The following is a 55,114-nucleotide window of genomic DNA, read 5'->3' as shown; positions in this document are numbered from 1 at the left end:
CTCGCCGAGATCACGCCGCTGATCGAGGCGGTCAAGGCCTATCGTTCTGCCGTCAAGGAGCTCGCGGATACCGAGGCGCTGATCGCCGATCCCGCGACCGATGCCGACATGCGCGGCATGGCGGAGGCCGAGCGCGACGAGCTGGCGCAAAAGATCGAGGAGCTGGTCCAGAAGATCCGCGTCGCGCTGCTGCCGAAGGATGCCATGGACGACCGCAACGTGGTGCTGGAAATCCGCGCCGGCACCGGCGGCGACGAGGCCTCGCTGTTCGCCGGCGATTTGTTCCGGATGTATGAGCGCTTTGCCAGCCTTCAGGGCTGGAAGGTCGAGGTGATCTCGGCGAGTGAAGGCACCGTCGGCGGCTACAAGGAAATCATCGCGGAGGTGCAGGGCCGCGGCGCGTTCTCGAAACTGAAATTCGAATCCGGCGTGCACCGCGTGCAGCGCGTGCCCGATACGGAGACGCAAGGGCGCATCCACACCTCGGCAGCGACGGTGGCCGTGCTGCCGGAGGTCGAGGACGTCGACGTCGACATCAAGAACGACGACCTGCGGATCGAAACCATGCGCGCGCAAGGCGCGGGCGGCCAGCACGTCAACAAGACCGAATCGGCGATCCGCATCACCCATATCCCGACCGGCATCGTGGTGATGATGCAGGACAGCCGCTCGCAGCACAAGAACCGGGCTTCCGCCATGAACATCCTGCGCTCGCGCATCTACGACGCCGAGCGGCAACGGGTCGATGCCGCGCGCTCGGCCGAGCGCAAGGAGAAGGTCGGCTCCGGCGACCGCTCCGAGCGCATCCGCACCTACAACTTCCCGCAAGGGCGCGTCACCGACCATCGCATCAACCTCACCCTCTACAAGCTGCCGCAGGTGATCGCGGGCGAAGCGCTGGGCGAATTGATCGACGCGCTGACGACGGAGCACCAGGCTGCACAGCTCGCTGCGCAAGGCGCGGCGGCCTGAGGCGTGAGCAACCCCTTCACCGGGCAATCCATCGAGGGCGCGCGGCGCGCACTGGCCGCACAACTGAAATCGGCACGGCTCGACGAAGCCGAACTCGACGCGCGCATCCTCGTGGGCGCGGCACTCGGCCTCGACCTCACCGGCCTGCTCACGCAGGCTTCCCGCCCCCTCACCGCGGCCGAAGCATCGCGGCTCGCGCAGCATGCACAGCGCCGCATCGCCGGCGAACCCGTGGCGCGCATTCTCGGGACACGCGAATTCTGGGGCCTGCCGTTCCGCTTGTCGGAAGCAACGCTGGTCCCGCGCCCCGATACCGAGACCGTGGTCGAGCTCGCGCTCGAGATTTTTCGCGAGCGGAACGCATCGCATCCGCCGCGTATCGCCGACATCGGCACCGGATCCGGCGCGATCCTGCTCGCGCTGCTGCACGAAATTCCGGATGCTTTCGGCGTCGGCACCGATCTCAGCCTGAACGCGCTGAGAACCGCCCGAGCCAATGCTGTGGCGCTCGGCCTCGCCGACCGCGCCGTCTTCGTCGTCTGCTCCTACGCCGCGGCCCTGCGCGGTCCGTTCGACCTCATCGTGTCGAACCCGCCCTATATTCCCTCGGCCGAGATTCCGAAATTGAGCATCGAGGTGCGCGAGCACGATCCGCATCTGGCGCTCGACGGCGGCAACGACGGATATGACGCTTATCGCGCGCTGATCCCCCAGGCGGCCGAACGGCTCGCACCCGGCGGAGCCCTGATCGTCGAGGCCGGACAGGGCCAGGCCCAAAACATTGAAACCTTGATGAGGGGCGGCGCGTTGTCACTGGACCGGCCGCCCAAGGCCGACCTGACGGGCATCCCGCGGGCCGTTTCGGCCCGAAAAATGCCCCCATAAAAGCCGGATTGGGCTGCAAAAACCTCTTGGAATATCGCCTGGGAACGACTACGTTCCGTTCAACACATCGGTGCCGGCCCCGTACGCACCTACGGGCGAAAGCCGGGCTCTCGGGCGAGAGCTTTACTGATTATAGGTTCCTAGCCGCAGGTCCTGTTGAGCGCGATGGCCAGTGGAGCTGCGCTGCTCTCCGACCGCAAAGTGAACGAAAGCCAGATATTGCGCTTGAACACTTACGCAAGACAGCTGGGCTTGTTTCGGCAAGCGACATGAATGGGTTCGCTGGCAAATGAATGCTGGCGGGTGGGGAACGCGTCTTTGTTGAACGCGATGGTCGGCGAACATTGGCAGGGCTCGATCCGCCATCCCGCGCGGTGTGCGCGAGAGATGTGAACCGCCTTCACCGAGGCACTCCTAGCAATCAGTAATGCGTGCAACCTTTAGGGCTGGAATTAAAGGCAGGACATGAGAAACGGTCAGAACAAGCAGCGGATGCGCAACCGCAATAACAATAACAACAACAACCGGCGCGGCCAGAACCCGATGACCCGGGTCTACGAGTCCAACGGACCGGACATCAAGATCCGCGGCACCGCTTCGCACATCGCCGAAAAGTATCTCCAGCTTGCGCGTGACGCGCGCTCCTCCGGGGACCCCGTTGCAGCCGAGAACTACTACCAGCATGCCGAGCACTATTTCCGCCTGATCGCGGCGGCCCAGGAGCAGTTCCGCCAGAGCCAGCAACCGCGCGGCGACGAGCCCATCAGCAGCAGCAGCGACGATGGCGAGGACGACGGCGAGAATTTTTCGGCCTTCGGCCAGGAGCCGGGCTTCGTCCCGCAGCCACAGCAGCAGCCCTTCACGCGCGATCGGGATGGCCAGCGCGATCACCACCAGCGCGATCATCAGCAACGCGAAGGCCAGCAGCCCTATCAGCGCGACAACCAGCAGCCGCGCGAGCACCGCGAACGCGATCATCGTCCGCAGCCGCAATATCAGCCGCAGCCGCTACCCGCGAACCAGCCGCAGCCCGTCATCGCCGATGCCGGCGGCGTCGATCGCCTGCCCTCCTTCATCACCGGCGCGCAGCCGCAAGTGAATGCCGGCGCGAATGGCGGCCAAGCCGGCTTCGAAGGCGGCGGTACCGGCGAGCGCTATCCGCGGCGGCGGCGCCGGCCGCATGGCCCGCGCCCCGAGCGCGAAGCGGCTCCGGCCGCGACCAGCGACGAAGTCGCCCCCGGCGAGTAAGCCTCTTCTGATCTTACGACATGAATCGTCCCGACCTCGTCGGGACGATTTGTCCTTAGTGCTGTCCGTCAATTGCGCCGTTCGCAGCCGCGGGCACGGATGACATCTCCCGCCGCGAGAGGTGAGGCTAGCTGCGCGTGACCGTCGTCTGGGACGGGACCAGCACAGGCTTTGCGAGCGAGGGAATGAGCCGCGCGCGCTCGCGCTTGGCGGGGATCGCGCGGTAGACCTGCTTGGTCGCCTCCACGATATGGACGCCGGCAAAGGGCAGCGACAAGGCTGCACCGGCACGCTCCCACATCTGCGCGGATTTGAGCACCCAGCCGCCGGCATAGGGCGGCATGAACAGCGCCTCGCCCCAGGCGGTCGGCGTGAACCATGTCTGGCGCAGCAGTTCGGTGATCTGCGAGCGCGAATAGGGCCGGCCGTGGCCGAACGGCGTGCTGTCGGTGCGGGTCCATACCCCACGCCGGTTCGGGATCACGGCGATCACGCGCCCGGACGGCGACAGCACGCGCCACACCTCGCGCAGCAGCGCCGCCGGATCGTCAGACATCTCGAGCGCGTGCACCAGGAGGATGCGGTCGACTGCGGCGTCGGGAAGCGGCAACGAGAATTCGTCGACCAGCGAGGCCAGCGCCGGCCGTCCCGTCGGCCACTTCAGAACGCCCTGTGCCGCCGGCATGAAAGCGATGCAGCGTTCGGCGTCCTCGCGGAACAGTCCGAGATAGGGTGTGGGATAACCGATGCCGAGCACCCGCTGGCCCTCGGCGCCGGGCCAACGCTCCCTGATGCCGCGATTGATCATTTGCCGCGCCACGATCCCGAGACGGCGGGAATAGAACTCACGGAGGTCGACGACATCGATGGTCATGACGCCAATGTAACATGCGCGAGCCGGCCGCCGCGCGCCGAATATTGCATTGCCTGCGCAACGTTAACGCCATATTTGTCTGGCGGGGCTGAGCCCGATGGAGATGACATGGCCGCCGAAATTCGTACTTTCACCTGTTTAAACGACAATTTCGGTTATCTGATCCACGATGTGGAAACCAAGGCGACGGCGTCGATCGATGCGCCGGAGGCAGGCCCCATCCTCGAGGCCCTGGAGCGCGAGGGCTGGCAGCTCACCGACATCCTGATCACCCATCATCACGGCGATCATGTCGGCGGGGTCGCCGAACTCAAGCAGAAATACAATTGCCGCGTCGTCGCGCCGCATGACAAGACGACGAAGATTGCGAACGTCGACCTGCGCGTCGCCAATGCCGACGTGGTGAAGATCGGCAATCTGCTGGCGCGCGTCGTGGAGACGCCCGGCCACACGCTCGACCACATCTCCTACGTGTTCGACACCGAGAAGACTGTATTCGCTGCCGACACGCTGTTCTCGATCGGCTGCGGCCGCGTGTTCGAGGGCACCTATCCGATGATGTGGGATTCGCTGTTGAAGCTGCGGGCCCTGCCCGACGACTTCAAGCTCTATTGCGGCCACGAATACACGGCGTCCAACGTCAAGTTCGCGCTCACCATCGAGCCGGACAATGCGGCGCTCCAGGCGCGCGCAGCGGAAGTGACGAAGCTCCGGGCCGAGAACAAGCCGACCATTCCATCGCTGCTCGGCGACGAGAAGCGCGCAAACGTGTTCCTGCGCGCCGATGAGCCGGCGGTCGCCGCCAAGCTGCACATGAAGGGCGCGGACGCCGCGGCGGTGTTCGGCGAATTGCGCGAGCGCAAGAACAAGTCCTGAAGAACAAATCCTGACGGGGATCGATGCCGACCGCAGCCGAGATCATTGCTCGCCTCGAACTCCGGCCTCATCCGGAAGGCGGGCACTACCGCGAGACGTTTCGCGATCAAGCCACGGACGCCAGCGGCCGTTCGCGCTCGACCCTCATCTACTTCCTGCTCGCACGCGGCGAACGCTCGCACTGGCATCGAGTCGATGCGGTCGAGACCTGGCACTATTACGCCGGCAGCCCGTTGATGCTGCGCATCGCCCATGACGGCTGCTCGCAGCACGAGGTGCGGCTGGGCACCGATCTCGTCGGCGGAGAACGGCCGCAGGGAATCGTTCCGGCCAATGCCTGGCAGATGGCGGAGACCACCGGCGAGTGGACGCTGGTCGGCTGCACCGTGGCGCCCGCATTCGAGTTCGCAGGCTTCGAGCTCGCGCCAAGGGGCTGGGAGCCGTAGCTCCCCTCACCTCTTTCGCAGCACCATGTCCTTCGCCGCGATCAGGCCGCCGCCGGCGATCAGGATCGCGGCGATGGCGATGTTGGCGCTGGCCTTGGCAAAGCCGGCCGCGATGAGGAAGCCGGTCGACAGCAGCGGCGTCGCGTAGGAAGCGGCGCCGAGCACGCGGATGTCGCCGCGCTTCATGCCGATGTCCCAGGCGTAGAACGCAGCACCGACCGGGCCGATGCCGAGTGCGATGACCGAGAGCCATTGCACCGTGGTCTCCGGCCAGACCGTGGTTTCAAGCACACCATGCATCAGCGCGGCCAGCACGGCCGTGACGAGACAGAAGCCGGCGACGGCATCAGTCGGCACCGCCTTCAACCGGCGTGACAACACCGAATAGGTTGCCCAGACGAAAGCGGCGATGAAGGCCGCGATCAATCCCGGCACCGTGCCCGGCGCGAAGCCCGAGGTGTTGCCGGCGAACAGCAGCACGGTGCCGGCAAGGCCAAGCACGGCACCGATGATGTGATGCGCGGCCAGCCGCTCGCCCGGCAGGAATGACGAGAACAGCACGATCAGCAGCGGCCACAGGTAATTCAGAAGGCCAGCTTCGGCCGGCGGCGCAAAGCGCAGCGCGAGAAAATACAGCGCGTGATAGCCGAACAGGCCGCCGACACCGACGACCCAGACGACGAGCGGCTGACGCAGGCTTTTCGCCGCCTCGCTCCGCCCGATCCAGGTGAGCAGGCCGACGACACCGCCAATCGCGAAGGTCATCGCGGCGAGCTGAAACGCCGGAATCTTTCCGGTCGCCACCGTCATCACAGACAGCAGCGACCACATCAGGATCGCGGTCAATCCGATCAGCGTTGCCGTCCGGGGAGTCATCGGCCCAATGTTTCCGTCATGGCCGGGCTTGTCCCGGCCATCCACGTTCTACGTGGCGACGGCTGTTGTAAGGCCGTGGATGGCCGGGACAAGCCCGGCCATGACGATGCAGGAAATATCAGCCCGCGTGATGCGATCGCATCACACCATGTACTGGCCGCCGTTGACCGTCAGCGTCGAGCCGGTGATGAAGCCGGCCTCGTCGGCCGCGAGGAACACGACCGCGCGCGCAATCTCCTCGGGCTCGCCGAGCCGGCTGGCCGGGATCTGCGGGATCACGTTCTTCTCCAGAACGTCCTTCGGCACCGCCTGCACCATTTCGGTGTTGATGTAGCCGGGGCAGATGGCGTTGACGGTGATGCCGCCCTTGGCGTTCTCGAGCGCGAGCGCCTTGGTGAAGCCGATATCGCCGGCCTTCGCCGCAGAATAGTTGACCTGACCGAACTGCCCCTTCTGACCGTTGATCGAAGAAATCGAGATGATGCGGCCGAACTTGCGCGCGCGCATGCCCTCGATGACCTGGCGCGTCATGTTGAACAGCGAGCCGAGATTGGTGTTGATGACGGCGTTCCACTGCTCGAGCGTCATCTTGTGGAAGGCGGTATCGCGGGTGATGCCGGCATTGTTGACGAGCACTTCGATCGGCCCGAGATCGGCCTCGACCTTCTTCACGCCCTCGGCGCAGGCGTCGAAATTGCTGACGTCCCATTTGTAGACGGCGATGCCGGTCTCGGCCTTGAACTTCTCCGCCGCCGCATCGTTCCCGGCATAGCTCGCCGCAACCTTGTAACCCGCCGCCTTCAGCGCCTTGCTGATCGCCGCTCCGATGCCCCGCGTACCACCCGTGACCAATGCAACACGTGCCATGTCGTATTCCTTCCCTTGGACTCGTCGGACGTTTCTGAGATCGCTTTTTAGCTGCGGATTATGCGGGACGTTTGACGGACATCAAGAACAAAACGCCCGGCGTCGAGCCGGGCGTTTCTCTTTAGTCGAGGCTTGCGCGGTTGCGAAGAATATTTGAGTTGCAACCGCTGCCTTTTTAGTCGCGTGCAACGCACTCACCGATGTGTGCAGCGCACCCGCAAACGACACGCGTCAGTCACGTGTCAGGTTGTCTCAGTCGCGCGCCAGGCACATGGCGATGCCCATGCCGCCGCCGATGCACAGCGTGGCGAGGCCCTTCTTCGAATCGCGCTTCTGCATCTCGTGCAGCAGCGTCACCAGCACGCGTGCACCGGACGCGCCGACCGGATGGCCGATCGCGATCGCGCCGCCGTTGACGTTGACCTTGGAGGTGTCCCAGCCGAGGTCCTTGTTGACGGCGCAGGCCTGGGCCGCGAAGGCTTCGTTGGCCTCGATCAGGTCGAGATCGCCGACGCTCCAGCCGGCCTTCTTCAGCGCGGCGCGCGAAGCCGGGATCGGGCCCGAGCCCATGATCTTCGGATCGACACCGGCCTGGGCCCAGGACACGATGCGCGCGAGCGGCTTCTTGCCTTCCTTGGCCGCCTGCTTCGCGGTCATCAGCACCACGGCGGCCGCGCCATCGTTGATGCCGGAAGCCGAGCCCGCGGTGACCGTGCCGTCCTTTTCGAAGGCGGGCTTGAGCTTGGCCATCGCGTCGATGGTGGCGCCATGACGCGGATATTCGTCGGCGCTGACGACGACGTCACCCTTGCGGGTCTTGATGGTGACGGGGACGATTTCGTCGTTGAACCTGCCCGCCTTCTGTGCCGCCTCGGCCTTCTGCTGCGAGGCGACCGCGAACTCGTCCTGCTGGGCACGCGTGATCTGCCACTGCCGCGCGACGTTCTCGGCGGTGTTGCCCATGTGGTAGCCGTTGAAGGCATCCCAGAGGCCGTCCTTGATCATGGTGTCGATCAGCTCGAGGCCGCCCATCTTGACGCCACCGCGCAGATGCTGGGCGTGCGGGGCCATGCTCATGGATTCCTGGCCGCCGGCGACCACGATTTCGGAATCGCCGTTCAGGAGCGCCTGATAGCCGAGCGCGACCGTGCGCAGGCCGGAGCCGCAGAGCTGGTTCACGCCCCAGGCCGGGCTCTCCACCGGAATACCGGCGGCGATCGAAGCTTGGCGGGCCGGATTCTGGCCCTGGGCGGCGGTCAGGATCTGACCCATGATGACCTCCGAGACCCGTCCTGGCTCGATGCCCGCGCGCTCAAGCGCGGCCTTGATGGCGACGGCACCGAGATCGTGGGCGGGAAGGGTCGCGAACGCTCCGTTGAAGCTTCCGACCGGGGTGCGGGCGGCGCTGACGATGACGACATCGTCTGACATGGGCATCTCCTGGGGTTGATTGGGTGCAGACGGGGCTGGGGAAACGGCTCGCCAGTCTCGGCTTGCATCCTGTTAACGTCGTTGAGGCATGTCAATCGGACGGCGACCGAATTCATGCCGCAGCGCATTCAAAATAGCGTTCTTGGCGCTTTCGCAAGCACGATTTTGCTCTGCGATTAACCGTGCCGCACAAAACGGTAGCGTGAGCCCTTTGAAAATGCTTATTTTGTTGCGTTGCGTACTCTTCCCGCCCTGCGGCATTGCCGACAGGTTCCCGTTCTCCGCGTTTGCAAGTGAGAGCCCATGGCGAAATCAGACCAACCCACCACCATCAAGAAATACGCGAACCGCCGGCTCTATAACACCGGAACGAGCACCTACGTGACGCTGGAAGACCTCGCCGCCATGGTCAAGAATGGCGAAGATTTCCTGGTCTATGATGCCAAGACCGGCGACGACATCACCCGCTCCGTGCTCGCCCAGATCATTTTCGAGCAGGAGAACAAGGCCGGCCAGAACCTGCTGCCGACCACCTTCCTCCGCCAGCTCATCCGCTTCTATGGCGACAGCATGCAGATGGTGGTTCCGAAATATCTGGAGCAGTCGATCGCGACCCTGACCCAGGAGCAGGAGAAGTTCCGCAAGCAGATCGCCAATACGCTGTCCGGAACTCCTTTTGCTCCATTGGAGGAGCAAGTCCGCCGCAACATGGAGCTGTTCCAGCAGACCTTCTCGATGTTCAAGCCGTTCGCAGCGCCTCGTCCGGCCACCACCACAGAGCCGGAGCCCGATCCGAATGCCGAGGCGCCGAAGGACAGCAACATCGACGACCTGCGCCAGCAGATGAAGGAAATGCAGGAACGTCTGGAGCGGATGTCGAAGAAGGACGAGTAGTCTTTCCATTCGCGCCGGCGTCAGCGAGCGGGAGGACGAGCCATGTCTGACCGAAGCACCCATTGGGACCATGTCTACGCCACCAAGGGCGAAGCCGAGGTCAGCTGGTACCAGGACAGCCCGGCGACCTCGCTCGAGATGATCCGCGCTGCCAATCCCAATCATGACGCGGCCATCATCGACATCGGCGGCGGAGCATCGAGACTGGTCGATGCGTTGCTGCAGGACGGATATCGCGACGTTGCCGTGCTGGATCTTTCTGCCAATGCGCTTGACGCGGCGAAGAAGCGGATCGGCGAAGCTGCTTCGATGGTCGACTGGATGGTTGCCGACGCCACGTCATGGCAGCCGGCGAAGACCTATGACGTCTGGCACGACCGCGCCGCGTTTCACTTCCTGACAGATCCCCGCGACAGGGCCGCTTATGTCGAGCGCCTGCGGTCGGCGCTTGCAACTGACGGCCACGTCATCATTGCGACGTTTGCACCCGATGGTCCCGAGAAATGCAGCGGCCTGCCGGTGCAGCGCCATGACAGTGCCAGCCTTGCGGCGGAGCTCGGGCCGGAGTTCGCGCTGATCGAGACTCGCAGCGAGACGCATCATACGCCCTGGGCCTCGACGCAGGCCTTTCAGTTCAGCCGGTTTCGGAGGAGCGGTTAACGCCTCTCAAGCGGCGAGCTTCACGTCGTGCGCAAAGTCCCAATAGAGTTTTCGCGCGCGGGCATAGAACGGGCCGGGCTTCAGCTCGCGCTCGTCGATGCGGATCACGGGCGCGACCTTGGCGAAATTGCCGGTTGAGAAAATCTCGTCGGCGGCCAGGAAATCGGCATAGCGCAGCGTCTTCTCGACCACGGTGGCGCCGTCGCCGCGAAGCAGGCTGATGACCCGCTGGCGCGTGATGCCGTTCAGGAAGGTGCCGTTGAGCACCGGCGTAAACACCACGCCGTCCCTGGCCATGAACACGTTGGAATTGCCGAACTCGGCGACGTTGCCGAGCATGTCGAGCATCAGCGCGTTGTTGAAGCCGCGCGCGGCGGCCTCGGCGAGCGCGCGCGAATTGTTCGGATAGAGGCAGGCCGCCTTGGCCTCGACCGGGGCGCATTCGGCCGTCGGCCGGCGAAAGGGCGACAGCGTGATCGCGTTGCCGGCCGGCTTTGGCATCGGCGCCTCGTAGATGCACAGGCACCAATTGGTGGTCTCGGGGTCGAACAGCACGCCGCCGCCGCTCCCGTTCTGTGCCCAGTACATCGGACGGATATAGAGCTCGGCATCAGGCGCAAATCGAGCAATGCCTTCCTGCGCGAGCGTGAGCCAGGCGCCGGTATCGACCACCGGCTTCAGGCCAAAATTGATCGCTGATTGATTGACCCGGGCGACGTGGCGGTCGAGATCGGGCGCAACACCCTCGAACGCGCGCGCGCCGTCGAACACGATCGAGCCGAGCCAGGCCGCATGCGTGCGCGGCCCCATGATCGGCACATTGCCGTCGTGCCATTTGCCTTCGAAGAAGGTCCAGCTCGGCGAGTAGACGATGGGCTTCTTGATCTCGGCCATGACCGGCCTCCCCTTGGAAATATCCGGGCACTATTGCCCCAACTTCTAAATGATTTGCTGCGGGGACGAGCCACTCTCCCCCTTTGGGGGCACTGGGTTAAAGCAGGCCAAACCGGCTATAATGCGGATAATGATACGGAGGCCGCCATGCCGCTCGATCCGCTCGCAAAGCGTTTGTTGACCATGATGGCTGCGGCTGGGCCGCAGGCGCGGAGCCGGCCGAGCGTGGAGGCGCGCCGGCAATCGCTGGCAAAGCTGATGCAGTTCGCGCGTGCCGAGGCGCCGGATGTGACGACGTCCGATGGGATGCTGCCCGGTCCCGGCGGCGCGATGCCCTATCGCCTCTACACGCCGGCGAGCGCCGGGGAGATCGCGCCGGGTTTCGTGTTCTTTCACGGCGGCGGCCTCGTCGCCGGCAGCATTGCCACGCATGACCGCATCGCGGCAGCGCTGGCGCATGCCACAGGCTGCCGCCTCGTGTCGATCGACTACCGGCTCGCGCCCGAGCACAGATTTCCCGCCGCCGTCGACGACGCGATCGCCGGCACCGAATGGGTGGCGCGCGAGGCGGCATCGCTCGGCATCGACGCGGACCGCCTGGTGATCGGCGGCGACTCCGCCGGCGCCACGCTCGCCGCGGTCGTCTGCCAGCAGGCGGTGCAGACCGCCGGCCTTTCCATCGCCGCGCAATGCCTGATCTGCCCGGTGCTGGACTTCGAGGCGACCTCGCCCTCGCGCGAGGAATTTGCCGAGGGCCACCTGATCGATCGCGTCACGATCGAAGCCGACCTTTCCGACTATCTGCCTGACGGCGTCGACACCGCCGATCCCCGCGTCTCGCCGTTGCGCGCGACACGACTCACGGGCCTGCCGACCGCGATCATCCATACCGCCGAATTCGACCCGATGCGCGACGAAGGCAATGCCTATGCCCGCAAGCTGCTCGCCGCGGGCGTCGCCGTCGAGCATGTCTGCCACGACGGCATGGTTCACAATTTCCACGCCATGGGCGCGATCCTGCCGCAGGCGCAGCTCGTGCTGTCGCAGATCGGCGAGCAGGTGCGGAGGGCAGTGAAGACGTGAGAGCGCGCGTCACACGCGCGCGTCGAGAACCGCCTTGGCTGCCACGACATATTCCGGCCAATGCGTGTCCGCATAACGTTCGGCTTGCCGCGCGCAGCCGATATCGGGCGCGTGCGCGGCGGCGATCATGCGCGCGAAGCGCTCTTCGGCAACCGTTACGTCATTGAGCATCGGGGCCGGAACAGCCGCCACGGAGGCCGGAGCGACGGCGAGGCCCGCCATTCCGGCGAGCACGATGCGGCGTGACGTGTTCATGGCTGTCGTCCTCCATTATCCGGCCTGCACTCTGGCCGTCGAGAGCGTCGGTGCTATAAGGACAGGGTAACCGCGCCCATCGATGCAGTCCATCATTGCGGATAGCGCTTGACCGCGGCAGCGATCAAGTTCCAACTGGCACACGATTACGTCACCACGGGCCCATGGATTGTCACGTGTCAAGTCGCAGCCTATCGCACCGTCCGGCTTTGCGCGCTGTCGCGACGGGGCTGGCCTGTCTGACGATTTCGGCAAGCGCCGCCTTCGCCGAGGCCGATGACGACAAAACGGCAAAGCCGGCGATCCCGAACATCTATCTGGACTTGCGCACGATCTATGCGATGGTCCCGGCGGGCACGCTCGGGCTCGGCTTCGGCAACACATCAGTGTCGTCCGCCATTCAAGCCCTGGCGCTGCGGGGCGGCGCAACTCTGCCGAACGGCTTGCCGGCGGCGAAGTCGATTGCCGTAGACCTGCCGCTGACCGTCGACGTCAGCGACCGCGTCTCGCTCTATGGCGGCGTGTCGGGCTCGACGATCGACGTCGGCGGCGGCTGGTCGTCCTTCGACATCACGAGCTGGAACATTGGCGTGCAGGCCGATCTCTACCAGCAGAATGGCGGGAAGATCCCGACCATCACGCTGCAATCGACCCTGACGCAGTCGGTGCCGAACGAACAGGGCATGACGAACTCGTTCAACAACATCCTGGAATTCGACTACGCGCTCGACGAGGACGAGACACGGGGCTGGCTGGCCGGCATCCAGTACACGACCACCGCCATCGCGAGCCCGTTCGCCAGCATCCGGCCGAACACGATCCTCTATGCCGGCGGCTACTACCAATGGCCGAGCAACTGGAAGTTCACCGGGCGCCTCGGCATGCAGTCGTTCGGCGGTGCGCAATTCGCCGGACGGGCGCTGGCGGAGTCCTTTACCCATCCGGTCCTGCGGCTCGACCTCGACCGCATGGACGACAACGACAACCGCCTGTTCGGCATTACCGCGCAGATCGCGTGGACGCCGAAGGCCTCCTACCAGCTGACGTTGCGCACGCCGCTCTACGCCGTGCGCAACTGAGCATGATCCCCGAGAAGTCGCAGCGGTTGCGAGAGGATCGTGCCCAACCGATACAAAGCTGCTGCTAATCCGGCACCGGCACGTCGAACGTGTTGAGCGTGACCGACACCATGCAATAGACGCCGACCAGATAGGACAGCTCGGCCGCGCCGTGCTCGCCGAACTCCTTCACTGCCGCGCGATAGGTCAGCTCCGGCAACACGCCACCGCTGACCAGGGCCGATGCCATGTCATAGGCGACCGCCTCCTGCCTGGTGAGGTCCACCGGCCGCTGCCCCGCGACGATGGTCGCGAGTTTCTCGTCGGAGAGGCCGCGCTGCTCGGCGACCAGCACATGAGCATAGAGCTCGTAACCGGACCGGAAATGCGAGCCGGTGACGAGAATGGCGACCTCACGCACCGGCGCGGGTAGCAGCGGTTTCGACGCGACCGCCTTGACCAGCTCCCACACCGGCTTGCCGAAGCGCGGCTCGCGAATCCAGGGGTTCCAGGGCCCGAGCAACGCGCCGTCGTCGCGCATGTTCACAAAGCCCTTGAAGTGGCCCTTGATGCCGGCTCGCATGTCGTCATAGAGCGGCTTCTGTTCGTCGGTCAGATCCTTGGGATCGAGAATGGGAAGGCGCACGGTGGGATCTCCTCGTTGAGAAGTGGCAACCGTCACCTGCATGCATGCACAGCGCAAGTGAAGTTGCCGTGACGGCCGTGCCAATTTGAAGAAACGACAGGAAGACGCAGCTATGACGCGGCGGGGCTTCCTACGTTCTGCCGATTGACGACGTCATCGACCTCGAGCGCCAACGGCTCGCCTGTCGCGAGGAAAGACGACAAGGCCGCCTCGAACGGCGCCGGATCGAGGCCGCGCGTTTTCAGCCATGCCGGCTCGTAGTAGGTCTGCCGGTAGCGCTCGCCGGAATCGCAAATCAGCGTCACCAGCGAACCTGTCACGCCTGCCTTGCGCATCTCCGAGGCGAGCCGGCAAAGCGCAAGGAAGTTCGTTCCGGTGGAGCCGCCGACCGCGCGGCGCAGCCGACGCGACAGCACGTTCATCGCCGCGATCGTCGCCGCATCCGGAACCTTCATCATGCGATCGACCACCCCCGCCACGAAGGACGGCTCGCAGCGCGGCCGGCCGACGCCCTCGATCAGCGATGGGCGGTCGCAGACCCGGGAGCGGTCCTGCGAGCGGAAGCAGTCGAAGAAGGCGGAATGTTCGACATCGGCAACGCACAGCCGCGTCGGATATTGCCGATAGCGCAGATAGCGCCCGATGGTCGCCGAGGTGCCGCCGGTGCCGGCGCCCATCACGATCCAGTCCGGCAGCGGGCGCGGTTCGCCCTGCAATTGGGTGAAGATGGACTCGGCGATGTTGTTGTTGCCGCGCCAGTCGGTGGCGCGCTCGGCGAAGGTGAACTGGTCCATGTAATGGCCGTTCAGACGGGCTGCGAGCGCCGCGGCTTCCGCATACAGCGCGCGGCCGTCGTCGATCAGGTGGCAGTTGCCGCCATAATGCTCGATCGCGGCGATTTTCTCCGCCGAGGTCGTCCGCGGCATCACGGCGTAGAAGGGCACGCCGATCATCTGCGCGAAATAGGCTTCCGACACCGCTGTCGATCCCGACGATGCCTCGACGACAGGCGTGCCTTCGCCGATGTGTCCGTTGCAGAGCGCATAGAGGAACAGCGAACGCGCGAGGCGATGCTTCAGGCTGCCGGTCGGATGTGTGGACTCGTCCTTGAGATAGATGTCGATGCCGGAGAGCGCCGGCACGATCAACCGGATCAGATGGGTGTCGGCGGTGCGGCACTGGTCGGCCTCGATCGCAGCCACGGCCTCGTCGACCCAGCCGCGCCGATAGGCCGGCCCGGCCGGATCATGCTGGCGGAAGGGGGACGTCTGCATCGCAGGAATCTCTCATGGCGCGGATCGCGCTTCAAGTGCGCCGGGTTTTGATTTGACGCGTTTTATGACGCGAACCGGTTTCCACTTCGCTGGAGAACGCTTCTGCTCAAAACTCCAGCGGCGCGTTGTCGACGACTTCCTTCATCACGAAGAATGTCCGGGTCTGGCGTACGCCGGGCAACGCAATGAGCTGCTCACCATGGATGCGGTTGAAATCCTCCATGTCGCCGACGCGGATCTTGAGGAAGTAATCGAAATCGCCGGCCACGAGATGGCAGTCGAGCACGCATCTGAGCTTCGCAATTGCCCGCTCGAAGGTCGCGAAGCTCTCCGGCGTCGAGCGGTCGAGCACGACGCCGACCATCACCAGCGTGCCCTTTGCCACCTTCTTCGGCGCCACCATGGCGCGCACGGTCGCGATGAAGCCGTCCTCGAACAGGCGCTGGGTGCGGCGATGGCAGGTAGCGGGGCTGATCGCGACCGTCCCGGCCAACTCGGCGTTACTGAGGCGCCCATTATTTTGTAGCAATCTCAATATCTTAAGGTCGACACGATCAAGCCGAGGCGCCATGAAAGAAGCTTTCACTAGTATGGAATAATTCGGAAGAAATCTGCCCTACTGAAGCCATTTATGCAACTGACCGGCAGTATCGACCCGATATTCGAGAGCACATTCTTCCGGAGCGATGCTAGCTCCGTTCCCCAGACGCCACCGCCAAATGGGGATGACCAATGATGCTGGACAAATTCGCACGCTATCCGCTGACCTTTGGCCCGACGCCGATCGAGAAGCTGGAGCGGCTGTCAAAACACCTCGGCGGCCAGGTCGAGGTCTACGCCAAGCGTGAGGACTGCAATTCCGGCCTCGCCTATGGCGGCAACAAGTTGCGCAAGCTCGAATACATCATTCCCGATGCCATCGCCTCGAACGCCGACACGCTGGTTTCGATCGGCGGCGTGCAGTCCAACCACACCCGCATGATCGCCGCGGTCGCGGCCAAGATCGGCATGAAGTGCCGCCTGGTGCAGGAAGCCTGGGTGCCGCACGAGGACGCGGTCTATGACCGCGTCGGCAACATCATGCTGTCGCGCATCATGGGCGCGGACGTGCGCCTCGTCGACGACGGCTTCGACATCGGCATCCGCAAGAGCTGGGAACAGGCGATCGAGGAGGTGAAGGCAGCGGGCGGCAAGCCCTATGCAATTCCCGCCGGCGCCTCCGTGCATAAGTTTGGCGGCCTCGGCTATGTCGGCTTCGCCGAGGAGGTGCGCAAGCAGGAGGCCGAGCTCGGCTTCAAGTTCGACTACATCGTCGTCTGCACCGTCACCGGCTCGACCCATGCCGGCATGCTGGTCGGCTTCGCCGCCGACGGCCGTGCCCGGAAGGTGATCGGCATCGACGCGTCCTTCACGCCGGCGCAGACCAAGGCGCAAGTGCTCGAGATCGCGCAGAACACCGCTGAGCTCGTCGAACTCGGCAAGGAGCTGGTCGCCGATGACGTCGTGCTGATCGAGGACTACGCCTATCCCGCCTATGGCGTGCCGTCGGAGGAGACCAAGGAGGCGATCCGCCTTACCGCGCGGCTCGAAGGCATGATCACCGACCCCGTCTATGAGGGCAAGTCAATGCAAGGCCTGATGGATCTTGCGAAGAAGGGCTATTTCGAGAAGGGCGCGAAGATCCTCTACGCCCATCTCGGCGGCGCGCCCGCACTGAACGGGTATGCCTATGCGTTCAGGAATGGGTGAATGAAGCCGTAGTTCTCGCCTCATACACAGCTCTCGTCCCGGACAAGCGCAGCGAAGCGCTGATCCGGGACCCACACGCCGGCAACAGTTTTGAAGGCTAGTAGTTGCCAGCCTGCCGTCACCACATCGGCCTATGGTTGGATCCCGGACCTGCGCTTCGCTTGTCCGGGTGACGGCGGAGTTTATGGCTTGCTACCTTGTCCTGATGATCTGCAGCAGCTCGTCGCCGTAATGCTCGAGCTTCTTGTCGCCGATCCCCGGCACGGTGCGGAGTTCGTCCAGCGTCGTCGGCCAGGCCCGGACGATACCGTCGATCGTCGCATCGTGCAGCACCACATAGGCCGGGACGCCGCGTTCGCGCGCGACGTCTGAACGCCAGGCGCGCAGGCGCGCACGCAGCTCTGGATCGACATCGCCTTGCGGCGCACCCGCAGCAGGCGCGAGGTCGCCGCGGCGGGACTTGGCCCGGCTCGAGCGGATGCGCGTGGCGGGCGCCTCCTCGCGCAGCCAGACCTCCGTTTCGCCGCGCAGCACGCCGCGGGAGGAGTCCGTCAGCTTCAGCGCACCGAATGCTTCGCTGTCACTCTGCAAATGCCCCATCGCCACCAATTGGCGCAGGACCGTGCGCCACTGCTTTTCGTTGAGCTCGCGGCCGATGCCGAACACCGACAGCTTGTCGTGGCCGAACTGCGTCACCTTCTCGGTCAACCGCCCCACCAGCACGTCGATCAGATGCATCGCGCCAAAACGCTGGCCGGTGCGATAGACGCAGGAGAGCAGCTTCTGCGCCAGCACCTTGCCGTCGCGCATCTTGGGCGGCGTCAGGCAATTGTCGCAATTGCCGCAGCTTTCGCTCAGCAGGATCTCACCGAAATAGGCGAGCAGCCGCCGGCGCCGGCAGTGCGGCGTTTCGGCAAGGCCGACGAGCGCGTCGAGCTTTCCGATCGACACCCGCTTGAACTCTTCGGAGGCATTGGACTCGTCGATCATGCGGCGCTGCTGCACGATGTCCGAGAGGCCGTAGGCCATCCAGGCCGTCGACGGCTTGCCGTCACGGCCCGCTCGCCCCGTCTCCTGGTAATAGGCCTCGATGCTCTTGGGCAGGTCGAGATGTGCAACGAAGCGCACGTCGGGCTTGTCGATTCCCATGCCGAACGCCACCGTCGCGACGATGACGATGCCGTCCTCGTTGAGAAAGCGGTCCTGGTTGCGCGAGCGCACGCCGCCGTCGAGCCCGGCGTGGTAGGGCAGCGCCGCAATGCCGGCGTCTTGAAGCGCGGCGGCGACCTCCTCGACCCGGTTTCGCGACAGGCAATAGACGACGCCGGCATCGCCCGCGTGGCGCTCGCGGATAAGTTCCTTCAGCTGCGACACCGCGTTGCGCTTGTCGACGATCTCGTAGCGGATGTTGGGCCGGTCGAAGCTCGACACGAATTGCGGCGCGCCCGTGAGCTGAAGCCGCTCGACGATCTCCTTGCGCGTCAGCTCGTCGGCGGTCGCGGTCAGCGCGATGCGCGGCACGTCGGGAAACCGCTCGGCGATGACGGAGAGGCCGACATATTCGGGACGGAAATCATGGCCCCATTGCGAGACGCAATGCGCCTCGTCGATCGCAAACAGCGCCACCTTCGCCTGCGTCAGCAGCGACAGGCAGCGCGGCGTGACCAGCCGTTCCGGCGCGACATAGAGCAGGTCGAGATCACCCGCGAGAAGGCGCCGCTCGATGTCGGAAGCCTCCTGCGGCGTCAGCGACGAGTTCAGCGCGGCCGCATTCACGCCCGCCTCGATCAGGCCGGCCACCTGGTCGCGCATCAACGCGATCAGCGGCGAGACCACGATGCCGCAGCCTTCGCGCAGCAATGACGGAAGCTGGTAGCACAGCGACTTGCCGCCGCCGGTCGGCATCAGCACCAGGCAATTGCCGCCATCCGTGACGTGCTTGATGATCTCACCCTGCGCGCCGCGGAAGCCGGGCAGGCCGAACACGGAATGCAGCACCGACAGCGCGTCGCGGCCGGCGGCCGGCGCAGGGAGCGGAGCGGTGGAAGGAGCGGGCATGGGCGGAACAGCATCGTGCCGTGAGTTTCGTCACAAGGCCAGTCGCATGGCGGCGCGGGCGTGGCAAGACTGTTTGCGGGGCAGGCGCTTCTCTTCCCCTCTCCCCTTGCGGGAGGGTGGCTCGCCGCGATAGCGGCGAGACGGGTGAGGAGTATCTATCCTCGGATTCGATGGAGCTTGTTCTGCGGAGACATACCCCTCATCCGGCGCTTCGCGCCACCTTCTCCCGCAAGGGGAGAAGGAGGGCAGCAGCTACGCTCCGATCCGTCGCAACGCCTCTGCGACCGTCACGATCGGCATGTTGCGCTTGCCGGCGGCCTCGAGTGCATGACGCATCAGGCGCGGCGTGCAGCCAAACGGGCTTGGCATATCGGCGACGTCGTGGCCGTAGAAGATCAGCCACCCGCCGCTTGCGACCGCCTCGTCGAAATAGCGATCGACGCCCGCCGGATCGATCTCGCAATTCACGAGCGGCGAGGCGCGCAGGAATTGGAGGTCGATGACGTCGCGATTGACGCCGGGAAGGATGCCGCGCGCGGAACGGAAGGCCTTTGCGAGTTGCGGTTTGCGCCAGACCGAGGCGATCCCATAGGGATAGGCGAAGTTCTCCAGCTTGATCGAGGAATCGATAGCGCGGAAATGACTGCGGTTCCGATCGATCTCGCGAGCCATCGCAGCTTCGTCCAGATTGGCCGAGCACCGGTGCGAGAAGGTGTGGCAGGCAATCTCGTGCCCGGCGCGGTGAAGTCGCACGATTGCCTCGTTCGACAGTCCACGCCAATGGTCCGAAGGACGATCGATCAGGCTGCCGGCGAGGTAATAGGTGCCGCGGCCGCCATGTTGCTCCAGAAGCTCGGCGCCCTCACTTGCGGCGCTATCGGGGGCATCGTCGAAAGTGAAGCTCACCATCGGCGCATGCGCGGGCAGTCGGTGCGGCGCGGCACGGAAATGCCGGGCCAGCCGATTGCTCACGCGTCCCTGGAGTGCCGACAACACGAACTGAGTTTCCTGTGATTCCGTGTCTGTACTGAAACATTCGCGCCCAGGCCGAGGCAAGCCTAACGCCTGAGTAATCCTAACGGGGCACCAAGATCGTTTCGGCTAGCGCGCCGCCACCGGCGCGTCCGAGCCCGCGCCGAGATAGCGCAACCAATTGCGGAACAGCACCGCCGCGGCAATGCCAGCCCCGATATCGGCGCGGAGGTTCAATCCAGGCAGTTCGTTGGTCAGCGCCGGATGTCGCTGGTGTGCCGCCTTCTTTTCGAAGCGAGTCAATTTCTCTTCCGTCGCTGCGTCAAAATAGCTCACCGGCAGTCGCGGATAGGTCTCGCGCTCCCGCGCGAGATAGCGGCCGATGTCACGCAGATATTCTCGCTGGAGCGACAGCGCGTCATATTCCGGGTGGCCCTGGAAGAACACGAAGCGGCTGGCATATTGGCGAACGAAGACGTCGACGCCGGCTTGGCCGGAGCGAGTCAGCACCTGATAACCGGCCTGTACGAGGTCGCTTTCGGCGATCTCGTTCAGGCGGGAATGCGAGACCTTGAACGGTGCAGGCGCAGCACGGGTCAGCGAATCGCTCGCCACGACTTCGCAATCGAAAACGCCGTGACATTTGGCCGGCAGCCGCCGCCGTTCGATACCGTCGAGATGCAGCACCGCGGCATGTGCGGCAAGGCATGACCAGATCGCCGAGCGTGTGTTGGCCTTGGCCCAGTCGATGAGGTTCGTCAGGTCCCGCCAATATGGCTCCTGGTCGAGCTCAGGCGCGATCGGCTCTGCGCCGGTCACAATCAGCCCGTCGAACTTCCCGCGCTCGAGATCCGAAAGGTCGGAATACTCGCTCTCGACATGCCACTTTGCTTCCGGCGACCGCTTCACGCTGGGTAGCGAGAAGCAGTGGAAGCGGATACGGCGCGGACCAGCGGCAGCCTGGAGCAGTTTCTTGAACTGGCGCTCGGTCGCCTTCAGCGCGGGATCCGGCATGTTGTTGACGAGCCCGATGGTGAGTTCGACGCCGGCGTCGCGCGCGAGATCGTGCGCGGCCGGCACCAGCGCCGGGCCGTCGATGACTTGATCTCTCTCGATCAAGATCGTCATGGCGCCGCCGCCTACTCCGCGGCCTCGAGGCGCGCCATCGGGCAGGCCTTTTCCAGCGCCTGGTCGATGTCCTCGATGATGTCCGAGACATGCTCGATGCCGATCGACAAACGGATGGTCTCCGGCAACACACCGGCGATGCGCTGCTGCTCCGCCGACATCTGCCGGTGGGTGGTCGAAGCCGGATGGCAGGCCAGCGACTTGGCATCGCCGATATTGACGAGGCGCGTGATCAGCTTCAGCGCATCATAGAAGGTCTTGCCGGCCTCCATGCCGCCCTTGATGCCAAAGGTGAAGAGCGAGGAGGCGTTGCCGTTCAGGTACTTCTGCACCAGCGGATAGTAGGGACTGTCCGGAAAGCCGGTGTAATTGACCCACGCGACCCGCGGATCGCCGCGGAGGAATTCGGCGACCTTCCGCGCATTCTCGACATGGCGCTCCATGCGCAGCGCCACGGTCTCGATGCCCTGGAGCAGCAGGAAGGCGTTGAACGGCGACAGCACCGAGCCCATCGTGCGCTGATAGACGCTGCGCGCGCGCTCGATATAGGCGGTGCGGCCGAAGCGCTCGGCATAGACGAGGCCGTGATAGGAGGCGTCCGGCTTGTTGTAGGCCGGGAAGCGCTCGGCATATTTGGCCCAGGGGAAATTTCCGGAATCGACGATGGCGCCGCCGAGCGTGGTGCCGTGACCGCCCAGGAACTTGGTCAGCGAGTGCACGGCAATGTCGGCGCCGTAGTCGAACGGCTTGAGCAGGATCGGAGTTGCCACGGTGTTGTCGACGATCAGCGGCACGCCATGCGCATGCGCGATCTTCGCCAGCGCCTCGATGTCGCAGACATTGCCGGCGGGATTGCCGATGGTCTCGGCAAACACGGCGCGGGTGTCCTCGTCGATCAGCTTCGCGATCGCATCCGGCTTGTCGCTCTCGGCGAAGCGGCCGGTGATCCCTTGGCGCGGCAGGATGTGCGAGAGCAGCGTGTGCGTGGTGCCGTAGAGCTGCGGCACGGAAACGATGTTGCCACCGTGATCGGCGACGTTGACGAAGGCGAAATGCAGCGCGGCCTGGCCGGTCGCGACCGCGAGCGCGCCGACGCCGCCTTCGAGCTGGGCGATGCGCTTCTCCAGCACCGAGCTGGTCGGATTGGCGATGCGGCTGTAGCGAAAGCCTTCAGCCTCTAGGTTGAACAGGGCGGCTCCGTGATCGGCGCTGTCGAAGGCGTAGGCCGCGGTCTGGTAGATCGGCACGGCCACCGCATGCGTGGTGGCTTCGGGCTCGTAACCGGCGTGAATAGCGATCGTCTCGTTGCGCATTATGCCACCTCCGCGTGGGGCGGGCCGCACTTATTGGCCTGTATGAGGCATGTGCGTTGTCCGCCGTTCCTCTGTTAGAGGCGGGTGGTAAAGCGGACAATAATTCGTATAGAGATCGAGGAAGTAACCCTAACGCTTGTTGGCGAATTGACGAACATTCGCGTTAAAATGGATTAACGAGTTGGAAGATTCGCCGCGGCGGGCCACCCTCTCCCCGATCTGAAAGCAACACGGGGAGAGGGCGACATCGTCACCCTAATCCATCATCTCCCAGAGCTGGCGGCTCAGCACGCCGGCGCGCTTCTCGATCGCGGCCGCTGCATCGAGCGCCAGGTCTTCGCGATAGCGCCCGGCAATGAGCTGCACCCCGATCGGCTTGCCCTCGTGCAACGCGACCGGCACCACAGCGCCGGGCAGGCCCAGCACGTTGATGGCGGAGATGAAGCGGATCTCGCCCCAAAAGATCTCCTGGACGCGCTCGGGACTGACGGTGTCGTCGCGCGGGCCCGGCGTCGGCTTCACCGTGGTCGGTGCCAGCACGACCGGATATTCCTCGAAGAACAATTGCCAGGCACGGATGTGGCCACTGCGCGCGGCCGTCGCCTGCATCCAGGCCTTGAGATCGAGCACGTTCGCCTTGGCCTTCATGCCGCCCCAGGCTTTGTGGAAATCCTCGGACGTGACCTTCAGCATGCCGGCCTCCTGCATCATCACGGTCTCGTTGGTGATGATGTCGCACCAGCTCTGCCAGACACCGTTGATGTCGGGCACCTCGACCTCGCTGACGCGATAGCCTGACCGCTCGAGATGATCGGCTGCCATGCGCAGCGCCGCGGAGACGGACGGATCGACGTCCATATCCTCGGGGATTTTTGCCAGAGCGACCTTGATCGGGCCCTTCGGCCTTGGACCGACCAGCGGTGCCGGCACCCACCAGGGGTCGCGCGGATCGCGTTGGCTCATCGCCTCCAGCGCGAGGCGAACGTCGGCGACGTGGCGCGCGAGCGGCCCTTGCGCCGACATCAGATGCGCCAGCATCGGCCGCTCCGCCGTTGCGCTCTCGTTGAACGCGGGAATACGCCCCTGCGTCGGCTTGATGGTGGCGACGCCGTTGCAATGCGCCGGCCAGCGCAGCGAGCCGCCGATGTCGTTGCCGTGGGCGATGGTGCCGATGCCCGCCGCGACTGCCGCGCCCGCACCGCCCGAGGAGCCGCCGCAGGTGATATCAGGATCCCAGGGGTTCAGCGTCAGCCCGTGCAAGGGATTGTCGGTGAAGCCGCGGAAAGAGAATTCCGGGGTGTTGGTCAGCCCGATGACGATCGCGCCGGCCTTCTTGAGGTTGCGCACGACCGGCGCATCCGAGGGGGCAATCAGGCCCTTGTTGGCGGGCACGCCGTTGAAGTTCGGCCGCCCCTGATAATCGACGTTTTCCTTGATCGTGATCGGCACGCCGTGCAGGAGGCCGAGCTCGCCACCCCTGGCGCGCTGCTTGTCGGCCGCATGTGCGGCCTTCAACGCCTCTTCCGAGAGGTCGACGACGACGGCGTTCAGCCGCGGATTGACGGTGCGCATCCGATCGAGATGCGCTTCGACCGCCTCGATTGCAGAGATGGCGCCGGAGCGGATCGCAGCCGCGGTCTCGACCGCCGACCATTGCCAGGCCGGTCCTTTCGGGCGACGCGGTGCGGCGGATTTCCCTCGGGCGGCCTTACTGGCCGGCTTCGGGGCCGCGCTCTTGCGGCCGGGGGCCGCCTTCGAAGTCTTAGCCGCCTTCTTCGAAACACTCTTCTTCTTGGTCGCCGTCTTCTTCGCCACGCCAGCATCTCCTTGAATTGCGCGGCGAAGGTTACGGACGGCATGCCGCCCTGTACAGATCCGTTTCTGCATGGCGCGATGACGTGAGGACCGATGCGCCCAATCGTGAGTAAGTCTCTACGCCTTCGCTCTACTCCGCCGGGCACGCCGCGACGGCGGCCGCCGCGCGATCGAGCCGGAGGCTCCACAGCGCCAGCGCGAGACCAATCGCCGTGATTCCGGCTGCCACCAGAGGCAGCGCGGAGAGACCGAGCCCGTGATCGATGGTAGCGCCGCCGGCCCAGGCGCCGAGAGCGTTGCCGAGATTGAACGCGGCGATGTTGAGGCTGGAAGCCAGCGTGCGGCCGCTTGGGCCGGCGGCCTCCAGCACACGAAGCTGGAGCGGGGCAACGGTTGCGAAGGCGGCGATGCCGAGCAGCAGGATCAGCGCGATGGACAGGATCTTGATCGACAGCACGGCGGCCAGGCCAAGCAGCACGATCGCAAGCGCGGCCAACGTGCCGGTCAGGGCCGGTCCGAGGCCGCGGTCCGCAAGCTTGCCGCCGGCGACGTTGCCGATCGCGAGCCCGACGCCGAACACGAGCAGGATCGGCGAGACGGCGGTCTCCGAGAAGCCGGTGAAACGCGTCAGGATCGGCTGGATATAGGTGAAGACGACGAACAGGCCGGCGAAGCCGAACACCGTCATCGCGAGGCCGAGCAGCACCTGCGGGCGGCCGAGCACTGCCACTTCTTCGGCAAGCGAGATCGGCTTGTCGCCATTGCCGACATGTCCGGGCACGAGCGCAGCCACCACCACGAACGCAATCACGCCGATGACCGTCACGGCCCAGAACGCCGCGCGCCAGCCGAGCATCAGGCCGAACCAGGCGCCAAAGGGCACACCCAGAAGCGTCGCGACCGTGAGGCCGATGAACATGGTTGCGATCGCGGACGCGCGCTTGTCCTCGGCGACGAGGCCGGTGGCCACGACCGAGCCGACACCGAAGAACGTGCCGTGGGCGAGCGAGGTCAGCACGCGTGCGGCCATCAGCCATTCGTAGCTCGGCGCCAGCGCGCAGGCTGCGTTGCCCAGCGTGAAGATCGCCATCAACGCGAGCAGCACCGTCTTCCGCGGCATCCGTCGCGTCGCCAGCGTCAGCACCGGCGCGCCGACGAACACGCCGAGCGCGTAGCCCGATATCAGCAGGCCCGCGACCGGCACCGAGACGTGCATGTCGGCTGCGACCTGGAGCAGGAGGCCCATGATGATGAATTCGGTGGTGCCGATGCCGAAGGCACCGGCGGTGAGCGCGAGGACGGCGGGAGGCATGCGTAGCTCCAATGGACGGCACGAGCCACGCAGATAGCGGCACTGCCGCAGAACTATTAGAATGTCCGCAATCCAATCATTTGTGACGTGAATTCACATGGCCCGTTTCGACACCAACCGCTCTGCCGAGATGGAGGTCTTCGTCCGCGTCGTCGATCTCGGCGGCTTCACCCAGGCCGCTCGAAAGCTGCGCCTGACGCCATCGGGCGTCAGCAAGCTGATGTCGCGGCTGGAGGCGCGGCTCGGCGCGCGCCTCGTCAACCGCACGACGCGCAAACTGACGCTGACCGAGGAAGGCCAGGCCTTCTACGAGCGCGCCGTTCGCATCCTCGCCGAGATCGAGGAGGCCGAGCGCGAGGCGGCCTCAGGCGCGGCGCCGCGCGGCCGCCTCACGGTCAATTGCAACATTCCCTTCGGCATGCTGCACGTGATGCCGTTGATCCCGCGCTTCCTGGAACAGCATCCCGACGTCACGCTGGATCTCGTCCTCACCGATACGCTGATCGACCTGATGCAGGAGCGCGCGGACGTCGCCATTCGAGTCGGCCCGTTGCGCGCCTCACGCCTCGTCGCGAGAAAGCTCGGCGGCAGCCGCATGGTCGTGGTCGGCGCGCCGGATTATCTCGCCCGCTTCGGCTCGCCGAAGATTCCGGCGGATCTCAATGAGCACCGCGGCATCGGCTGGACCTTTCCGCGCAGCATCCGCGGCTGGCCGTTCAAGCGCGGCGACCATACCGAGGAAGCCATGCCACCGCCCGTCGCGCGCGCCAGCGACGGCGAAGCCGCCCGCCGCCTTGCGCTGGGCGGTGTCGGCCTTGCCCGCCTCGCCCTCTTCCACATCGGCCCGGATATCGAATCCGGCCGTCTCGTCCCGGTGCTGCAAGGCTACAATCCCGGCGACCGCGAAGACATCCACGCCGTCTATGTCGGCCACACCGCGCCACTCCCGGCGCGCGTCCGCGCATTCATCGATTTTCTCGCAGAGCACGTGCGGGTAAGCGATCCCGTCCTGAAGCGCGCCGGCGATGGAAGGTGGAGATTGGTGGGATGATGCTGGCCAAGTGCGTCGGCCGATTTGCGATATGCCCTCGCGGATCATGGCAGCCTGTCTGCAATCGCCGCGATTTCAGCCCAGGATCGAAGTGGAGGGCCGGAAGCCCGCATCAGTGCTCGGTCCCCCTCAAGCTAATCACGATGCCGGTTGGTTCGGGCTGATGAGCGCGCAACCTGGTGAGTGACCCGTCGCTCCAATCCGCGATGTTGATCACCTCGCCGCTCCGCGGCTCCATTCGAGGCACCTCGATCAGCTCCAGGACATTCAGCCCCCTCTCGTCGAGGAAAAATGTGTGGTCACCGAACACGTCGTTCAAGCCCGGAATCGCCGGACTGTCGTCGGCGACGACGTGAGCATTGAACTGGTTGAGCATCTGCTCGATCTGGGTTGAGTTCAGCTTCATGATGACTCCTGATCTTGATTTGCAGCATCTCGACGCCGTGCGCAGGTTCGCGCAGTCAGCGAAGTCCGCCGCTTTTCCTTGCGGCCCCCCGACGGAAAGCCATTCATGTGGTTCGATGCAGAACGCACGCCGCGGCAAGCGCCGGTGCTCAGACGTCGTGCGCGATCCGGGCTTGTGTCCGAAATGAACTTCGCGGATCGACGATCATCAAGAATCTCGCCGCATGGCCTGACATATTTTCTCAGCTCTTCATGTCTGTCTTTGCGAGCTCGAGATCGATGGCGCCCGCACAGGCTCTGGCCAAGGAATAGTCCATGCTCGTGGAGGCGACATTCCTCACGACCTCGCTGACGAGGTTTTCCTTGGAATAGGCACTGGTCGTCTTGAACCGCGCGATCGCCCCGTCTGCGGCTGTGAACTGGCTAACGCAGAGCGGTACGAGAATGGACATCCGGCCACTGCTCTCCGCTGCCACGCTCATGATTCTGGCGCGCTCGCTCGTGACCCAACCGCCCCAGATGAAACCGATCGTCACGGTCGCGACGCCGCCGATGGCGATCCCCTGAAGGAGACGGCTTCGCGATTCACCCTGCAAGAGCGTGGGAAGCTCCATGTGTATGGCCTTTTCTGAATGGCTGAATACGAGAAGAGACGCAGACTGCATCGTTGTCGATCGTTGTCGCGCCGACATGTCCGGCCTCCGGCGAGAGCCGTCGGCGAAACGAGCGAGATTCGACTATCGACTCGAGGACGAATTGGAGCACACGAGGATTCGTCCGCCAGCCCCAGGCGGCGTTGCGCCAACCTGTGATCGCCGCTCGAAGGCTCCCGGATGCGAAATGCCGGCCATCTTCGCTTCAAGCCTTGCAAGCCATCAAAGTGGGAGCTGCGACCCTTTTATCTACTCTTCTTTGCCGGCCCGAAATCCGGTTGCCACACGACTTCCTTCCGGCTCGGCTGTGCCGCGATCACCTTGGCCTTTTCCTTCTTCGGCTTCTTTGTTTCGCGATTGCCGCGTTGCTGTCCCTTGGCCACGATGTTCATCTCCTGTTGAGGTTCGAGTTCATTCAGTTCGTCCGACTGCAGGATGCGCCCGCGCGGCGTACAGACGCGGACGTCCATATAGCCGTCGCGAAGCAGCTTTCGCGCAAGCCGCAGCGCGACCGCGGCGCTTCCGCGACCGAGATTGGCGCCGCCATACTCGTTGGTTCCCGTGACCAGGTAAGGCACGCGCTTTGGCCTAGCCATTGAATAGGGCCGCGACAAACATCAGAAGCAGGAGATACAGCGGAGCGATCACCGGCGGGACGATCCACTCCGAGGCGCAACAACGCGACATCGAGCGCTCCTGCAACTCTGTCGGCGGGAGCGCACGTGACCCTCAGTCACCGGTCGATGCCGTTGAGAAGTGCGGTGATGCCACAATCCTACGCCTGCGGCATGCCAATAGCGAGCGCTAAAACGCCGCGTATGAGCGTGGGTCGCGCCGCAGCGTCGGCGCGCAACAATGACGAATATACTGGCTATTGCCCTCCGATGGGCGCATGGTTGTCACTGCCGGTCGGTTGCGGCCCCTCTTGTAAGAAGGCAGGCGTGCATGACCATCCGCTCACGGCGAGAGACCGTCGCGTTCAAGCATCCTTTCCGGATTCGCGGCATCGAGCGAGTGCTGCCCGCCGGCGCCTACGAGGTCATCACCGACGAAGAAAAGATAGAGGGTCTCACCTTCTCGGCCTACCGCCGCGTCGCGACGATGATCGTGGTGCCAGCGGAAGGCGTTCGCAATTCCATGGAGATGCTCTCAATCGGCTCGGTCGACCTCGCCAATGCGCAGGCCGCGGATGCGAGCGCCGACCATGACTGACCGGCCGGTCGATCTCGACAAGCATCGCGGGATGGCGGCACAGAAAGCCACCGATCTGCGCCGTGCGCTGGCCGACGTCGAAGCCCATGTCAGGGAGTTGCGCGAGCGGGAGACCGAACTCGAACACCGCATGATGACGGTGCCTGCCGCTTCGTGGCCGGAGGCCGCCGTCAAGGCGCGGCACCTGCTCAATCTCTATGCCGCGAGCCTACCTGCCGAGGATACGAGGCACCGCGCGCTGGTGGCGGCGTTGCTCGATGATTTCGCCCGGCTCTCCGGGGAAGGCTGAGCGCAGAGCAAGACGCTCGAAGCGCGGTCGTGCTAGGAGCCCGCGCAAGGGAGGACACCATGACGCTCACGAGCGGCCGCTACATTGGCCACGAACATGACCGGATGATCGTGCTGTTCTCGATGCAGGACGACGGCAAGGAAATTCCTTGCGCGATCTCGACCACCGCGATGGACTCGCTCGAGTCTGGCCCGCCGGTCCGCCCCGAGCAGCGCGAGGCCCAGTTCGTCCGCCTGCGCGATCGCATCGAGGCGCGCGCGGCCAGCAAATATCGAGCGACGGAGCTTGAAGGCAATCCACGGGGGATCGTGCTGCGGGGGATCGATTTCAGGACATAGCAAGTCGCCATGTCCTGATTGCGAGAGCAGCACCGGCGGTTTGTTCGCGAGGTGACCAGCTCCTGGCACTCGCCGATTGTCCGTCCTGTCGTCGATTGTCTTGCCGGCAAGTGCTCGGCACTCTCGCTAAGCGCGTTCGGCCCTGGTGGTGTCCGGCAAGGGCGGCTTGCGTTCCGGCAGCTTCTTTTTCGGAGGTGCTGGCAGCAAGCCTTCCCTGATGGCCTGCTTGCGAGCGAGCTTGCGAGCCCGGCGAATGGCCTCGGATTTTTCGCGCGTCTTCCGTTCCGAAGGTTTCTCGTAGGAGCGGCGCTGCTTCATTTCGCGGAAGACGCCCTCGCGTTGCATCTTCTTCTTCAGAACACGAAGCGCCTGGTCGACGTTGTTGTCGCGAACAAGTACCTGCAATTGAAACTCCTCGCTGGGCTGCGAAATGCGGCAGTCCTGCATGCAGCCAATTGCGCAGGAGTCTCGTGGCGATGGTGAGGATCAGAGTGACGGCGGCATTCTTCCGCCGGCCACGAAAGCCGGTTCATGCGTCGCGGCAATCAAGTTCGGTGAAGCAACCGTGACTACTGTCAGCGGCGCTGTCAATGGATAAGGCCGTCCGCACATTTGGACAGCTCCATCGGGGCTTCTCGACGTCGCAAGGAACGACCGCCGAAACAATTTCGGGCGTTGCCTTGCAAAAGACTGAAACTCATGTATATTAAAGGAATTCGATTAGCCGCTGTGCCTTGTTGAACGCGCCCGCGGGCTCCTTTTCCAAAGACATCGACGAAGTTGAAGACTATCGCGTGATCGTCACGCGACATGCGCTCGTGCGCTTTGGAGAACGAAAATGACGACAGGTACTGTTAAGTGGTTCAACGGCCAAAAGGGCTTCGGATTCATCCAGCCGAACGACGGCAGCAATGATGTGTTCGTGCACATCAGCGCGGTCGAACGGGCTGGTCTTGCTGGTCTCGCAGAGGGCCAGAAGGTCAACTTCGAGGTCAAGACCGACAAGATGCGCGGCAAAGTAAGCGCCGAAAACCTTTCGCTGGCTTGATTTGCCGGCGCCGTTTTCACGGATGTACTGAAACGGCACGCTGCCCGCTCGATCTTCGGATGGAGCGGGTTTTGTTTATACGAATGCGGGTTGAGGGATGATCGCCAGGAAATCGGCAGAGCCGTCGCCCGAAGGCATAGCGCGATCGAACCGCAAACGATTGGCTGCCGAGGACGGCGCGCGAGCGATGGCGGACGCGGAAAAGCATGCCGTCGAGGTGCGGAAGAACATGGCGCGCCTCCGCGAGCTGCGTGAGGCCAGGGAAGTTTCCGAGACGGCGCTTCGCGCATCGTTGCCGCCCCCCGCACCCAAAAAACGCAAAAAGGCTGGCGCGACCGTCAAACCCAGCAGCGCGCGGTAACGTCGTGAAACCAAGTCACACACCAGCAGGGTGGATCGTGCCCAGAGTCAAAGCAGACGGCGGCGGAACGATCACTTTCATGCTCGCGCTTGGCGCAGCGAGACAGATGTGCAGACTCAGGACGACGTTTCAGACCGACAAGCAGGCCTTCAGTTATCTTCACAAGTATCGAAAAGAATTCGAGCATATCGCCCGTGCGCGCCTCGCTTCGGGCGAGCTTGAAGATGGAATCGTCGTGCTCTCAATGCTCTGAGCTGAGCGCGAGGACTATTCCTCGGCGTCTTTCGACTTGGCTTCGCGCGCCAATCGGGCTGCCTTCAAGCGCTCGCGATTTTCGTGCAGGGATTGCTGGTCTTTCGCGTAGTCGGTCATCGGTTTTTCCGTCCTGACCGCCTTGAAGGCGTTGTTCGCTTCCCGCAGATGCCGGGCAGTCTTCGCTTCGTTCTTGATCATTTTGATCTCCAGGAATTGCATATCTGTCGTGGCTCAGACGTTTGCCATGGCAACCCACGCGTTGCTTCATAACCCGGGCTTGCTTCTGTGGCGACGCATGACGGAGCTTTGAGTGGTTCGGCAAGCCCTCTTCTCCCCGAGGCGCTCGATTGCCTCACATCACCAAAGGAGAAAGAGCGTCGCATTCTGCAGTCGGCCAGCCAGCGAATGCAAGCACTCGCGGGCGAGATATGACCTGAGAAGCAAACCGGCGTGAACGCGCTTTTGTTTCTACACCAGATCCTTCGCGAAGTCTCGGTGCGTCATCGAGCAGGCGCACATGAGATGCGGATCATGGTCATCAACTCGTTTGCTGGATCCCGGTTCCTGCCGCCTTTCGGCAGCTCCGGGATTGGGCGGCCCCTTCGTCCGCAAGAGTTCGGCCGGCTCACAACCCGTCAAATCATCCTGATCGCATTGCGTCTTGGGCGTTTGCACGTCCTTCCGGCCGATTTCTGAACGCCGTGATCGCCATATGGACCAGATGCAGCTTGCCCTCGACTGCGGGCGAAATGTCGAAGGGGTACGCAGCGGGAAGTCCCAGTGAGCGGTTGAGGCGGTTGATCGTCAGCGCGAGTGGAGTCCACAACTCCAGAAGCGCACCGAAGTCGCTCTCCAGATACGGGTCGTTCAGCGTGTGCTGCGCGCGCGCATCCAACGACAGCGGAAGTCCCGCCATGGAATCCAGGGTCGAGACGATGTGCAAGAAGTGAGCAAATGTCTCGGCCCAATCTTCCCAGGGATGAGACGTCGCGTACATGCTGATGTGGCTTGCCGGATCGTCAGACCAATTCTGACGCGCGTAATAGGCGGCAAGCGCAGCCTGGTAGTTCTCGGTCTCGTCGCCAAACACCAGCCGAAATGGTGCTCGGAACCCTGCCTCGTGTATCAGGGCATTCCAGTAGAAATGTCCTATTTCGTGCCGGAAATGACCAAGCAGGGTGCGGTAGGGTTCGCGAAAGGAAACGCGCCTGATCTCGCGTTTCACGTCGTCCGCCTCCGCAAGATTGAGCGTGATCAGACCGGATTCGTGCCCGGTCATGACCGGCCCGTGCTCGTCGGACAGAATCTCGAACGACAGCCGAAATCCACCCGCGAATGCGATGGGCAGGCGGAGCCGTCGCAGGTCGTAGATCAGTCTGCGCTTGGCTTCCTCCACGCGCGTCCAAAGCGACACGTTATGGGGATTTTGGGTGGCGGGAATGACACGTGTGAGCGAGCAGGACAGGCAGTAGGAAGTTGGCGCAACGGCGCACCAGTTGCACGCGATGATGTTCCGATTGGCGCAGGCCTGGCCGCTTTCGACGCCCACCATCGCCATGCTCTCCGGATCGAACATCAGCGGCTGCTTGCACCTGTTGCATTCGGTGAGCTCGAAAGCCACCAATTGGCGGCAATGAGGGCATTTGAAATCTCTCATGATCGCTCACGGCCGTTGCGGACGTCGATCAGCGCGCGCTGCCTCTTCAATGCGCGTTTCCTCAGAATGTCGGCATCGACGTCGTTCACAGTGCGGCACGCTCCCTGGTAGGACGCCTTCTCGGAAACAGGCTGTGCCAGCCAGTCTTGCGCGGGTTGGACGGACATGGGTTTGGATCCGGATCGCATTTTCATCTTCAAGAAAGCCTACAGTTTGAAACGGGTTCCCGTCAGGGGCCAGACGGATCTGCGACGGGATCGAGTATCCGGCTGGCGATCGGAGTTCGGATGACATACTGTTCGGGCTTGAGCGCTCTCGGCATTCATCGGTGACGATGCGCAGACGTGTTTCGCGACAGTCTCAATCGTCGCGCTGGAGCCAGGTCCATGAAGATCCGTGTCGGCTTCGAGATGATCTACGACTTTCCGCAACGGACACCCCTGATTGCCGTCGTCGGCACGCATTTCACGCGCGCATCCGACATCATCGTGCCCGACCATCTCATCACCCATCCCTCTGTGCCGATCACGCCCTATCGCGACGGCTTCGGGAATTGGTGTAGCCGTCTTGTCGCGCCCGCAGGCCGCATGGTCCTCACAGCGGACGGCACGGTGAGGGACAGCGGTTTGCCCGATCCCATCGTGCCATCAGCACAGCAGCATGCGGTGGAGGATCTTCCGCCGGACACCATCGTGTATTTGCTCGGCAGCCGATATGTCGAGACCGACCGGCTTACCGAAATGGCGTGGAAGCTGTTCGAGAGGACGGCGCCCGGTTGGGCGCGGGTCGAGGCCATCTGCGACTTCGTTCATAATCACATCTCCTTCGGCTACGAGCACGCCCGCTCCACCAAGACCGCATGGGAGGTGTTTACCGAAGCCAAAGGCGTCTGCCGGGACTATGCACATCTGGCTATCGCGTTCTGCCGCTGCATGAACATTCCCGCGCGCTACTGCACGGGCTATCTCGGTGACATAGGTATGGCGCCTCCATATGCCGCCGGCGATTTCGCCGGATGGTTCGAAGCCTATATCGGCGGTCGCTGGCACACATTCGATCCACGGAACAACGTTCCGCGGATCGGTCGCGTCCTGATCGCGCAAGGCCGCGATGCCGCCGACGTTCCAATCACCCAGACGTTCGGACCCAACACGCTGCTGAGCTTCAAGGTCTGGACCGACGAAGTCGTCTGATGATCGTCGCAGTGGCGAACGCCTATTGCTTGGCTTTGTTGGCTTCGAAGGTCAGTGCCGCCTGAAAGACGCGACCGGCCTCCGTTCGGACCTCGATCGCAACGTCCGGGCGTTCTTCCTGACCCGCCAGATCGCGAGCCAATCCCGCCAATGTGTTAGCCGCCTCCATCTCCGCCTCTCGCTGCGTGGAGAACTCTATTCCTTCTTCGTCCGGATAGATCTCGCGATCGTCTCTGATGTCGAAGAAATATCTGATCATCATGAGCGCCCCCGTTGGAGAGATAGTCACGCCAGCGTCGGAGGCCTGAAGGCATCTCCTGGCCTTTCCCGTTACATTGGCGGCTGCAATCCCGGGGAACTCAGCCACTTGTTCACCTCCAGGGCAACATCGATCTGCCGAGCCTTCTGAAGAAGTTCGGCGCGCCGGACGCAGACAGGCATTCCCTGGGCCTGCTGGCGCAAATTGATGGCCTCTTGCGTGAGGCGGTATTCGAATGTTGAAGATTGAGACGCGCAACGAGCCTGCATGGTTTGCTCCCTTTTGTGGGCGGGAGCGCGACAGGCGTTCTCATCACCGATGGATGCCTCGGGTCGGGCGGTGATGATTCTCATATAGGTGCTTGGAGGCACCTAACCAGACCACCGAACCGACTATTTCGACCGCTGCAGAGCCGGTGAGGCAATTCCGGCATTGTTATTCAGGAACCAGCGGGGAAGGCTGCGAAGCTCCTCCGGGGAACAGGCGCGGCGGTCGACGGCGGCCCGCTCGATCCGGCTCAGGCAAAGCGCCCGCTCGTATCGGTCTTCAAACCCGAAAGAAGTGGCAATAGTGGCCGAAGGGGGTCTCAATGTCTGGTGCTCGCGTTCCGATAGATGATCGATACGCAGAACAGCCGTTCAGTTCCCGAGCGCACTTCCACCGCCAGATCGGGACGTTCGGTTTTGAAGACGGACTCCTTGGCGATCCCGGTCAGCGTTTGCATCGCTTCGACTTCGGCGGCTTTTTGATCGGGCAAGCGAAGTCCTTCCTCATCCGCAAAGAAATCGCGACCACTTTGGATGTCAAAGAAATAGCGTTCCATGAAGCACTCCGTTCCAGGCAGGCGGGAGCGCTCTCGGTCTCTCAGCCACCGACGCCCACAGGACAAGCCGCGGCCGGTGATGGCATGACAATACGCCAGCCATCCCCTGGTTGCTAGGAATTACTCGGACATTGCAACCCGGCCAGGGCGAGCTGGCCGTGCGTTCCGCAGCCTGAGCAGTGAAGGTCCACGTCCTTTTGTCGTGTCCAGTCACCACGGCCGATCCGGCTTGCCGGGCCGGCAATCGTTCAAGACAGCGGGTGGCGTACGAGTGGCGGAGGGAGATCAACTGGGATGGTCCAACTTGCGCTTTGCGGCCCTCTCATGCCGCCACAAAGACCTTTCGGGGGCCCTCCAATCCTGAACCCTCGATTCAAGATTGATTCGTACTTGGGTCGCGCTGGTTCAATGACATTAACGACGCGTGAGTGACGATTCCGCAGCTTGCCCAAAATGTGAAAGGCCTCACACGACAATCTCGGCTTCGCGTTACGCTTCAGTTGGGGCGCACGAGGAGGCAGGTCATGGAGAACACACCAGCCCAGCGTCCGATATGCCGACTGTTCGGGCAACTGGAAGTCTGGGGTCGCCACGGGACCCGCGTTGAGTTTCTCAGCGAACGCTCGAAACATCTCTTTGCCGTGCTTGCCCTGCAGAAACGGGCACCCGTCAGTCGTGACGTCCTCGTCGCGCGTCTTTGGAACGATGGACCAGCCGAGCGTCTTCGCCGCAACCTCAGTACCGAAGTATGGCGCCTTCGTTGCGCGCTTGCGAACGCCGGCGAGAATGCCTCGCAGTGGATCAACGCCCGGCCAGAATCGCTGTCCTTGTCTGCAAACCAGCAGGTATGGATCGACATTGAAGCGTTTGATCAGTGCATCAGGGCGCCTTCACCGCAGTCGATCCCCTCAAACTCGCTTGCGACATCGGAAACCATCGAGCAACTCTATCGCGGCGATCTTCTTCCCGAACTCAACTACGACTGGTGTCTGGCAGACAGGGAGGCCTATCGCGGCCGCTTCCTCGCCTGCCTCGAGACCCTGCTGATTGCGGCAAAGCACAGGTCCGATTGGGGAGAAGCCATCCGCATTTCGCGCCGAATCCTGGCCGAGGATTCCTTCCTCGAGCACATCCACCGCGAGATCATGCATTGCTACGACATGATGGGGGATCGGGTAGCCGCACTACGGCACTATGAGAAGCTTCAGCGCGTGTTTCGGCACGAGCTCGGAGTCTCGCCAACCCGTGAAACCACAGCGCTATTTCGTCGTCTCCGCGACGATGGGCCACAGCAACCGGATACGATCGCTCCGGAGTGCAACGTCGACCGGGACTTTGAGCGCCGGCTCGAACTCATCCAGAAGCAGCTCCATCAACTCAGCCAGGAAGTTCGGGCCTTCGCTTCGATCATGCAGACTGCCGCTCGCCCGAGGCCGCTGCACCAAGCCATCGAAATGCCGCCGGGCATCGATCTGGCGCAAAAAATTTCCTCCGCATCCTAATTTGTGAGACCCCGCCGCTCCGGTTGTGACCGGCGCGAGAGACCAGCGCGCGATGATCGCCTGGTGTCACGGAGTGCGGACGCGAACGAGCCGCAAGCCCTGGCCGGTCGCAGTGTCCGAATCCGAACCACCAATTGCGAGGAACGATCATGCCAAATTACAAAGCATATATCGCTGCCATCGACCATTATCCAAACCCCGCAAACAACCTTCCGAGTTGTATCAACGACGCGAAAGCGTTCCATCAGAAGATTACCGACGTCTACAAATTTGCAGACGTTCGATTCGACCACGACGAAAAAGCAACCCTGCAGAACGTCGAGGCTGGACTGTCCTGGCTGTTCAACGGAGCGAGCTCGGATGATCGGCTCGTGTTCTTTTTCTCCGGCCACGGCTTCCAGGTCGCCAAGGGCCAGGATCTGGAAGAGGTGCTGTGTCTGTACGACCAGTTCCTGTTCGACAACGTGCTCAGTCAGAAGTCCCAGACGGTGCCCCCTGGCGTCTTTACGCTGATATCAGACAGCTGCCACTCAGGCGGCATGTACAAGGTCATGATGACCGACGGCCACATGGACGTCGCCCAGACCAAGGTGCTCAAGGTTCCGCCGTTCGTCGAGAGCGCCAAGGTATTCCTTGATCCGCAGAAGGTCTCTCAACTGCGCTACCGGCCCTTCGGCGCGTGGCCTGGTGCGGCATCAAGGATCGGCAATCGCTTCGGGACGGCGGCCGGAAAGGAATTCGACGAGGCCGGCCAATTGCAGATGAATGGGATGCTGTTCTCCGCCTGCCTCGCAGACGAGACCGCATCTGCTTCGACGCCGAAGACCGGCGGCAAGTCGGCCTTCACCTACGCCCTGCTCGAGCAACTCACCGTCCTCGGTCCCAACGTCTCGAACCGGCGGCTCGTCGAAGGAACGACCAAGATGCTGCGGGACCTTGGCTTCCGGCAGACACCCGTCCTCACCGAACCCACCAATCCCGCTGGTCTGGCCGCCACCTCATTCCTGCTCTTCCAGGGCCAGGCCGCGTCCACACCTTCTTCCCCCGACTGGATGACGAGGATCATCCAGGATGTACTCAGCAACCAGAGAAAGGATCCGACCATGTTGCAAGACAAATCTTACGGCCAGCCTGCTGCAAGCGGCGACGAAAAATTCTGGGGTGTGCTCGCGAGCCTCGCCTCGGTGGCGGTGCCGGCCATCGTCGACGCGCTGCGAAAGGGTGACTTCGAGCCGCAAAAGGACTTCACGGCTATCCCGGGCGGCGAGGAGAAGTTCTGGCGCACCCTGCTCAACGTCGTCTCGACCGCCGTGCCGGCGGTGGTGCAGGCCTTGCGCAAGGGCGGCTACGAACCACAGAAGGATTTCTCGGGTGGTCAGGAGAAGTTCCTTGGGTCCATCCTCGGCATAGCCACCAGATGCATACCACCGCTGTTCCGCGCCATCGCGGCGCAGGGAATTCAGCCGCAGAAGGATTTTGGCGGTGAAGAGAAATTCTGGGGCGCGATCGCGAACGCGATCTCGGCGACACTGCCGGTCGTCATCAATGCGCTCAGCAAGCAGGGCACCCCCGTCAAGGGATTCGAGGATGTACCCGCCGGCGATCAGAAGTTCTTCGGCGCCATCGCCAGCGTTATCGGCACCCTCGGGCCGATCGTCATTCAGGCGCTGAGCAAGAGCGGTGTCGATCCTCAGAAGGACTTCCAGCAAGCCGGGCAAGAAAAATTCCTCGGCGCCCTCATGAGCGTCATCGGTACGGTGGCGCCGGTCGTCATCCAGGCCCTGACAAAGAGCGGCGCTGAGCCGCAGAAGGACTTTGGTGGCGAGGAGAAGTTCTGGGGAGCATTCGCGAACATCGTTCAGGCCGCGCTCCCGGCCGTCATCGGCGCGCTGCGCAAGGGTGATTTCCAGGAAGACAAGGGCTTCGCGCCAGCAGGATCGGGAGCGGGCGCGGGCGATGACAAGTTCTGGGGTGCGATCGCGCGCGTCGTGGCCTCTGCAATCCCGACGATCGTCGGCGAACTGACCAAGAGCGGTGCGGGACCAAGCACGATCTCACCGGCCTTGGCTCCGAGCCTGGTCCCGAGCGGTTTGGCGATGCCGCACGACCTGGTCGCAAACGTCGTCTCCTCGACGTTGCCCCAGCTGCAGCGGACACACTAGCCCGCGAGAACCCGCGCCTCCTGGCCCCCAGGAGGCGCGGCCCGCCGAAAGCACGGCACGCGGGTCGTAGCCACTCGAGGCGCCCGCCGATTGTTTGGAGATGATCATGGCCGATTTCGTTGACTTTGCGGGTGTTGCCGAGCGACGCGGCGACACCATTCGACTCGTATCTCAAGGCAACAACGGGACTCTGCAATTCGCGGCAGACGACGTGAAGCTCGAGAACAATCGGATTGCAGTGCGCCTGGGCGCCGTGGCCATCGCGGTCGAGGAACCCGGCGACAGTAAGGTCGAGGACCGTCCGCCCGCTGACACGCTTCGCAACACCTGTCCAAGTGGCATTACGTGTTGCATCGGATCCGTTCACATTTGTTGCGATGATTTCCGGGTGATCGGTACTTGCATAGGCGCCTGGGGCTGCGCTCGTGCGCGATTTATTCCCTGATCGAGCCAGCGCGGTTTGGGTCGCTGGCGAATTCATAAACCAACAACGCTGGTCAGCATTGGTTTACCAGTCCGGTTAAGCCTTCACGACCGAGCCCATGACATGGTGGCTCGCAGATCGAGGGATAACTTCGACAGGGAAAGCGTCAGGGTCAGGCCACCAAGCGCCTGACCCTCCTTTTTTCGGGAGATGCAATGCGAGCGAAGACGCCACGCCTCGGCTTCGAGCCGCTGCAGATGGGAGAGCGCTTTCTCGCTCCGATCGGAAGTACCGCGATTGTCGTCCAAATGAATCGGGCCCCCGCCCGATAACTCGTCGTGCGTGCGTCGCATCACCAATGATAGCGCAGCGTCCCTGTGCCGGCGTAGGTCTGGGCCTGGCTTGCGAACTCGCCGTCGAGCTTGACGCCGAGCGACCAGCCGGTGCGCCAACGCAACTCGCTGCCGGCCGACACCAGCGCGTAATCGGTCGCGGGCCTCGCGCCGCTGACGACGAAACTCGCGCCGGGCAAGCCCTGGAAGGTCGGCGGAACAGCTGGGCCTGCGCCGCCGCATAGGGCGTGATGCCGGCAAAGGCGGTGGCGAAACGATAGCCGCCTTCGATGCGGCCGCCATAGCTCTGGGCCTCGAACGCCGCGCCCAGATGATCGCCGCCAAAGGCTGTGCGGCTGGTCGACATCCAGTGATTGGCGACGGCCAGCGAAGCCGCCAAGTAGGCCGGCCCGACGGGTGTTTTGCCGTAGACGCCGGCCTGGAACGCATTGCCGGTGCCCGCCACCTGGCCTCGATGGAATCCTCGCAACGCCGCACGACTCGAATTCACGCACCGCGCGCTGGAGAAAACCGGCGTCAGCGTATCCTTTTCCGCGCACGTCGCGCATGCCGCACGCAGCGCCCGTGGAATAGGATTTAGACCTGACCGCCCCTAGCGACACTTGCGACCGGCCCGGCGATGATTCGTCCCCGGGCCGGTGGATGAAGCGAGGACCGAGAATCTCGGGATGCCCGGCGGCCAACGCCCGTGAAATTAATTGCTTCTGCATTTGCGGCGTCGCTCCCTAAGATCGGTCCACGCTGATGAGTTCCAGCGTCCGAACGAGCACGATCAAGTGCGTGATCCCGGAAAGAGGCGACAACGATCATGAGCAATGCCATCACTGCCACCGGAGAGAAGCCGCTGACCCCGGCCACGCTGCGCGAATTGTCGGTGCGGTCCGATTGGCAAGGTCTGGTCCGTGCGGCCAGCCACTACGGCGTCATCGTCGTTGTCGGCACACTGATCTGGTGGGTCTCGTCGCGATACGGAATCGTCTGGGCGTTGCCGCTGGTCGTCGTGCAAGGCTACTTTGTCGCATTCCTGTTCATGGTGGTCCACGAGACCGCCCACAAGACGGCGTTTCGCAGCCGCGCGCTCAATCTCGCCTTTGGTCATCTCTCTTCGTTCGCCGTCGGCCTGCCTTACGAATATTACTGCCTGTTTCACTGGGATCATCATCGTTATACGCAGGATCCGGCGAGAGATCCGGAACTGCTGTCCGTTCCGATCCCGACCTCGGACGCGCAACTGGTGATCGTCTACAGCGGCTTGCGGCAGGTTGCCTTCCGGGTGGGGCTGATGCTTCGCCACGCGTTGACTGGCAACGCCACGTCGCCCTGGATTCCGGAGAACAAGCGCCACATTGTCGTGACGGAAGCGCGCCTCCATCTGGCAGGCTACGTCGTCCTGCTGCTGGCATCGGTCGCGTTGCACACCTCGATCCTGTTATGGGTCTGGGTCGTCCCCGTGATCGTCGGTCAATTGTTTCTGCGTCCGTATCTGCTTGCCGAACACACCGGCTGCGATCGCACACGAAGCGCCTTCCAGAATACGCGTACAACCTATACCGCCAGGTTCGTGCGCTGGTTTGCATGGAACATGCCCTATCATGTCGAACACCATGCCTATCCTTCGATTCCGTTTCATGCGTTGCCGAAGCTGAACCGGATCGTCGCCGAACAGATCGTCTATCGGGGGCCGGGCTACATCGCAGTGACGCGGCAGACATGGGCCTGGTTTCGCCGCGCACGCAACGGCATCGAAAGCCCGATCGGTTCTGATTGAAGCGGGACCAGGCATTGGCGACAGCCAGCGAGGGTGCCGTTGACGCAGGCGATACTGCGCCCAAGGTGTAAGCAGCTTGATGAATTTATTGCCCAAGCCACAGTCGGAAACTGGCCTGCTTGCAGAAAAATTGGACGACTCCGAGCCGTGTCGATTAATTGCTTCACGGTCTGCCGTCTTGAGACGACGCTCTCGTCACGGGCGATCACTCCGGTCGCCGGCATCACAGGGGTTTGGCATGCGATCAACGAGCGCTCTTCGCTCTGCCGTATTCGTGCTTACTGCGTCCATCCTGCTTGCGACATCTCCGCGCGCGAGCGCCGAAGACATGCTGAAGGCGCGGCTCGCCCAGAATCTTGGGCCGATCTCGGGACTGGCGATTGTCGCCAGTGCGAAGGGCATTTTCGCCAAGAAGGGGCTCGATATCTCGGTCTCTAATTTCACCAGCGGCAAGCAATGCCTCGACACGGTGCTTGGAGGCGGGGCGGATTTCGCGACAACCGCCGAGGCGCCGGTCACGGCGGCAGCGATGGCGCAACAGCCGATCGCCTTCGTGGCGGGGATGGAATATTCGGACCTCAAGACCATGACCGCGGCTTCTGCCGGGATCAAGACCAAGGCCGATCTGCGTGGAAAGCGTATTGCCTTTACGGCCGGAACCGGCAGCGAAGTCTACACGTCGGTTCTGTTGAAAGCGGCGGGCTTGACTCCGAAGGACGTGACGCTTGTTAACCTGCGACCTCAGGAGATGCTTCCAGCCATGGCGGCCGGCAGCATCGATGCGTTCGATACCTGGGAGCCGCACGTCGCGAATGCGAAGAAGGCTCTTGGCGAAGGCGCGATCCCGCTTGATACCAAAGGCCTCTACTCCGAGACCTTCAATATTGTCGTGACGCAGTCCTACCTCGCCGCAAACCCGGCGATCGTCAGCAAGTTCCTGGCATCCCTTATCGAAGCCGAAGGCTGGCTCAAGGCGAATCCGGGTGAAGCAATCGACGTCATCGCAACCGCGACGGGGATGAAACGCGACGAATTGGCTTCGATCTGGCCGGACTATGTCTACCATGTACGCCTCGACGACAGGATTCTCACGACCCTGAAAACCCACGCCGCCTGGCGGCTCGAGACCGGCAATCATCCCCCTGGAGCGAGCATGCCCGACTTCTCGAAAGTCCTGGTGACGGGACCGCTGAAGGCGCTCGATCCGGCTCGCGTCACGCTGGAGGCGCGCCCGTGAACGTCGGGGGACGCAGCCGTGCAAGCGCGACCGCGCGGCTGAGCGTACTGGTCGCCGTCCTCTCCGTGCCAGCCTTCACAGGCGTGTGGGAACTGGTTGCGCGCTCCGGCATCGTGAACCCCGTGCTGTTTCCCCCGCCATCGACCGTCGCTGTCGCCATTCTCGAATGGATTCGCAGCGGACAATTCTTCGCCGACCTGCTGGCGAGCCTCTCGCGCGTGGCAGCGGGATTTGCGATCGGGGCCGCGGGCGGGATCGTGCTCGGCGTCCTGACCGGCCGGTTTTGGCTGGTGTCCAGCCTGCTTTCGCCCTTGTTTCACATCCTTCGCCCGATTCCTCCCATAGCCTTCGTGCCGATCGTCATCCTTTGGTTTGGGCTCTCGGAGGCAGGCAAGCTTTTCCTGGTCGTTTGGGGCGTGTTCTTCACGGTGTGGCTCGCCACTCACATCGGAGTGCAGAAAGTCGACCGCGGACTTATCCGTGCCGCCCAGATGCTCGGCACGCCTCAACCGCAGATGCTGTGGGAGATCGTTTTTCTCGGCGCGCTGCCCTACATCACAGTCGGTCTTCGGACCGCGGTGAGCATCTCTTTCTACACGCTGGTCGCCGCCGAACTGGCAGGAGCGTTCGCCGGCATCGTCTATCGTATCGAAATTGCGCAGCAGAACATGCAAACGGGTCAGGTCATGGGCGGGTTGGCGGCTCTCGGTTTGCTTTCCTTCATCGCCGACCGCTCCTTCGCTACTCTTGCCGAACGTGCCGTGTGGTGGCGATGACCCCGAGCCTTCGTCCCGAACAGTCGCTCAGGCTCGTGGAAACGCACGCACCGTCCGCCCCGGCACGTCACGCGATGATCCGGGTCGAGGATTTGAGCATCGTCTTCGATGCGCGGGGCGGACAGGTCATCGCGGTCGATCGCGTATCCCTGGCGGTGTCGCAGGGAGAATTCGTCTCGATCGTCGGTCCATCGGGCTGCGGCAAGTCCACGCTCCTGAATGCGATGGCGGGCCTCGAGCGGCCGTTCGAAGGCCAGGTCGTCATAGCGGGCGAAGCAATGCTCGCGCCACGGCCCGAGATCGGGATGGTCTTCCAGCAGCCCCATCTGTTTCCGTGGAAATCGGTGCGCCGGAATATCGCGCACGGGCCTCGCGCCCTCGGCAAGCCGAGGTCGGAGGCGCTGCGGATCGCCGACGAACTCATCGAAATGATCGGGCTGACCCGATTTGCGTCGGCCTACCCGCACACGCTATCGGGAGGCATGCAGCAACGGGTTGCGATCGCCCGTGCCCTCGCCAATCAGCCGCGCGTCCTGTTGATGGACGAGCCCTTCGGAGCGCTGGACGCGCAGACCCGGACGGTCATGCAGGACAATCTGCTCGAACTCCGCGAGCGGATCAACGCAACGATCGTCTTCGTCACGCACGACGTCGATGAAGCGATCCTCCTCTCCGACCGTGTGCTGATCATGAGCGCGGGCCCGGGCCGCATTCTCAAAGACCTTCAGGTGAACCTGCCACGACCGCGCTCCAGCGCCATCGTTGCGGAGGCTGCCTATCTCGCGCTCAAGCGGGATTGCCTCGACCTTATCCGCTCGGAGGGCCGCCGGGCCTTCGAGCAAATGGAAGTCAAGGCGTAGGCGCCCGGCGACAGCTCTGGCATGGCTCTTGAATGGCTTTCCTTGCGGCGGCAAGGGAGCGCGCAGATGTCAGCAGCAAGCATCAGGAATACGACCGGCATCATGCTGGCAGGATCGGATGCTCTGGTCGGGTCGCTGCCCAGTCTGCTGGATCCGTTGTGTGAGGCTGACCGGAATCGTGTCCTCGCCATCGGCCGCGAGGAGGTTTTGCCGGCAGGCAAGCATGTCTGGCGTCAGGGCGATCTCCAGACCGGCATTTATCTGATCGAAGAGGGACGTATTCGCAGCTACTACGCGGCTCCTTCCGGACGCGAGGTGACGCTGGCCTACTGGTTCGCCGGCAATTTCGTCGGCGGACCGGATCTGTTCGGTACGGGTGCCCACGTATGGTCTTCGGTTGCCGTGGAACGGAGCCAGGTGACGTTCTTGCCCGGCCCGGCCCTGCGCGCGCTGGCGCTTCAATCGGCAAGCATCGCCGTCGCGCTGCTGGATGCGCTCGCCTTCAAGGCGCGGTGCTACTCGGCCATGGCACAAATGCTGGGGACCCGCTCGGTGACCGAGCGGTTGCATCGTCTGCTGGTCTTCCTCTCGAAGATCTACGGTTCGCAGCAGGGCCGCGAGATCGTGATCGGGATTCCATTCACGCATGGCGATCTCGCCAATCTGATCGGCTCAACCCGCCAATGGGTGACGGTGCAGTTGTCCCGCATGCAGGCAAGGGGCGTCATCCGTTATCACCGAGGCCTGATTGTGATCCTCAATCTGCGCGCTCTCGATCTCGAAGTCGTCTAGGCCGTCGGATATACCTTTAGATCGAACAGTCCGGCCTTCGCATCGGGCAGCCATCGCTCGGCAAGGTCGAGAAGAGCATGGTCGCGCCACGCAGGCGCCAGCAAGGTGATGCCCATCGGCATGCCGTTGCCGAGCGTGGCGTTGGGAACGGCCACCGCGCACAAGTCCAGGAGATTGGCAAAATAGGAGTAGTAACCGAGGCGACTGTTGAGCGTGATGGGATCTTCCATCATCTCCGCGATCGTGAAGGGGCGCGGCGCGGTCGGTACCACCAGGACATCGATCTCCTCGAAAAGCGATTGGATCCGGCGTCGCAGCTTCAAAAGTCGGTGTTGCGCGGCAAACGCATCTGTTGCGGAAAACCGCGCGGCTGCGCTCAGCACGTTGCGGATGACGTCAAGCAAGCCTCCATGATCGATGTCCAGGAGCTTGCTGATGGCCGCATGACGTTCGGCAATCCAGGGCCCTGAAAAGAGCATGTCACCGGCTTCGGCGAACGGCGCGAAGTCGATTTGCCTGGCCTGACCTCCCAGTCCCGAAAGCCTCGTGCAGGCCTGCCTGTAAAGGTCGTTGCATTCGGGCATGCCGAATGAATTCAGATCACCGATGTCGATCTGGCCGAACCGGAATTTGCGAGGAGATGGGGAGGACGATGGAATTCGCTGGCGGCTATAGGGATCGCTGTCGTCGAATCCTTCAATTAAGGCGAGCAGAATTCGACCCTCGGCAATGGAATTGCAGAAAATCGAGGGGCAATCGAGCGTCGGACAGTTCGGCACGAGCCCCCGGGATGAGACGAGGCCGACGGTTGGCTTGATCCCGATGATGCCGTTGAAGCCTGCGGGAATCCGGCCCGAGCCGCCGGTATCTGTGCCGAGAGCGAAGGCAACATGGCCGGATGCGACGGCAGCAGCCGAACCGGAACTCGAACCGCCGGAAACATAGAGATCGTTGGCCGCGCTGGAACAGGCGCCATAGGGCGAGCGGGTGCCGGACAGTCCGGTTGCGAACTGATCCAAATTGGTCTTGCCAAGACAGATCGCACCTGCGGCCGTCAGACTCTCGACGCATCTGGCCGATTGCGCAGCCACATATTCGAATGACGGACATGCTGCCGTCGTTGGCATGGCCTTGACGTCGATATTGTCCTTGACGCCGAATGGCACGCCGAGGAGCGGCAGGACTTCACCCTCCTCCACTCGCCGCACAAGGGCATGAGCCTCGGCCAACGCTTCTTCCATAGGCCGCACATGGATCCAGCAGTTGCGGCGCCAGTCCCGTTCGATGCGCTCATAGGCGGTTGTAATGGTGGAGACCAACTCTGCAGACGAACGGTGAGGTCGGCTCTGCGCGGACCAGATAGCTTGCGGCACGGAATAAACTCCTGAGGGGTATGACCCCATGAATATGAAGCCGCTGCCCAACAATGAAAGCAACTAAGCGCCGGCACGATTCGAACGTGTGGCCTTCACCTTCGGAGAGCAGGCGGCCTGCCGAATTCGTTGTTCCGCATCCAGATCGACCGGCTCGTCGGCATGCACCGCGTCTCAGCGAAACTTGCAGTGCTCAAACGTCGGTAAGCGAAGGCCCGAAAGCCGCGAACCGGGCGCGGCTAATCGTCTGCTGCTGATTGCGGAGAGGGTCCTCAAGGAGCTTGAGTCGCGCAAGATACCCGGCATTCACGCCGAAAATTGCGCGCTTCATAGGGATACTGAATCGCAGTCTGGCGTACAAAATCGCGTAAATGGCGGAGAGAGTGGGATTCGAACCCACGGTACGGTTTCCCGCACACACGCTTTCCAAGCGTGCGCCTTAAGCCACTCGGCCATCTCTCCAGAGCGCCCTCTCTTGAAGGGGCGCCGTTGATTTTGCAAGAGACCGCGGGGCAAATCGGGCGATTTTCCGCAACTTGTTGTATTTACACGATAATATCTGGCCGCGCAGGCGCCTTTGACCTGCCCGCCGCTGAACCGGGGGCGGGTTTGGCGCGACGATTCACGCAAGGCCTGCAACTTCACCGGGGACCGTCATGACCATCCGCAAGACCATCGTCGCCCTTGGCCTGATTTTGGCCCTTGGCTCCGCGTTCGGCGTACCGGCCTCCGCCCAGGTTTGCAGCCGCCACGGCGTTGACGTGAGCTGCGAGGACGGGCGGCGCGGGGTGCTGTCGGGCGATGCGATCATCTGGCCGGACGGCACGCGCTCAAGCTCGACGCCGCATCCGAGCGTGATCATCGGCAACAAGAGCTCGGTGCATGTCGGGCCTGGCGTGTTCGCTGGCCAGGGCAAGGGCGCGGTGCCGCTGGACGACCCCAACGCGCCGAACAAGCGGCAATGCGCGATCCTGGATGGCGTTTCATACTGTTATTGAGGCTCGATCTGCAGCTTGCGGCCCGCGTTCTCAGGCCCGCGTGGCAATACGCGATGGCCGGGACAAGCCCGGCCAAGACAGGAGAGCGTACGGAAGCCTCAAATCAGCCGCACGCCGGATATCGCCGACTTCAACCAGCGCAGCGCCTGCGGCGGCTGGGCTGCGAGCGGGGCGACCGCGGCCTTCTCGGTCCGGCACTTCTCAAGCTCGGCGACGAAGTCGGCGGACCATTGCTGGATGGTGTGGCTGCGCAGCTTCTTCATCATCGCGTCCCAGCGCATCTTGCGCTCGGTGAGCGGCATTGAGGCGGCGACTGCGATCGCGCGAGCCATTCCGTCGATGTCGTGCGGGTTGACCAGCAGCGCGGTGTCGAGCTCGTTGGCCGCGCCCGCGAACTTCGACAGCACCAGCACGCCGGGATCGGCCGGGTTTTGCGCGGCGACATATTCCTTGGCGACGAGATTCATGCCGTCATGAAGCGGCGTCACCACGCCGATCTGCGCGGTACGGTAGAGACCGGCGAGCACAGCCTGGCTGAAGCCCTTGTTCAAATAGCGGATCGGCGTCCAGTCGACCTCGCCGTGGCGGCCGTTGACGTCGGAGACGAGGCGGGCGACCTCGTTCTGGAGATTTCCATAGGCCTCGATGCCGCCCCGCGACGGCGTGGCGATCTGCAGCAGCGAGATGCTGCGCGCAAACTGCGGCTGCTCGGTCCAGAGCCGGTCGAAGGCGCTGATGCGGTTAACGAGGCCCTTGGAATAGTCGAGGCGATCGACACCGATCGCGAGCCGCTCGCCGTTGAGGCTGCGCCGCAGGCGCGATACGTCGGGATGCGAAGCCGATTTCGCAGCGTACTGCGCAAACTTCTCGGCATCGATGCCGATCGGGAAGACTTCACAGCGTGTGCGTCCATGCTGCGAGACCACGACGCCGTCGTCGATGGCGAGGCCAAGCTCGCCGCCGACATAACCCAGGAAGTTCTGGCGGTCCTCCTCGGTCTGGAAGCCGAGCAGATCGTAGGCCAGCATGGCCGTGATCAGCTCGCGATGGTTGGGCACACCCTGCATGACCGCCGTGACGGGCCACGGCGTGTGCAGGAAGAAGCCGATGGGATCATCGACTCCGAGTTCGCGCAGCTCGGCGCCGAGTGCGAGGAAATGATAATCCTGCACCCAGAACGCCGTCCTGGCTTTTCGGAAGCGCATGAGGGCATGCGCCATGAAGGCGTTGACCTCGCGATAGCTGACGTAATCGTCCCGGCAGACGCGGATCAGGTCGCTGCGCGAATGCAGCGCCGGCCACAGCGCGGAATTGGCAAAGCCTTCGTAATAGCCGCCGTAATGCGCCGCCGGCAGGTCCAGCGTCGCAATCGCGCCCGCCCCGAGCGCCTCGATCTCGGCAAAGGGTTCCTTCTGATGCCCATCACGCACCCGGCCGGAGGAACCGACCCAGATCGCACCAGAATGTTCCACGACGGGCAGCAAGGCCGCCGCAAGGCCGCCCGTCATGGGCTCGTTGGGCTTGCCGCGGGCGACGCGATTTGAAACGACGACTAAGTTCACAGGTCGTCCCCTCCTGTTCATTCCACCCCGTTTAACTGCCGTTCATCAATATGGTTCCTGATCATCGTTTCAACCAATTGAAACCAAAATCAGGCGTGCGCGTTGGACCTGGTTTCGCTTGCGGAACCCGGGAATATCGCTGCAATGACAGCTTTGGCGGTCGTCTTGGGCAGCATGCACTCGGCCCGCAAGGGCGCTGCGCCCAGGGCAATGTGTCTGCGAGGTGGCGCTGCCTTCGTTTCACCTTGGATCGAGCAGGTGCGCGAGGAACGCACGCACGTCCGCCGGCGCATCGAAATGGCCATTCACGCCCATGGCGCGGCGGCCGACCGAGAAGGCGAGCCCGTCCATGTCGGGCATGATCGCGAACACCGTCTCGTCGGTAACGTCGTCCCCGATGAACAATGGGCGCCGCCCCCGGAACGGCTCGTGCGTCATCAATTCGCGCACGCCGCTCGCCTTGGTGAAGCCGGAATGCTTGATCTCGCAGACGAACTTGCCCGGCAGCACCTCGATCGGCGCATTCGGCAAGTCGGCGCGGATCAGCGAAACGGATTCGTAGATCGCTTTCTCCGCGTGCGGCGCAAGACGGTAATGCAGCGCGAGCGAGTAGCCCTTGTCCTCGAGCAGAATGCCTGGGCTGAGCTTGGCAATGGCCGCCAGGCGCCGCTTCAGCTCCTTGTCCAGCGGCGGCGCGTGCACAGCATCGGCTTCATTGTCCACCGAGAGCCGCATCTCCGCGCCGTGACCGCCGACCGCGCGGAACACGTCGGGCGCGAAGATCAGGTCGATGTCGTTCAGCGAGCGGCCGCTCACCAGCGCCAGCGCGCCGGAGGTGCGCTCGGTGAGATGCTTCAGCGTTTCCGACAGGCCCGGCGGCACCCACACCTCGCGCGGCGTCGGCATCAGGTCGAGCAGAGTGCCGTCGATGTCGAGCAGAAGGGCGATTTCGTCGAGATGCGGCACCAGCGCGTGCGGCACCGGCACCGCATCGGGCGCATCGTCATCCCGCATGGTACGCTTCTGGTCCAATGCCACTTCCGCACGTTCCAATTTCATCAGTCTACTCCATAAAGGCAAGCGGCCGCGCAATTTCTTCGAGCGGTTTGCGCTCGGCAGCGACGGCATAGCGCCACGCCACGATCGCAGCCGCAATCATCAGGGCTGACCCCAGCAGATAGCCGGCGAACACGCTGTTGCGCGACCCCGTGTCGATCAGCGCGCCGAACAGCGCCGGCCCGATCACGCCGCCGATGCCGGTACCGACCGCATAGAACACCGCAATCGCCAGCGCACGAACCTCCAGGGGAAACGTCTCGCTGACGGTGAGATAGGCCGCGCTCGCGGCCGGCGAGGCAAAGAAGAAGATCACCATCCAGGCGATCGTCTGCCCCTGCGCGCTCAGCACGCCGATCGAGAACAGATAGCCTGACAGGGCCAGCAACACGCCCGATGCGCAATAGGTGAACATGATCATGGTGCGGCGGCCGAGCGTATCGAACAGGCGTCCGAGCAGGAGCGGTCCCAGGAAATTGCCGGCGGCGAAGGGCAACAGGTACCAGCCGACACGATCGGCGCTGATGCCGTAGAAATCGGTCAGCACCAGCGCGAAGGTGAAGAAGATGGCGTTGTAGAAGAACGCCTGCGCGCTCATCAGCGCGAGGCCGACCAGCGCGCGCTGGCGATAGGCCGAGAACAACGTATGCACGACCTCGCTGATCGGCGTGTGATCGCGCATCTTCAGCCGGATCTTGGTGAAGCGCCCGTCCGTCAGATCCTGATCGTGCCCGATCGCCGAGCGCTCGATCCCGTCGACGATGGCATGGGCCTCGTCGGGATGGCCATGGATCATCAGCCAGCGCGGACTCTCCGGGATCCACATTCGCATCAACAGCACGACGAGGCCGATGGCCGCGCCAATGAGATAGGCCATGCGCCAGCCGAGATCGGGCTCGATCACGGCGGGATCGAGCAGGATGATGGAAGCGACGGCGCCCATCGCAGCCCCGATCCAGAAGCTGCCATTGATGACGAGATCGGTCCAGCCGCGATAGCGCGCCGGCACCAGCTCCTGGATGGTCGAGTTGATCGCGGTGTATTCGCCGCCGATGCCGGCGCCGGTGAGGAAACGAAACAGCGCGTAGCTCGCAACGTCCCAGGACAGAGCGGTCGCGGCGGTTGCCGACAGATAGACTGCCAGCGTGATGAAGAACAGTTTCTTGCGCCCGATGCGATCGGTCAGCCAGCCGAAGCCGAGCGCACCGAGCACGGCGCCCGCGAGATAGGCGGAGTTGGCAATACCGAGATCGAGATTGGAGAAATGCAGCGACGGGCTCTGCTTCAGCGCGCCGGACAGCGCACCAGCCAGGGTCACCTCGAGTCCGTCGAGAATCCAGGTGATCCCGAGCGCGAGCACGACGCGGGTATGGAAACCGCTCCACGGCAGCGCGTCAAGACGCGAGGGAATGCTGGTCTCGACGATACGATCGGTCGCGGCCACCGCCGGGACTACGGGTGCATGGTTCAGCGCTGGGCTTTGCTGCATTTCCATCGGGTTGTCTGACCAATGGAAGCGGCCCCGGTTCACATGACGTGGACGGGGTCGATCCGATCATGGGGGTGCGGCATTCTGCCTGCCACCCGCGACAACGCATGCGGCGTGGCCCGGTTCCCACGGGAGCGACCTCGAAGAACACCCATTTCTGATTGAGCTCCAACGAGTTGACGCATGGCTCAGGTCAGAAAGACGACACATTCACGAAAGATCGCCCGCAACAGCAGATGACGCTGCTGAAGACGCAGCGCATGCGATGGGAGCGCGCGAAGGTGAGCTGAAGCGAGCGTCCGCCGACGGCGGCGCTAGGCCGCCCTGATGTTCGCCATGAAGCGGTCGAGCTCGGCGCGCAGACGGGTGCTTTCGCTCGACAGCGTCTTGGCCGAATTCAGCACCTCTTCCGAGGCCGAGCCGGTCTCGGCCGCGCCACGGTTGACCTGGCCGATATCGGTGGCCGCGGTCTGGGTGCCCTGTGCCACGGTCTGGACGCTGCGCGCGATCTCCTGCGTCGCCGCGCCCTGCTGCTCCACCGCGCTCGCGATCGACGTCGCGATCGTCGAAATCTGGCCGATGGTCGCGCCGATCTCCTTGATCGCGGCGACCGATTCGGCCGTGGCGCCCTGCATGCCCGCGATGTGCGAGGAGATCTCGTCCGTCGCTTTCGCCGTCTGGCTCGCCAGCGACTTCACCTCGCTCGCCACGACCGCGAAGCCGCGGCCGGCTTCACCGGCGCGCGCCGCCTCGATGGTGGCGTTGAGCGCGAGAAGGTTGGTCTGCTCGGCAATCGCCGTGATCAGCTTGACCACCTCCCCGATCTGCTGGGCCGCGTGCGACAGCTTGCCGATGCGGCCGTCGGTCTCCCTGGCCTGCACCACGGCAGCCTCGGCAATGCGGCTGGAATCGCGGACCTGGCGGCCGATCTCCTCGACCGAGGCCGACAGCTCTTCGGTCGCGGTCGCGACCGACTGCATGTTGCTGGACGCCTCCTCGGACACGCCGGCGACCTGGCTCGACAGGCTCTGCGTGGTCTCGGCGGTGCGGGTCAAGGTGGAGGCCGCCGATTCCAGCTGCACGGCGGAGGCCGAGACGTTGGAGACGATGGCGCCGACCGCGCTCTCGAAATCATCGGCGAAACGGATCAGCTCGGCGCGGCGGCTCGCGGCCTGCTCCCGGTTCTGGGCTTCGCTGGCGGCGGCATCGCGCTCGGCCTTGGCGACCGCCTGAACCTTGAACTCCTCGACCGCACCGGCCATCTCGCCGATCTCGTCCTTGCGGCCGAGGCCCGGCAGCACGACGTCGAAATTGCCCGAGGCAAGCTCGCGCATCGCCTTGCACATCGCGATCATCGGACGCGAGATGCCGTTGCCGAGCCACAAGGCCAGCACGATGCCCACGGCCAGCCCGCCCAGCGCCATCATCAGCATCAGCTGCTCGGTGTCGATGATGGTGCTATTGGCGCTCGCCTCGATGCGCTGCTGGTCGGCGGTCAGATCCGAGCGCAACTCGGCCGAGAGCTTGAGGATGGTCGCCGCCGTCTTGGTCATCTCGCCGTTCAGCTTGACGATGACCTTCACGTTCTCGGTCAGCTTTGCGAACGAGGTGCGGTACTGCTTCAAGAGATCGCCGATCTCCTTGACGCGGTCCGTGATCTTCTGGTCATTCGCGTAGATGGAGACCATCAGCGTCTCGAGAAACTTGATGCGGGCGATCACGCCGTCGGCGGTCTTCGGCTCCGGCTTGGCCACGAAGGCGCTGACCGAGGTGGAGACCGCCAGATATTGCGAGGTGACGTCCTTGGCCGTGGTCTGAACCGAGTTCAGGCCCGCCAGAGCTGCGGTGTCGGCGAGATCGTCGAATTTGAAGCGGATCTTGTTGCCGACGCTGTTGAGCTCTTCGGCCGCGATCTTGTTGTTCTCGCGCGTCAGCGTGATGATATCGCCGAACACTTTCGTAAAGCTCTGGAACTCCGCCTCGAGCTTGCCGACCTGCTCACGGCGGGCGGCGCCGGTCGTCGCGGCCATCGACTTGGCGATCGCGCTCTTCAGATTGCCTTCAGCAGCCTTGGCCGCGGTCTCGTCGTCCGCTGCGCCGGTCAGTGTATACGCCCTTGCCAGACCCTGATAGGCGACCAGCTCGCGATCGACCGTGCGGGCCAGATCGGCTTCCAATACGCTGGTGCGGTAGGACGCCACGGCGCCTGCGATTCGCTCGAAGCCGAAATAAGCGAAGGCCATGCTGCCGGCGAGGATGGCGAGCACCGCCACGAAGCCGAGGATGATCTTTGCGCGAAAGCGCAGCGTTGGCAGCTTCGATTTGCTCGACTTTGACTTCACGGACATTCCCCCACCCCATTCCATTCGCGGAAAACCAGGCGCAACCAGGAAGCAGCCCGCTTCCCGACTCGCCCGCACGTTACGGAGCAAAGGATAAGCTGTGGTAAATATGTGGCGCCGCAACCGTCGGTTAGGCGAAGCCGGGAATTGTTAAGGCGCGCTTTCTCGCGCCGTTACAAATTTCACCGCCGCGCTTGTCCGGAACGAAGGCGGTCTGAGGCAACGCCGCCGACGGCGGCGCTAGGCCGCCCTGATGTTCGCCATGAAGCGGTCGAGCTCGGCGCGCAGACGAGTGCTTTCGCTCGACAGCGTCTTGGCCGAGTTCAGCACCTCTTCCGAGGCCGAGCCGGTCTCGGCCGCGCCACGGTTGACCTGGCCGATATCGGTGGCCGCGGTCTGGGTGCCCTGCGCGACGGTCTGGACGCTGCGCGCGATCTCCTGGGTCGCCGCGCCCTGCTGCTCCACCGCGCTCGCGATCGACGTCGCGATCGTCGAAATCTGGCCGATGGTCGCGCCGATCTCCTTGATCGCGGCGACCGATTCGGCCGTGGCGCCCTGCATGCCCGCGATGTGCGAGGAGATCTCGTCCGTCGCTTTCGCCGTCTGGCTCGCCAGCGACTTCACCTCGCTCGCCACGACCGCGAAGCCGCGGCCGGCTTCACCGGCGCGCGCCGCCTCGATGGTGGCGTTGAGCGCGAGAAGGTTGGTCTGCTCGGCAATCGCCGTGATCAGCTTGACCACCTCCCCGATCTGCTGGGCCGCGTGCGACAGCTTGCCGATGCGGCCGTCGGTCTCCCTGGCCTGCACCACGGCAGCCTCGGCAATGCGGCTGGAATCGCGGACCTGGCGGCCGATCTCCTCGACCGAGGCCGACAGCTCTTCGGTCGCGGTCGCGACCGACTGCATGTTGCTGGACGCCTCCTCGGACACGCCGGCGACCTGGCTCGACAGGCTCTGCGTGGTCTCGGCGGTGCGGGTCAAGGTGGAGGCCGCCGATTCCAGCTGCACGGCGGAGGCCGAGACGTTGGAGACGATGGCGCCGACCGCGCTCTCGAAATCATCGGCGAAACGGATCAGCTCGGCGCGGCGGCTCGCGGCCTGCTCCCGGTTCTGGGCTTCGCTGGCGGCGGCATCGCGCTCGGCCTTGGCGACCGCCTGAACCTTGAACTCCTCGACCGCACCGGCCATCTCGCCGATCTCGTCCTTGCGGCCGAGGCCCGGCAGCACGACGTCGAAATTGCCCGAGGCAAGCTCGCGCATCGCCTTGCACATCGCGATCATCGGACGCGA

Annotated in this window: 59 protein-coding genes, 1 tRNA gene and 1 pseudogene (1 of these 61 cut by a window edge); 27 read left to right on the top strand and 34 right to left on the bottom strand. The window is 63.7% G+C overall.

Annotated features, from left to right (window positions below; all coding sequences use genetic code 11):
- The 3 genes from prfA to AX729_RS00870 form a co-directional block, all read left to right on the top strand.
- Positions 1-972, top strand: the 3' portion of a protein-coding gene (gene prfA, locus AX729_RS00880) for a peptide chain release factor 1 (protein WP_061020008.1). The gene continues 114 nt to the left of window position 1, outside the view; 972 of the gene's 1,086 nt are visible here — the last part of the coding sequence; its start codon lies off the left edge, out of view; its stop codon occupies positions 970-972.
- Positions 973-975: 3 nt separating this feature from the next.
- Positions 976-1,857, top strand: coding sequence for a peptide chain release factor N(5)-glutamine methyltransferase (gene prmC, locus AX729_RS00875; protein ID WP_061020007.1), 882 nt, complete (start codon positions 976-978; stop codon positions 1,855-1,857).
- A 465-nt stretch (positions 1,858-2,322) separates the two neighbouring features.
- The gene (locus AX729_RS00870; protein ID WP_061020006.1) at positions 2,323-3,105 is read left to right on the top strand and encodes a DUF4167 domain-containing protein; all 783 of its coding nucleotides are present in this window, start codon (positions 2,323-2,325) and stop codon (positions 3,103-3,105) included.
- A gap of 127 nt (positions 3,106-3,232) precedes the next feature.
- Here AX729_RS00870 and AX729_RS00865 read toward each other — a convergent pair whose 3' ends face one another.
- Positions 3,233-3,979: a methyltransferase domain-containing protein gene (locus tag AX729_RS00865; protein WP_061020005.1), complete on the bottom strand. Its 747-nt coding sequence runs from the start codon at positions 3,977-3,979 to the stop codon at positions 3,233-3,235.
- Between the two features lie 108 nt (positions 3,980-4,087).
- On the opposite strand from AX729_RS00865, the gene gloB reads away from it, so the two are divergent.
- Together gloB and AX729_RS00855 are read left to right on the top strand one after the other, a co-directional pair.
- Positions 4,088-4,855, top strand: coding sequence for a hydroxyacylglutathione hydrolase (gene gloB, locus AX729_RS00860; RefSeq protein WP_061020004.1), 768 nt, complete (start codon positions 4,088-4,090; stop codon positions 4,853-4,855).
- A gap of 23 nt (positions 4,856-4,878) precedes the next feature.
- The gene (locus AX729_RS00855) at positions 4,879-5,301 is read left to right on the top strand and encodes a cupin domain-containing protein (RefSeq protein WP_061020003.1); all 423 of its coding nucleotides are present in this window, start codon (positions 4,879-4,881) and stop codon (positions 5,299-5,301) included.
- Between the two features lie 6 nt (positions 5,302-5,307).
- On the opposite strand, the gene yddG is transcribed toward AX729_RS00855, so the two are convergent.
- From yddG to AX729_RS00840, 3 genes are all read right to left on the bottom strand, one after another.
- Positions 5,308-6,177 (bottom strand): aromatic amino acid exporter YddG, encoded by an 870-nt coding sequence (gene yddG, locus AX729_RS00850; RefSeq protein WP_061020002.1) that lies wholly within the window; start codon positions 6,175-6,177, stop codon positions 5,308-5,310.
- Positions 6,178-6,318: 141 nt separating this feature from the next.
- Complete coding sequence (gene phbB / locus AX729_RS00845; RefSeq protein WP_061020001.1) at positions 6,319-7,044, bottom strand: acetoacetyl-CoA reductase; 726 nt, start codon at positions 7,042-7,044, stop codon at positions 6,319-6,321.
- Positions 7,045-7,296: 252 nt separating this feature from the next.
- Positions 7,297-8,475: an acetyl-CoA C-acetyltransferase gene (locus AX729_RS00840; RefSeq protein WP_061020000.1), complete on the bottom strand. Its 1,179-nt coding sequence runs from the start codon at positions 8,473-8,475 to the stop codon at positions 7,297-7,299.
- A 303-nt stretch (positions 8,476-8,778) separates the two neighbouring features.
- Here AX729_RS00840 and phaR point away from each other — a divergent pair, with 303 nt between their 5' ends.
- Positions 8,779-9,369, top strand: a complete 591-nt coding sequence (gene phaR, locus AX729_RS00835; RefSeq protein WP_061019999.1) for a polyhydroxyalkanoate synthesis repressor PhaR — start codon at positions 8,779-8,781, stop codon at positions 9,367-9,369.
- Between the two features lie 42 nt (positions 9,370-9,411).
- Positions 9,412-10,029 carry a class I SAM-dependent methyltransferase gene (locus AX729_RS00830; RefSeq protein WP_061019998.1) on the top strand — a complete coding sequence of 206 codons (618 nt, stop codon included), beginning with the start codon at positions 9,412-9,414 and terminating at the stop codon, positions 10,027-10,029.
- A gap of 6 nt (positions 10,030-10,035) precedes the next feature.
- Here the strand turns inward: AX729_RS00830 and AX729_RS00825 are convergent, their stop codons facing one another.
- Positions 10,036-10,923 (bottom strand): branched-chain amino acid aminotransferase, encoded by an 888-nt coding sequence (locus tag AX729_RS00825; protein ID WP_061019997.1) that lies wholly within the window; start codon positions 10,921-10,923, stop codon positions 10,036-10,038.
- Positions 10,924-11,070: 147 nt separating this feature from the next.
- Here AX729_RS00825 and AX729_RS00820 point away from each other — a divergent pair, with 147 nt between their 5' ends.
- Complete coding sequence (locus AX729_RS00820) at positions 11,071-12,006, top strand: alpha/beta hydrolase (protein WP_061019996.1); 936 nt, start codon at positions 11,071-11,073, stop codon at positions 12,004-12,006.
- A 9-nt stretch (positions 12,007-12,015) separates the two neighbouring features.
- Here AX729_RS00820 and AX729_RS00815 read toward each other — a convergent pair whose 3' ends face one another.
- Positions 12,016-12,261: a hypothetical protein gene (locus tag AX729_RS00815; protein WP_061019995.1), complete on the bottom strand. Its 246-nt coding sequence runs from the start codon at positions 12,259-12,261 to the stop codon at positions 12,016-12,018.
- 209 nt (positions 12,262-12,470) lie between these two features.
- Between AX729_RS00815 and AX729_RS00810 the strand changes: the two genes are divergently transcribed.
- On the top strand, positions 12,471-13,340 hold the full coding sequence (locus AX729_RS00810) for a hypothetical protein (RefSeq protein WP_061019994.1): 870 nt from the start codon (positions 12,471-12,473) through the stop codon (positions 13,338-13,340).
- A gap of 64 nt (positions 13,341-13,404) precedes the next feature.
- Here the strand turns inward: AX729_RS00810 and AX729_RS00805 are convergent, their stop codons facing one another.
- From AX729_RS00805 to AX729_RS00795, 3 genes are all read right to left on the bottom strand, one after another.
- Complete coding sequence (locus tag AX729_RS00805; protein ID WP_061019993.1) at positions 13,405-13,965, bottom strand: carboxymuconolactone decarboxylase family protein; 561 nt, start codon at positions 13,963-13,965, stop codon at positions 13,405-13,407.
- 110 nt (positions 13,966-14,075) lie between these two features.
- The gene (locus tag AX729_RS00800; protein ID WP_061019992.1) at positions 14,076-15,239 is read right to left on the bottom strand and encodes a PLP-dependent cysteine synthase family protein; all 1,164 of its coding nucleotides are present in this window, start codon (positions 15,237-15,239) and stop codon (positions 14,076-14,078) included.
- Between the two features lie 106 nt (positions 15,240-15,345).
- Complete coding sequence (locus AX729_RS00795) at positions 15,346-15,810, bottom strand: Lrp/AsnC family transcriptional regulator (protein ID WP_061019991.1); 465 nt, start codon at positions 15,808-15,810, stop codon at positions 15,346-15,348.
- A gap of 164 nt (positions 15,811-15,974) precedes the next feature.
- On the opposite strand from AX729_RS00795, the gene AX729_RS00790 reads away from it, so the two are divergent.
- Positions 15,975-16,988 (top strand): 1-aminocyclopropane-1-carboxylate deaminase, encoded by a 1,014-nt coding sequence (locus AX729_RS00790; RefSeq protein WP_061020017.1) that lies wholly within the window; start codon positions 15,975-15,977, stop codon positions 16,986-16,988.
- 192 nt (positions 16,989-17,180) lie between these two features.
- Here the strand turns inward: AX729_RS00790 and recQ are convergent, their stop codons facing one another.
- The 6 genes from recQ to AX729_RS00760 all read right to left on the bottom strand — a co-directional run bounded on the left by recQ (position 17,181) and on the right by AX729_RS00760 (position 25,586).
- The gene (recQ, locus tag AX729_RS00785; protein WP_061019990.1) at positions 17,181-19,046 is read right to left on the bottom strand and encodes a DNA helicase RecQ; all 1,866 of its coding nucleotides are present in this window, start codon (positions 19,044-19,046) and stop codon (positions 17,181-17,183) included.
- A 252-nt stretch (positions 19,047-19,298) separates the two neighbouring features.
- Positions 19,299-20,042 carry a polysaccharide deacetylase family protein gene (locus AX729_RS00780; protein WP_061019989.1) on the bottom strand — a complete coding sequence of 248 codons (744 nt, stop codon included), beginning with the start codon at positions 20,040-20,042 and terminating at the stop codon, positions 19,299-19,301.
- Between the two features lie 105 nt (positions 20,043-20,147).
- Complete coding sequence (gene metA, locus AX729_RS00775) at positions 20,148-21,146, bottom strand: homoserine O-succinyltransferase MetA (protein WP_061019988.1); 999 nt, start codon at positions 21,144-21,146, stop codon at positions 20,148-20,150.
- An 11-nt stretch (positions 21,147-21,157) separates the two neighbouring features.
- Positions 21,158-22,459 (bottom strand): O-acetylhomoserine aminocarboxypropyltransferase/cysteine synthase family protein, encoded by a 1,302-nt coding sequence (locus tag AX729_RS00770; protein ID WP_061019987.1) that lies wholly within the window; start codon positions 22,457-22,459, stop codon positions 21,158-21,160.
- A gap of 255 nt (positions 22,460-22,714) precedes the next feature.
- Positions 22,715-24,274 carry an amidase family protein gene (locus tag AX729_RS00765; RefSeq protein WP_061019986.1) on the bottom strand — a complete coding sequence of 520 codons (1,560 nt, stop codon included), beginning with the start codon at positions 24,272-24,274 and terminating at the stop codon, positions 22,715-22,717.
- Positions 24,275-24,404: 130 nt separating this feature from the next.
- Complete coding sequence (locus AX729_RS00760) at positions 24,405-25,586, bottom strand: MFS transporter (protein ID WP_061019985.1); 1,182 nt, start codon at positions 25,584-25,586, stop codon at positions 24,405-24,407.
- A gap of 97 nt (positions 25,587-25,683) precedes the next feature.
- Between AX729_RS00760 and AX729_RS00755 the strand changes: the two genes are divergently transcribed.
- On the top strand, positions 25,684-26,637 hold the full coding sequence (locus AX729_RS00755; protein ID WP_061019984.1) for a LysR family transcriptional regulator: 954 nt from the start codon (positions 25,684-25,686) through the stop codon (positions 26,635-26,637).
- Positions 26,638-26,749: 112 nt separating this feature from the next.
- On the opposite strand, the gene AX729_RS00750 is transcribed toward AX729_RS00755, so the two are convergent.
- The 3 genes from AX729_RS00750 to AX729_RS38240 all read right to left on the bottom strand — a co-directional run bounded on the left by AX729_RS00750 (position 26,750) and on the right by AX729_RS38240 (position 28,291).
- On the bottom strand, positions 26,750-27,043 hold the full coding sequence (locus tag AX729_RS00750) for a hypothetical protein (RefSeq protein ID WP_061019983.1): 294 nt from the start codon (positions 27,041-27,043) through the stop codon (positions 26,750-26,752).
- Between the two features lie 241 nt (positions 27,044-27,284).
- On the bottom strand, positions 27,285-27,734 hold the full coding sequence (locus AX729_RS00745; RefSeq protein ID WP_245325004.1) for a hypothetical protein: 450 nt from the start codon (positions 27,732-27,734) through the stop codon (positions 27,285-27,287).
- Between the two features lie 206 nt (positions 27,735-27,940).
- A complete protein-coding gene (locus AX729_RS38240; protein WP_156456638.1) occupies positions 27,941-28,291 on the bottom strand; it encodes a hypothetical protein in 351 nt (116 codons plus the stop codon).
- A gap of 349 nt (positions 28,292-28,640) precedes the next feature.
- Here AX729_RS38240 and AX729_RS00735 point away from each other — a divergent pair, with 349 nt between their 5' ends.
- From AX729_RS00735 to AX729_RS00725, 3 genes are read left to right on the top strand one after another with little or no spacing between them, the layout of a single operon-like run.
- Positions 28,641-28,907, top strand: a complete 267-nt coding sequence (locus tag AX729_RS00735; protein WP_061019982.1) for a hypothetical protein — start codon at positions 28,641-28,643, stop codon at positions 28,905-28,907.
- Positions 28,900-29,196, top strand: a complete 297-nt coding sequence (locus tag AX729_RS00730) for a hypothetical protein (RefSeq protein WP_061019981.1) — start codon at positions 28,900-28,902, stop codon at positions 29,194-29,196. The genes AX729_RS00735 and AX729_RS00730 overlap by 8 nt, the downstream gene beginning before the upstream one ends.
- Before the next feature lie 59 nt (positions 29,197-29,255).
- Positions 29,256-29,534, top strand: a complete 279-nt coding sequence (locus AX729_RS00725; protein WP_061019980.1) for a DUF1488 family protein — start codon at positions 29,256-29,258, stop codon at positions 29,532-29,534.
- A 126-nt stretch (positions 29,535-29,660) separates the two neighbouring features.
- Here the strand turns inward: AX729_RS00725 and rpsU are convergent, their stop codons facing one another.
- Positions 29,661-29,939: a 30S ribosomal protein S21 gene (gene rpsU, locus AX729_RS00720; protein WP_061020015.1), complete on the bottom strand. Its 279-nt coding sequence runs from the start codon at positions 29,937-29,939 to the stop codon at positions 29,661-29,663.
- Between the two features lie 433 nt (positions 29,940-30,372).
- On the opposite strand from rpsU, the gene AX729_RS00715 reads away from it, so the two are divergent.
- From AX729_RS00715 to AX729_RS00705, 3 genes are all read left to right on the top strand, one after another.
- Positions 30,373-30,582, top strand: a complete 210-nt coding sequence (locus tag AX729_RS00715; RefSeq protein ID WP_061019979.1) for a cold-shock protein — start codon at positions 30,373-30,375, stop codon at positions 30,580-30,582.
- 97 nt (positions 30,583-30,679) lie between these two features.
- The gene (locus AX729_RS00710) at positions 30,680-30,943 is read left to right on the top strand and encodes a hypothetical protein (protein WP_061019978.1); all 264 of its coding nucleotides are present in this window, start codon (positions 30,680-30,682) and stop codon (positions 30,941-30,943) included.
- A 37-nt stretch (positions 30,944-30,980) separates the two neighbouring features.
- Positions 30,981-31,196 (top strand): hypothetical protein, encoded by a 216-nt coding sequence (locus tag AX729_RS00705; protein ID WP_061019977.1) that lies wholly within the window; start codon positions 30,981-30,983, stop codon positions 31,194-31,196.
- Between the two features lie 14 nt (positions 31,197-31,210).
- Here the strand turns inward: AX729_RS00705 and AX729_RS00700 are convergent, their stop codons facing one another.
- From AX729_RS00700 to AX729_RS39340, 3 genes are all read right to left on the bottom strand, one after another.
- On the bottom strand, positions 31,211-31,396 hold the full coding sequence (locus AX729_RS00700) for a hypothetical protein (RefSeq protein ID WP_061020014.1): 186 nt from the start codon (positions 31,394-31,396) through the stop codon (positions 31,211-31,213).
- A gap of 442 nt (positions 31,397-31,838) precedes the next feature.
- Entirely contained in the window at positions 31,839-32,855 is a 1,017-nt protein-coding gene (locus tag AX729_RS00695) for a zinc-binding metallopeptidase family protein (RefSeq protein ID WP_061019976.1), read from the bottom strand.
- On the bottom strand, positions 32,852-33,022 hold the full coding sequence (locus tag AX729_RS39340; RefSeq protein WP_156456637.1) for a hypothetical protein: 171 nt from the start codon (positions 33,020-33,022) through the stop codon (positions 32,852-32,854). The genes AX729_RS00695 and AX729_RS39340 overlap by 4 nt, the downstream gene beginning before the upstream one ends.
- Before the next feature lie 219 nt (positions 33,023-33,241).
- Between AX729_RS39340 and AX729_RS00690 the strand changes: the two genes are divergently transcribed.
- Positions 33,242-34,048: a transglutaminase-like domain-containing protein gene (locus AX729_RS00690; RefSeq protein WP_061019975.1), complete on the top strand. Its 807-nt coding sequence runs from the start codon at positions 33,242-33,244 to the stop codon at positions 34,046-34,048.
- 22 nt (positions 34,049-34,070) lie between these two features.
- On the opposite strand, the gene AX729_RS00685 is transcribed toward AX729_RS00690, so the two are convergent.
- From AX729_RS00685 to AX729_RS00675, 3 genes are all read right to left on the bottom strand, one after another.
- The gene (locus AX729_RS00685; RefSeq protein WP_061020013.1) at positions 34,071-34,307 is read right to left on the bottom strand and encodes a DUF6894 family protein; all 237 of its coding nucleotides are present in this window, start codon (positions 34,305-34,307) and stop codon (positions 34,071-34,073) included.
- 71 nt (positions 34,308-34,378) lie between these two features.
- Complete coding sequence (locus AX729_RS00680; RefSeq protein WP_245325001.1) at positions 34,379-34,660, bottom strand: hypothetical protein; 282 nt, start codon at positions 34,658-34,660, stop codon at positions 34,379-34,381.
- Positions 34,661-34,893: 233 nt separating this feature from the next.
- Positions 34,894-35,130, bottom strand: coding sequence for a DUF6894 family protein (locus tag AX729_RS00675; protein WP_061019974.1), 237 nt, complete (start codon positions 35,128-35,130; stop codon positions 34,894-34,896).
- Between the two features lie 524 nt (positions 35,131-35,654).
- On the opposite strand from AX729_RS00675, the gene AX729_RS00670 reads away from it, so the two are divergent.
- From AX729_RS00670 to AX729_RS00660, 3 genes are all read left to right on the top strand, one after another.
- Positions 35,655-36,632 (top strand): AfsR/SARP family transcriptional regulator, encoded by a 978-nt coding sequence (locus AX729_RS00670; RefSeq protein ID WP_156456636.1) that lies wholly within the window; start codon positions 35,655-35,657, stop codon positions 36,630-36,632.
- 134 nt (positions 36,633-36,766) lie between these two features.
- The gene (locus tag AX729_RS00665; RefSeq protein ID WP_156456635.1) at positions 36,767-38,794 is read left to right on the top strand and encodes a caspase family protein; all 2,028 of its coding nucleotides are present in this window, start codon (positions 36,767-36,769) and stop codon (positions 38,792-38,794) included.
- Positions 38,795-38,900: 106 nt separating this feature from the next.
- Positions 38,901-39,239 (top strand): hypothetical protein, encoded by a 339-nt coding sequence (locus AX729_RS00660; protein WP_156456634.1) that lies wholly within the window; start codon positions 38,901-38,903, stop codon positions 39,237-39,239.
- Positions 39,240-39,570: 331 nt separating this feature from the next.
- On the opposite strand, the gene AX729_RS40965 is transcribed toward AX729_RS00660, so the two are convergent.
- Positions 39,571-39,750, bottom strand: coding sequence for a hypothetical protein (locus AX729_RS40965; protein WP_061019970.1), 180 nt, complete (start codon positions 39,748-39,750; stop codon positions 39,571-39,573).
- A gap of 71 nt (positions 39,751-39,821) precedes the next feature.
- A pseudogene (locus tag AX729_RS40960) lies at positions 39,822-40,016 on the bottom strand (autotransporter domain-containing protein); the annotation flags it as partial.
- 363 nt (positions 40,017-40,379) lie between these two features.
- Between AX729_RS40960 and AX729_RS00650 the strand changes: the two are divergent.
- From AX729_RS00650 to AX729_RS00630, 5 genes are all read left to right on the top strand, one after another.
- Complete coding sequence (locus AX729_RS00650) at positions 40,380-41,339, top strand: fatty acid desaturase (RefSeq protein WP_061019969.1); 960 nt, start codon at positions 40,380-40,382, stop codon at positions 41,337-41,339.
- Between the two features lie 79 nt (positions 41,340-41,418).
- A complete protein-coding gene (locus tag AX729_RS00645) occupies positions 41,419-42,576 on the top strand; it encodes an ABC transporter substrate-binding protein (protein ID WP_245325005.1) in 1,158 nt (385 codons plus the stop codon).
- A 122-nt stretch (positions 42,577-42,698) separates the two neighbouring features.
- On the top strand, positions 42,699-43,352 hold the full coding sequence (locus AX729_RS00640; protein WP_245324998.1) for an ABC transporter permease: 654 nt from the start codon (positions 42,699-42,701) through the stop codon (positions 43,350-43,352).
- Between the two features lie 74 nt (positions 43,353-43,426).
- Positions 43,427-44,212: an ABC transporter ATP-binding protein gene (locus tag AX729_RS00635; RefSeq protein ID WP_061019966.1), complete on the top strand. Its 786-nt coding sequence runs from the start codon at positions 43,427-43,429 to the stop codon at positions 44,210-44,212.
- A 66-nt stretch (positions 44,213-44,278) separates the two neighbouring features.
- Positions 44,279-45,004, top strand: coding sequence for a Crp/Fnr family transcriptional regulator (locus tag AX729_RS00630; protein WP_061019965.1), 726 nt, complete (start codon positions 44,279-44,281; stop codon positions 45,002-45,004).
- On the opposite strand, the gene atzF is transcribed toward AX729_RS00630, so the two are convergent.
- Positions 45,001-46,377, bottom strand: coding sequence for an allophanate hydrolase (atzF, locus tag AX729_RS00625; protein ID WP_061019964.1), 1,377 nt, complete (start codon positions 46,375-46,377; stop codon positions 45,001-45,003). The two genes, AX729_RS00630 and atzF, sit on opposite strands and share 4 nt — an antisense overlap.
- 372 nt (positions 46,378-46,749) lie before the next feature.
- A tRNA-Ser gene (locus tag AX729_RS00620) sits at positions 46,750-46,839 on the bottom strand.
- 194 nt (positions 46,840-47,033) lie between these two features.
- On the opposite strand from AX729_RS00620, the gene AX729_RS00615 reads away from it, so the two are divergent.
- A complete protein-coding gene (locus AX729_RS00615; protein ID WP_061019963.1) occupies positions 47,034-47,375 on the top strand; it encodes a hypothetical protein in 342 nt (113 codons plus the stop codon).
- Between the two features lie 98 nt (positions 47,376-47,473).
- Here the strand turns inward: AX729_RS00615 and AX729_RS00610 are convergent, their stop codons facing one another.
- From AX729_RS00610 to AX729_RS00590, 5 genes are all read right to left on the bottom strand, one after another.
- Positions 47,474-48,937, bottom strand: a complete 1,464-nt coding sequence (locus AX729_RS00610; protein ID WP_061019962.1) for a trehalose-6-phosphate synthase — start codon at positions 48,935-48,937, stop codon at positions 47,474-47,476.
- A 240-nt stretch (positions 48,938-49,177) separates the two neighbouring features.
- Complete coding sequence (gene otsB, locus AX729_RS00605; protein WP_061019961.1) at positions 49,178-49,996, bottom strand: trehalose-phosphatase; 819 nt, start codon at positions 49,994-49,996, stop codon at positions 49,178-49,180.
- A 4-nt stretch (positions 49,997-50,000) separates the two neighbouring features.
- Positions 50,001-51,488: an MFS transporter gene (locus tag AX729_RS00600; RefSeq protein WP_082770312.1), complete on the bottom strand. Its 1,488-nt coding sequence runs from the start codon at positions 51,486-51,488 to the stop codon at positions 50,001-50,003.
- 308 nt (positions 51,489-51,796) lie between these two features.
- A complete protein-coding gene (locus tag AX729_RS00595; RefSeq protein WP_061019960.1) occupies positions 51,797-53,830 on the bottom strand; it encodes a methyl-accepting chemotaxis protein in 2,034 nt (677 codons plus the stop codon).
- A 234-nt stretch (positions 53,831-54,064) separates the two neighbouring features.
- A partial coding sequence (locus AX729_RS00590; RefSeq protein WP_197433512.1) for a methyl-accepting chemotaxis protein occupies positions 54,065-55,114 on the bottom strand: 1,050 nt, incomplete at its 5' end.

The organism is Bradyrhizobium sp. CCH5-F6, assembly GCF_001556045.1.
GTDB lineage: Bacteria > Pseudomonadota > Alphaproteobacteria > Rhizobiales > Xanthobacteraceae > Bradyrhizobium.
The sequence above is the reverse complement of the archived record's forward strand: the minus strand, read 5'-3'. Positions and strand labels throughout refer to the sequence as shown.

Bases quoted from the DNA above. Each gene is read 5' to 3' on its own strand.
- AX729_RS00820 (WP_061019996.1), top strand. From the start codon at position 11,071: ATGCCGCTCGATCCGCTCGCAAAGCGTTTGTTGACCATGATGGCTGCG.
- metA (WP_061019988.1), bottom strand. From the start codon at position 21,146: ATGACGATCTTGATCGAGAGAGATCAAGTCATCGACGGCCCGGCGCTG.
- AX729_RS00635 (WP_061019966.1), top strand. From the start codon at position 43,427: ATGATCCGGGTCGAGGATTTGAGCATCGTCTTCGATGCGCGGGGCGGA.
- AX729_RS00750 (WP_061019983.1), bottom strand. From the start codon at position 27,043: ATGAAGCTGAACTCAACCCAGATCGAGCAGATGCTCAACCAGTTCAAT.
- AX729_RS00770 (WP_061019987.1), bottom strand. From the start codon at position 22,459: ATGCGCAACGAGACGATCGCTATTCACGCCGGTTACGAGCCCGAAGCC.
- AX729_RS00595 (WP_061019960.1), bottom strand. From the start codon at position 53,830: ATGTCCGTGAAGTCAAAGTCGAGCAAATCGAAGCTGCCAACGCTGCGC.
- AX729_RS00870 (WP_061020006.1), top strand. From the start codon at position 2,323: ATGAGAAACGGTCAGAACAAGCAGCGGATGCGCAACCGCAATAACAAT.
- AX729_RS00695 (WP_061019976.1), bottom strand. From the start codon at position 32,855: ATGAGAGATTTCAAATGCCCTCATTGCCGCCAATTGGTGGCTTTCGAG.
- AX729_RS00680 (WP_245325001.1), bottom strand. From the start codon at position 34,660: ATGAGAATCATCACCGCCCGACCCGAGGCATCCATCGGTGATGAGAAC.
- AX729_RS00825 (WP_061019997.1), bottom strand. From the start codon at position 10,923: ATGGCCGAGATCAAGAAGCCCATCGTCTACTCGCCGAGCTGGACCTTC.
- AX729_RS00670 (WP_156456636.1), top strand. From the start codon at position 35,655: ATGGAGAACACACCAGCCCAGCGTCCGATATGCCGACTGTTCGGGCAA.
- AX729_RS00600 (WP_082770312.1), bottom strand. From the start codon at position 51,488: ATGGAAATGCAGCAAAGCCCAGCGCTGAACCATGCACCCGTAGTCCCG.
- gloB (WP_061020004.1), top strand. From the start codon at position 4,088: ATGGCCGCCGAAATTCGTACTTTCACCTGTTTAAACGACAATTTCGGT.
- AX729_RS00865 (WP_061020005.1), bottom strand. From the start codon at position 3,979: ATGACCATCGATGTCGTCGACCTCCGTGAGTTCTATTCCCGCCGTCTC.
- yddG (WP_061020002.1), bottom strand. From the start codon at position 6,177: ATGACTCCCCGGACGGCAACGCTGATCGGATTGACCGCGATCCTGATG.
- AX729_RS00675 (WP_061019974.1), bottom strand. From the start codon at position 35,130: ATGGAACGCTATTTCTTTGACATCCAAAGTGGTCGCGATTTCTTTGCG.
- otsB (WP_061019961.1), bottom strand. From the start codon at position 49,996: ATGAAATTGGAACGTGCGGAAGTGGCATTGGACCAGAAGCGTACCATG.
- AX729_RS00840 (WP_061020000.1), bottom strand. From the start codon at position 8,475: ATGTCAGACGATGTCGTCATCGTCAGCGCCGCCCGCACCCCGGTCGGA.
- AX729_RS00715 (WP_061019979.1), top strand. From the start codon at position 30,373: ATGACGACAGGTACTGTTAAGTGGTTCAACGGCCAAAAGGGCTTCGGA.
- AX729_RS00700 (WP_061020014.1), bottom strand. From the start codon at position 31,396: ATGATCAAGAACGAAGCGAAGACTGCCCGGCATCTGCGGGAAGCGAAC.
- phaR (WP_061019999.1), top strand. From the start codon at position 8,779: ATGGCGAAATCAGACCAACCCACCACCATCAAGAAATACGCGAACCGC.
- AX729_RS38240 (WP_156456638.1), bottom strand. From the start codon at position 28,291: ATGGCTAGGCCAAAGCGCGTGCCTTACCTGGTCACGGGAACCAACGAG.
- recQ (WP_061019990.1), bottom strand. From the start codon at position 19,046: ATGCCCGCTCCTTCCACCGCTCCGCTCCCTGCGCCGGCCGCCGGCCGC.
- AX729_RS00660 (WP_156456634.1), top strand. From the start codon at position 38,901: ATGGCCGATTTCGTTGACTTTGCGGGTGTTGCCGAGCGACGCGGCGAC.
- AX729_RS00790 (WP_061020017.1), top strand. From the start codon at position 15,975: ATGCTGGACAAATTCGCACGCTATCCGCTGACCTTTGGCCCGACGCCG.
- AX729_RS39340 (WP_156456637.1), bottom strand. From the start codon at position 33,022: ATGTCCGTCCAACCCGCGCAAGACTGGCTGGCACAGCCTGTTTCCGAG.
- AX729_RS00830 (WP_061019998.1), top strand. From the start codon at position 9,412: ATGTCTGACCGAAGCACCCATTGGGACCATGTCTACGCCACCAAGGGC.
- AX729_RS00615 (WP_061019963.1), top strand. From the start codon at position 47,034: ATGACCATCCGCAAGACCATCGTCGCCCTTGGCCTGATTTTGGCCCTT.
- phbB (WP_061020001.1), bottom strand. From the start codon at position 7,044: ATGGCACGTGTTGCATTGGTCACGGGTGGTACGCGGGGCATCGGAGCG.
- AX729_RS00855 (WP_061020003.1), top strand. From the start codon at position 4,879: ATGCCGACCGCAGCCGAGATCATTGCTCGCCTCGAACTCCGGCCTCAT.
- AX729_RS00800 (WP_061019992.1), bottom strand. From the start codon at position 15,239: ATGCAGACGTCCCCCTTCCGCCAGCATGATCCGGCCGGGCCGGCCTAT.
- AX729_RS00745 (WP_245325004.1), bottom strand. From the start codon at position 27,734: ATGTCGGCGCGACAACGATCGACAACGATGCAGTCTGCGTCTCTTCTC.
- AX729_RS00650 (WP_061019969.1), top strand. From the start codon at position 40,380: ATGAGCAATGCCATCACTGCCACCGGAGAGAAGCCGCTGACCCCGGCC.
- AX729_RS00710 (WP_061019978.1), top strand. From the start codon at position 30,680: ATGATCGCCAGGAAATCGGCAGAGCCGTCGCCCGAAGGCATAGCGCGA.
- AX729_RS00735 (WP_061019982.1), top strand. From the start codon at position 28,641: ATGACCATCCGCTCACGGCGAGAGACCGTCGCGTTCAAGCATCCTTTC.
- AX729_RS00725 (WP_061019980.1), top strand. From the start codon at position 29,256: ATGACGCTCACGAGCGGCCGCTACATTGGCCACGAACATGACCGGATG.
- AX729_RS00685 (WP_061020013.1), bottom strand. From the start codon at position 34,307: ATGATCAGATATTTCTTCGACATCAGAGACGATCGCGAGATCTATCCG.
- AX729_RS00690 (WP_061019975.1), top strand. From the start codon at position 33,242: ATGAAGATCCGTGTCGGCTTCGAGATGATCTACGACTTTCCGCAACGG.
- AX729_RS00815 (WP_061019995.1), bottom strand. From the start codon at position 12,261: ATGAACACGTCACGCCGCATCGTGCTCGCCGGAATGGCGGGCCTCGCC.
- AX729_RS00755 (WP_061019984.1), top strand. From the start codon at position 25,684: ATGGCCCGTTTCGACACCAACCGCTCTGCCGAGATGGAGGTCTTCGTC.
- AX729_RS00730 (WP_061019981.1), top strand. From the start codon at position 28,900: ATGACTGACCGGCCGGTCGATCTCGACAAGCATCGCGGGATGGCGGCA.
- AX729_RS00795 (WP_061019991.1), bottom strand. From the start codon at position 15,810: ATGGCGCCTCGGCTTGATCGTGTCGACCTTAAGATATTGAGATTGCTA.
- AX729_RS00645 (WP_245325005.1), top strand. From the start codon at position 41,419: ATGAATTTATTGCCCAAGCCACAGTCGGAAACTGGCCTGCTTGCAGAA.
- AX729_RS00760 (WP_061019985.1), bottom strand. From the start codon at position 25,586: ATGCCTCCCGCCGTCCTCGCGCTCACCGCCGGTGCCTTCGGCATCGGC.
- AX729_RS00630 (WP_061019965.1), top strand. From the start codon at position 44,279: ATGTCAGCAGCAAGCATCAGGAATACGACCGGCATCATGCTGGCAGGA.